Genomic DNA, 57671 nt, shown 5'->3' on the forward strand with positions numbered 1-57671 from the left:
CATGCGCCGGTGGCGCTGGTCTTTGGCCGCGAGCGCGTTGGTCTGACCAACGATGAACTGCAGAAGTGCCACTATCACGTGGCGATCGCCGCCAACCCGGAGTACAGCTCGCTGAACCTGGCGATGGCGGTGCAGGTTATCGCCTATGAAGTGCGGATGGCCTGGCTGGCGGCGCAGGAGCAAGCGCAGCCGGCGGTTGAGCATGAAGAGGCGCCGTACCCGCTGGTGGACGATCTGGAGCGATTCTACGACCATCTTGAGCAGACGCTGCTGGCGACCGGCTTTATCCGCCCGAATCATCCGGGGCAGGTGATGAACAAGCTGCGTCGTCTGTTCACCCGCGCGCGTCCGGAAAGCCAGGAGTTGAACATCCTGCGCGGCATGCTGGCGTCTATTGAGCAGCAGAATAAAGGTAAGTAACCGCGTTAACGCCGGATGGCGCTTCGCTTATCCGGGCTACGAATCGGGCTCGCCTGGCGGGATGAAGGTATCAGGCTATGCGGAAGTAAAACGGCACGGAAAGCCAAATACCTGACTAAAACAGTCAAGTAAATAGTTGACCAAATTACTCGGGAATGTCAGACTTGGCCCTGCTATGCAATACCCATATTAATAAAAAGCCCGGCCAGGGGCGAGTTTGAGGTTAAGTAAGACATGAGACTGACATCTAAAGGGCGTTATGCCGTGACCGCGATGCTTGACGTTGCGCTCAACTCTGAAACGGGCCCGGTGCCGTTGGCAGATATTTCAGAGCGTCAGGGAATTTCGCTTTCCTATCTGGAACAGCTGTTCTCTCGCCTGCGTAAAAATGGCCTGGTTTCCAGCGTTCGTGGCCCAGGTGGTGGTTATCTGTTAGGTAAAGATGCCGGCAGTATCGCCGTCGGCGAAGTCATTAGCGCCGTGGACGAATCCGTTGACGCCACCCGTTGCCAGGGCAAGGGCGGCTGTCAGGGCGGCGATAAATGCCTGACTCACGCGCTGTGGCGCGACCTGAGCGAGCGCCTGACCGGCTTCCTGAACAATATCACCCTCGGGGAACTGGTGAATAACCAGGAGATCCTCGATGTTTCCGGTCGTCAGCATCAGCACGAAACCCAGCGCAATGCGCGCACCCAGGACGCGATTGACGTTAAACTGCGCGCCTGAGTGACCCGTCCCGTTTCGGGCTGCGGCTGACAGGGCAAGGCGGCGCGAAACGGCGGGACAACGATTATAAAGAGCTTTCAGAATCAGGCCGGGATGCTCCGACATTCCGTGTACTCGGTCGTACATCAAGCCGGTTGCCTGATTCCTTGCATTGAGTGATGTACGGAGTTTAAGAGCAATGAAATTACCGATTTACCTCGATTACTCCGCAACCACGCCGGTGGACCCGCGTGTTGCCGAGAAAATGATGCAGTTCCTGACCATGGACGGGACCTTTGGTAACCCGGCCTCCCGTTCCCACCGTTTTGGCTGGCAGGCTGAAGAGGCGGTTGATATCGCCCGCAATCAGATTGCCGAGCTGGTCGGCGCCGACCCGCGCGAAATCGTCTTTACCTCTGGTGCGACTGAATCCGACAACCTGGCGATCAAGGGTGCAGCCAACTTTTATCAGAAAAAAGGCAAGCACATCATCACCAGCAAAACCGAGCATAAAGCGGTTCTGGATACCTGCCGTCAGCTGGAGCGCGAAGGCTTCGAAGTGACCTACCTGGCGCCGCAGAGCAACGGGATTATCGATCTGAAAGAGCTGGAAGCAGCGATGCGTGACGACACCATCCTGGTTTCCATCATGCATGTGAATAACGAAATCGGCGTGGTGCAGGATATCGCTACCATCGGCGAGATGTGTCGCGCCCGCGGTATCATTTACCACGTAGACGCCACCCAGAGCGTGGGCAAGCTGCCTATCGATCTGAGCCAGCTGAAAGTTGACCTGATGTCCTTCTCCGGTCACAAAATCTACGGTCCGAAAGGCATCGGCGCGCTGTACGTACGTCGTAAGCCGCGTATTCGTATCGAAGCGCAAATCCACGGCGGCGGCCACGAGCGCGGTATGCGTTCCGGTACTCTGCCTGTTCACCAGATCGTCGGCATGGGTGAAGCTTACCGTATCGCCAAAGAAGAGATGGAAAGCGAGATGGCGCGTCTGCGCACGCTGCGCAACCGTCTGTGGAACGGCGTGAAGGATATGGAAGAAGTGTACCTCAACGGCGACCTCGAGCAGGGCGCGCCGAACATTCTTAACGTCAGCTTCAACTATGTTGAAGGCGAGTCGCTGATTATGGCGCTGAAAGACCTGGCGGTTTCCTCCGGTTCAGCCTGTACTTCCGCGAGCCTTGAGCCATCCTACGTGCTGCGCGCGTTAGGCATGACTGATGAACTGGCGCACAGTTCTATTCGTTTCTCTTTAGGTCGTTTCACTACCGAAGAAGAGATTGACTATGCCATCGATCTGATTCGCAAATCCATTGGCCGTCTGCGCGAGCTTTCTCCGCTGTGGGAAATGTTCAAACAGGGCGTGGATCTGAACAGCATTGAATGGTCACATCACTAATTCGGCACCAATAAGGAGAATTCATCATGGCTTACAGCGAAAAAGTTATCGATCATTACGAGAATCCGCGCAACGTCGGCTCTTTTGACAACAGCGACGAGAACGTCGGCAGCGGCATGGTCGGCGCGCCGGCCTGCGGCGACGTGATGAAGCTGCAGATTAAAGTCAACAATGAAGGTATCATTGAAGACGCGCGCTTCAAGACCTACGGCTGCGGTTCCGCTATCGCTTCCAGCTCCCTGGTTACCGAGTGGGTGAAGGGCAAATCGCTGGACGAAGCGCAGGCGATCAAGAACACCGATATCGCCGATGAACTGGAACTGCCGCCGGTGAAAATCCACTGCTCGATCCTGGCGGAAGACGCGATTAAAGCCGCGATTGCGGATTACAAAAGCAAACGTGAAGCAAAATAATTAGTTGAGGTTTTGTTATGTCGATTACTCTTAGCGACAGTGCAGCAGCGCGAGTCAATGCCTTCCTGGCGAACCGCGGTAAAGGGTTTGGCCTGCGCCTGGGCGTAAGAACCTCCGGCTGCTCGGGTATGGCCTATGTACTGGAGTTTGTTGACGAGCCGGCGGCTGAAGACACCGTGTTTGAAGACAAAGGCGTGAAGGTCGTGATCGACGGCAAAAGTCTGCAATTCCTCGACGGCACTCAGCTGGACTTCGTCAAAGAAGGCCTCAACGAAGGGTTCAAATTCACTAACCCTAACGTCAAAGATGAGTGCGGCTGCGGCGAAAGCTTTAACGTATAATCGGTACTCCTCAACCCCACCGCGGTCACGCCGCGCGTGGGGTTTTAATTTAGATGCATGACCCTGAGGTTACTATGGACTATTTCACCCTCTTCGGGTTACCAGCCAGCTATACCCTCTCGCTTGAACAACTGGCTGTCCGGTATCAGGATCTGCAGCGCCAGTACCATCCGGATAAATTTGCCAGCGCGCCTGCGGCGGAACAGCTTGCGGCGGTTCAGCATTCCGCCACTATAAACCAGGCCTGGCAGACGCTGCGCCATCCGCTGACTCGCGCAGAATATCTCCTTTCGCTGCATGGCTTCGATCTGGCCAGCGAGCAGCATACCGTTCGCGATACCGCGTTCCTGATGGAACAGCTGGAATTGCGCGAAGAGCTGGATGAGATCGGCCAGGCGAAAGACGACGCGCGGCTGGAAGGTTTTATCAAACGGGTGAAAGCGCTGTTTGATACCCGTCAGCAGCTGATGGTTGACCAATTGCATAATGAGAGCTGGGAGGCGGCGGCGGACACGGTTCGTAAGCTCCGTTTCCTCGATAAACTGCGCAGCAGTGCTGAAGAACTCGAAGAAAAACTGCTCGATTTTTAATTTTCGGAAGCAATTATGGCCTTATTACAAATTAGTGAGCCCGGCCTGAGCGCCGCGCCGCACCAGCGTCGTCTGGCGGCCGGTATCGACCTGGGCACCACCAATTCTCTGGTGGCTACCGTGCGTAGCGGCCAGGCCGAGACTCTGCCCGATCATCAAGGCCGCTATCTGCTGCCGTCGGTGGTGAACTACCACGCTTCGGGGCTGACCGTCGGCTATGACGCCCGGCTTAACGCCGCTCAGGATCCTGCCAATACCATCAGCTCCGTGAAACGGATGATGGGGCGCTCCCTCGCCGATATTCAAAACCGTTACCCGCATCTGCCGTATCAGCTGCAGGCCAGTGAAAACGGCCTGCCGATGATCCAGACCGCCGGCGGCCTGCTGAACCCGATTCGCGTCTCCGCCGATATCCTCAAAGCGCTGGCCGCCCGGGCGACCGAAGCGCTGGCCGGCGAACTCGACGGCGTGGTCATTACCGTTCCCGCTTACTTCGATGACGCTCAGCGCCAGGGAACCAAAGACGCGGCGCGTCTGGCGGGCCTGCACGTGCTGCGCCTGCTCAATGAGCCGACCGCGGCGGCTATTGCCTACGGCCTCGACTCCGGCCAGGAAGGGGTGATTGCGGTCTACGATCTCGGCGGCGGCACCTTTGATATCTCCATTCTGCGTTTAAGCCGCGGGGTGTTTGAAGTGCTGGCCACCGGCGGCGACTCGGCTCTCGGCGGCGATGATTTCGATCACCTGCTGGCTGACTACCTGCGCGAGCAGGCGGGCTTCAGCGACCGCAGCGATAACCGTCTGCAGCGTGAGCTGCTGGATGCCGCCATCGCGGCGAAAATCGCCTTGAGCGATGCCGAGGCAGCGCACGTCGAGGTCGGCGGCTGGCAGGGCGATATCACCCGCAGCCAGTTTAACGATCTGATTGCCCCGCTGGTAAAACGTACCCTGATGGCCTGCCGTCGGGCGCTAAAAGACGCTGGCGTTGAAGCGCAAGAAGTGCTGGAAGTGGTGATGGTCGGCGGTTCGACCCGCGTGCCGCTGGTGCGTGAGCGCGTTGGCGAGTTCTTCGGTCGCACTCCGCTGACCTCCATTGACCCGGACAAAGTTGTCGCCATCGGCGCGGCGATCCAGGCCGATATCCTGGTGGGCAACAAGCCGGACAGCGAACTGCTGCTGCTCGACGTTATCCCGCTGTCGTTAGGCCTGGAAACCATGGGCGGCCTGGTGGAGAAAGTGATCCCGCGTAATACCACCATTCCGGTGGCCCGCGCGCAGGAGTTTACCACCTTCAAAGATGGCCAGACGGCGATGTCCATTCACGTGATGCAGGGCGAGCGTGAGCTGGTCCAGGATTGCCGTTCGCTGGCGCGCTTTGCGCTGCGTGGTATCCCGGCGCTGCCGGCGGGCGGGGCGCATATTCGCGTTACCTTCCAGGTGGATGCCGATGGCCTGCTGAGCGTTACGGCGATGGAAAAATCGACCGGCGTGGAAGCCTCCATCCAGGTGAAACCGTCTTACGGTCTGACCGATGGCGAAATCGCCACCATGATTAAAGATTCGATGAGCTACGCCGAACAGGATATTCAGGCGCGCATGCTGGCTGAACAGAAAGTGGAAGCCGCGCGCGTACTGGAGAGCCTGACAAGCGCGCTGGCCGCCGACGCCGCGCTGTTAAGCGCCGCGGAGCGTCAGGCCATCGATGCCGCTGCGGAGCAGGTACGCGCCGCCGCGGCAGGCGACGACGCTGACGCGATTAAAGAAGCGATTAAAAATATCGACACACAAACCCAGGAATTCGCCGCTCGCCGTATGGATCAGTCGGTCCGTATCGCGCTGAAAGGCCAATCCGTGGACGAGGTTTAAAATGCCAAAAATTGTATTTCTGCCCCACCAGGACCTGTGTCCGGATGGCATCGTTGTGGAAGCTGAGACCGGTGAAACCATTCTCGATGCCGCGCTGCGTAGCGGTATCGAAATTGAACACGCCTGCGAAAAATCCTGTGCCTGCACCACCTGCCACTGCATCGTGCGTGAAGGTTTTGACTCGCTGGCGGAAAGTAGCGAAGATGAAGACGACATGCTGGATAAAGCCTGGGGGCTGGAACCTGACAGCCGTCTGAGCTGCCAGGCGCGCGTCACCGACGAAGATCTGGTCGTTGAGATCCCGCGTTACACCATCAACCACGCACGCGAGCACTAATATGGCACTGAAATGGACCGACAGTCGCGAAATCGGCGAAGCCTTGTATGACGCTTACCCGGATCTCGACCCGAAAACCGTTCGCTTTACCGACATGCATCAGTGGATTTGCGATTTGGAAGAGTTTGATGATGATCCAAACGCATCCAATGAAAAAATTCTCGAGGCGATTCTGCTAGTCTGGCTAGACGAGGCCGAATAATTTCGCGTTAAGCGAAAACATTTTAACGGGCTGCCATAGGGTGGCCCGTTTGCTAAGAAGGATAATGATAATGACCGAAGCTATGAAGATTACGCTTTCTACTCAGCCAGCCGATGGACGCTGGGGAGAAAAAGCGACCTGGAGCATCAATAACGACGGCATCGCTCTACATCTCAACGGTAAAGACGACCTCGGGCTTATCCAGCGCGCGGCGCGCAAAATTGACGGCATGGGCATCAAGCACGTCGCCCTGAGCGGCGAAGGCTGGAACACCGATCGCGCCTGGGCCTTTTGGGCCGGCTATAAAGGGCCGAAAGGTCAGCGTCAGGTCGAATGGCCATCCCTTGACGACGCGCAGCGCAGCGAGCTGGATAACCGCCTGACGATCATCGACTGGGTGCGCGACACCATCAATGCGCCGGCGGAAGAGCTGGGTCCGGAGCAGCTGGCGCAGCGCGCTGTCGACCTGCTATGTGGCGTGGCGGGTGAGAAGATAAGCTATCGCATCACCAAAGGCGAAGATCTGCGCGAGCAGGGCTATCTTGGTCTGCATACCGTGGGCCGCGGCTCCGAGCGTCCGCCGGTCCTGCTGGCGCTGGACTATAACCCGACCGGCGATAAAGAGGCGCCGGTATACGCCTGCCTGGTGGGCAAAGGCATCACCTTTGATTCCGGCGGCTACAGCATTAAACAGAGCGCCTTTATGGATTCAATGAAATCCGATATGGGCGGTGCGGCGACTATCACCGGCGCGCTGGCTTTCGCCATTACCCGCGGTCTGAACAAACGTGTGAAGCTGTTCCTGTGCTGCGCCGACAACCTGATCAGCGGTAACGCCTTCAAACTGGGCGATATTATTCATTATCGCAACGGCAAAACCGTTGAAGTTATGAACACTGACGCGGAAGGCCGCCTGGTGCTGGCGGATGGCCTGATTGACGCCTCGGCGCAGAAGCCAGAGCTGCTCATCGACGCCGCCACCCTGACCGGCGCGGCGAAAACCGCGTTGGGCAATGATTACCACGCGCTGTTCAGCTTTGACGATGCGCTGGCGAATCGCCTGCTGGCGAGCGCTCAGGCGGAAAACGAAGCCTTCTGGCGTCTGCCGCTGGCCGAGTTCCACCGCAACCAGCTGCCGTCCAACTTTGCTGACCTGAACAATACCGGCAGCGCGGCCTATCCGGCCGGCGCCAGCACCGCGGCGGGCTTCCTGTCCCACTTCGTGGAAAACTACCATCAGGGTTGGCTGCATATCGACTGTTCGGCAACCTACCGCAAATCTGCCGTTGAGCAGTGGTCGGCGGGCGCCACCGGGCTTGGCGTGCGTACCATTGCTAACCTGCTGACAGCTGAGTAATGGCCTTGCCGGGTGGCGCCCGCGCTTACCCGGCCAGGAAAACCATATGCCCGCGTGGACGAATGGCCGCCGGGCAATTCATTGTGAAGTAGCCAAACTATGTCAGATACAAAAAATGAATTAGAAACCCTGCTGGAAAAAGCGGCGACTGAGCCCGCCCATCGTCCGGCATTTTTCAGCGCGCTGCTGGAGGCCACCGTCTGGGTGCCGGGCAGGGCAGCCGATGGCGAGCAGATTGTCGAAGATAGCGCGCTGGATCTGCAGCATTGGGAAAAAGACGACGGTACCTCGGTGATCCCATTCTTTACCTCGCTGGAGGCGCTGCAGCAGGCGGTGGCGGATGAACAGGCCTTCGTGATGATGCCGGCCCGCACGCTGATGGCGATGACGCTGGGCGAATCGTTATTCCTCAACCCGAAGCTGCCGAGCGGCAAAGAGTTCACCCCACGGGAAATCAGCCATCTGTTAGGCGAAGAGGGCAGCCCACTGAGCACCCAGACGGTACTGGAAGGCGGCGAAGCGCTGCTGCTGTCTGAAGTCGCCGAACCGCCGGCGCAGATGGTCGATTCGCTGACCACGTTGTTCAAAACGCTCAAGACCGTCAAGCGGGCGTTTCTGTGCTCGATTAAAGAGCGCGCCGACGCGCCGGCCAACTTATTGATCGGGATTGAAGCGGAAGGAGATATTGAAGCCATTATCCAGACCACCGGCAGCGTGGCCACCGATACCTTGCCAGGCGACGAACCGATCGATATTTGCCAGGTGGTGGAAGGCGAGAAGGGCATCAGCCATTTTATGATTGCCCATATCACGCCGTTCTATGAAAAGCGCTGGGGCAGCTTCCTGCGCGATTTTAAGCAGAACCGCATTATCTGACAGCGGGGGCGGCAGCCCCCGCTGTTTCTTTCTGCTTCCAGTCGAGGCACAAAAGCGGGGTGGCAAAAGCTAATGCAGGGCGGCAAAGATTCGCGGATAGGCAGACACCATGTGATAGAGGAGAAATCCCGTCACGCACAGTGTGACAATGCCGTTGAAGAGCGCCATATCCCCGCGCCAGGCCCGGCACCTCTCTTCGCCCAGCAGAGAACGTAGCGCTGCCACCAGCCCGCCGACCAGCATAAACGCCAGTAACACCCCTGCCATTTGCGCGATAACAATGTACCAGCCCAGCGGTGTATTCACGCCCCGGGCGCTCATCAGCGCGATCTGCGCCGGCAAAATCGTCTGGAACCCGAGGGTAAGTATCATGAGAAGACGCAGGTCCGCCAGCTGAGCGTCGAACGTGCGGGCCAGGCGCCGGGCGTCACGCAGGAGCAGCACCCCTGACGCCACCGCCGCGGCAACGCTGATGTGCTGGAGAATAAAAATATATAACGCCAGGGTTCCGGATGGGACCCGGGACAAAAAGAACAGATTGCAAAAGACAATGACCAGCAGGCCAAATTTTGTGACCCAGGCACGGAATACCTCGCCGGGCCAGCGCCGGCTTGACGCTGGGTTATGCATCATCCACGCGGCAAGGGTCGACTTACCGTAACCGGGCGCGAGCAGCACCATCAGAAAACCCAGCAGCGCCTGATGGCAATAGGTGACTAACGGAACGTCTTCGAGAGTGACCCCGAGAAAGCGGGTATACACGGAGACTGGCGCAGGCACCAGGCTTAGCCATGTCCGGTTCCATTGCGGCCAAAAATAAAGGATCGCGCCGCCTGCCAGCAGGCCAGCTATACCTCCCAGCCAGGGAAGGCGCGGTGAATAAGCCGAATGTGGGTTAGAGACTAATGCCATTTTCACTCCTTGTGGTGACATCAGATTGGGATGGACTGGATGCGCTATCAGCCCTGAGGAATTCTGTACCAGTGCTCTGCCTCCCCATCAGGCAAAGCGAACTCGGCAGGAACAAGCCCTGCGGCAGCACAGAGTAACCGGTTTAGCGAGAAGCAGAAGAAAGTGGGAGAGAAAATCAGAAATTATTTAGTGACCGCGGAACGGGAGGCCCGCGGTCACGCCGTGTTTACGGAGCGGCAGGGGCCGGTTCAATCGGCAGATCGCTCCGCGCGCCCCATTCGCTCCAGGAGCCGTCATACAGGCAGACGCCGTTCACGCCAAGCGTGGTGAGCGCCAGCACGACCACCGCCGCCGTCACCCCCGAGCCGCAGCTGGCGATGATCGGCCGTTCAAAATCGACACCCTGACGTAAAAAGATGTCGTTCAGCTCGTCAACGGTTTTCAGTTCGCCGTTAATCACCAGATCCGTCCACGGTACGTTCAGCGCGCCGGGGATATGCCCGCGGCGCAGGCCCGGGCGCGGTTCGTCGGCCTGGCCGTTAAACCGGGCCGCCGGACGGGCATCGACAATCTGCGCCGATCCTTCATGGCTGACCAACAGGACGTCGGTCAGACGCTTAATTTGTTGAGGATCGAACCGCACGTCGAATTCCCCTTCGGCCACCTCCGGCATCCCTTGTTCCAGCGGCAGTTCGTCGCGCCGCCAGCCCTCCAGCCCGCCGGCCAGAATTGACACCTTCTCTACGCCAAAGGTGCGCAGCATCCACCACGCGCGCGGGGCGGAAAACAGATTGCCTTCGTCATAGACCACCAGATGCTTATCGCTGCAGACGCCCAGTTCGCGCATGGCGACGGCAAACGCTTCGGCCCGCGGCATCATATGCGGCAGCGGACTGGTGTGGTCGGATAGCGCCTCGATATCGAAAAACAGCGCGTTCGGCACATGGCCGGCGCGGTATTCCGCGGCCATATCCCGCAGGGCCTCCTGCCCGGCGGGCGCCATGCGGGCGTCGATAATCTGAATTTCCGGGTCATCAATATGTTCTGCCAGCCAGTCGGCAGCGACAAAAAACGAGGTGGACATAGGTGCCTCCGTTTTATTATTCATGACTGAATTGTCGGCGTTTTAGCTGGCGCTGACAAGTTAAGGACGCCAGAGTGGGGACGGCGTCACGGCACTTTTCTGATTAATCGGCAGAAACCCGCTTCGTCACTGTTGAGAAGCGCCGCCATAACGCATAATAAATGTGACAAATTGCATCAGGCTCATCGGCCGAGGGGTTAGAAGGATGAAACCATTTCGTTTAGCGGCGCTATCACTGGCGCTCCTTACCGCATTTTCATTAACCGGGTGTGATGACAGCGGTACACCGCAGGCCTCGGCCCCGGCGCCAGCCGCGGATAGCAACCCAGGCGCGACGGCAAAACCGGGCCGCGCCCAGCTGGCGGCGCTGGCGGAAAAAAGCCAGGGTAAAGCGCTGACGCTCCTCGACGCCTCGGAGGTGCAACTGGATGGCGCCGCGACCCTGGTGCTGACGTTTTCCGTCCCGCTGCAGCCGGACCAGGATTTCTCCCGCAGCGTGCATCTGGTCGACAAGAAAAGCGGTAAGGTGGACGGTGCCTGGGAGCTGGCGCCGAATCTGAAAGAGCTGCGTCTGCGTCACCTTGAGCCAAAGCGCGAGCTGATTGTCTCGGTCGACCCGACGCTGACCGCCCTGAACAAGGCGACGCTCGACAAACCGTTTGAGAAGACCCTGACCACCCGCGATATCGCACCGAGCGTTGGGTTTGCCAGCCGCGGCTCGCTGCTGCCGGGCAACGTGGTCGCCGGGCTGCCGGTGATGGCGCTGAACGTCGATAATGTCGACGTTAATTTCTTCCGCATTAAGCCGGAATCGCTCTCCGCCTTTGTCAGTCAGTGGGAATACCGTAACTCGTTAAGCAACTGGGAATCTGATGAACTGCTGAAGATGGCGGATCTGGTCTACAGCGGCCGCTTCGATCTCAACCCGGCGCGTAATACTCGCGAAAAGCTGCTGCTGCCGCTGAGCGATATCAAGCCGCTCCAGCAGCCTGGCGTCTACGTGGCGGTCATGAACCCGGCGGGCCGTTATAGCTACAGCAACGCGGCGACGCTGTTTACCCTCAGCGATATCGGCGTCTCGGCGCATCGCTACCATAACCGGCTGGACGTTTTTACCCAGAGTCTGGAAAACGGCGCCGCCCAGTCGGGCATTGAGGTGCAGTTGCTCAATGCCAAAGGGCAGATCCTGGTGGAAGCGAAAAGCGACAGCCAGGGCCACGTCACCCTGCAAACCGATAAAGAAGCCGCGCTGCTGCTGGCGCACAAAGAGGGGCAGACCACGCTGCTCGACCTCAAGCTGCCGGCGCTGGATCTGGCGGAATTCTCTATCGCAGGCGCGCCCGGCTTTAGCAAACAGTTCTTTATGTTTGGCCCGCGCGATCTCTATCGTCCCGGCGAAACGGTGATCCTTAATGCGCTGTTGCGCGATAGCGACGGCAAGCCGCTGGCGGAGCAGCCGGTGAAACTGGAGGTGGTTCAGCCAGACGGCCAGGTGATCCGCTCGGTGATGAGCAAACCAGTGAATGGCCTGTACCAGTTTACTTATCCGCTCGACAGCGGCGCGGCTACCGGCATGTGGCACATTCGCGCCAGCGCCGGCGACAATCAGCCGCGCGAATGGGATTTCCACGTTGAAGACTTTATGCCGGAACGCATGGCCCTGAACCTGACGCCGCAGGCCGCGCCAGTCGCGCCGGATGCCGACGTCACCTTTGGCGTTAGCGGCGCTTATCTCTACGGCGCGCCGGCCAGCGGCAACCAGCTGCAGGGCAAGCTGTTCCTGCGCCCGCTGCGCGACGCCGTCGCTGCGCTGCCGGGCTTCCAGTTCGGCGATATTGCGGAAGAAAACCTCTCCCGTAGTCTGGATGAAGTCCAGCTGACGCTGGACGAAAAAGGCCATGGCGAAGTGACTACCTCAAGCCAGTGGCAGGATAGCCATTCGCCGCTGCAGGTGGTGCTGCAGGCCAGCCTGCTGGAATCCGGCGGTCGCCCGGTGACCCGTACGGTTAAGCAGCCGATCTGGCCCGCCGAGGCGCTGCCGGGGATCCGCCCGCAATTTACGCTGAAGGACGTTTACGATTACCGCACCGATACCACCGTGAAACAGCCGGTGGTGGATGAAAACAGTAACGCCGCGTTTGATATCGTCTATGCCGACGTCAAAGGCGAGAAAAAAGCGATCTCCGGTCTCCAGGTGCGGCTGATCCGCGAGCGGCGCGACTACTACTGGAACTGGTCCGACAGCGAAGGCTGGCAGTCGCAGTTCGATCAAAAAGATCTGCAGGAGGGCGAGGAGTCGCTGGACCTGCAGGCCGGCCAGATCGGCAAAGTGAGCTTCCCGGTGGAGTGGGGATCCTATCGCCTGGAGGTGAAAGGACCGGACGACGTGGTCAGCAGCGTGCGCTTCTGGGCGGGCTACAGCTGGCAGGATAACAGCGAAGGCGCCGGCGCGGCGCGTCCTGACCGGGTCACCATGAAGCTGGATAAACCGAGCTATAAACCGGGCGACACCATCAGGCTGCACATCGCCGCCCCGGCGGCGGGTAAAGGCTACGCAATGGTGGAATCCAGCGAAGGGCCGCTGTGGTGGCAGGAAATTGACGTCCCGGCGGAGGGGATGGACCTGTCGATCCCGGTGGATAAAACCTGGAATCGCCACGACCTCTACCTCAGCACGCTGGTGGTTCGTCCCGGCGATAAATCGCGCTCGGCAACGCCGAAACGCGCGGTGGGCCTGCTGCATCTGCCGCTGGGCGATGAAAACCGTCGCCTGACGCTGGCGCTGGAGGCCCCGGACAAAATGCGCCCCAACCAGCCGCTGACGGTGAAAGTGAAAGCCAGCGTCAAAGAGGGCGAGGCGCCGAAACAGGTCAATGTCCTGCTCTCGGCGGTGGATAGCGGGGTACTGAATATCACCGATTACGCTACCCCGGATCCGTGGAACGCCTTCTTTGGCCAGAAGCGTTACGGCGCAGATATCTATGACATCTACGGCCAGGTGATCGAAGGGCAGGGACGTGTGGCCAGCCTGCGCTTCGGCGGCGATGGCGACGAGTTAAAACGCGGCGGCAAACCGCCGGTCAACCACGTGACGATCGTCGCCCAGCAGGCGCAGCCGGTGGTATTGAACGATCAGGGCGAAGGCACGGTGACGTTACCCATTGGCGATTTTAACGGCGAGCTGCGGGTGATGGCCCAGGCGTGGACGGCGGATGACTTCGGCAGCAGCGAAGATAAAGTGGTGGTGGCCGCCCCGGTCATCGCCGAGCTGAACACCCCGCGCTTCCTCGCCAGCGGCGATACTACGCGTCTGGCGCTGGATCTCAGCAATCTGACCGATAAACCGCAAACCCTGCAGGTTCATCTTACCGCCAGCGGGCTGGTGACCTTGACCGATGGCCAACTGCCGCCGGTGCAACTGGCGCCGGGGGCGCGCAGCACGCTGTTTATACCAGTGAGCGCGCTGGCGGGCTTCGGCGATGGTCAGGTTAATGCCACCATCAGCGGCCTGAGCCTGCCGGGCGAAACCTTCGCCCCGCTGCAAAAACAGTGGAAAATCGGCGTGCGTCCGGCGTACCCGGCACAGACCGTCAACAGCGGCGCAGTGCTGCAGCCAGGTGAAAGCTGGCAGCCGCCGGCGGCGCAGAGCCAGGGCTTTGCCCCGCAAACGCTGCAGGGCCAACTGCTGCTCAGCGGTAAACCACCGTTGAATCTCGCCCGCTATATCCGCGAGCTGAAAGCCTATCCTTACGGCTGCCTTGAGCAGACCGCCAGCGGCCTGTTCCCGTCCCTGTATACCAGCGCGGCGCAGCTAAAGGCGCTGGGCATTAGCGGGGACAGCGACGAAAAACGCCGCGCGGCCATCGATGTCGGTATTTCACGCCTGCTGCAGATGCAGCTGGAAAACGGCGGCTTTGCGCTATGGGATAGAGAGGGGCCGGAAGAGTACTGGCTGACCGCCTACGCCATGGACTTCCTCGTGCGCGCCAGCGAGCAGGGCTATAGCGTACCGGTCAACGCCATTAATAAAGGTAACGAGCGCCTGCTGCGCTATCTGCAGGAGCCGGGCCTGATGACCGTGCGCTACAGCGACGACGCCCAGGCTAGCCGCTTTGCCGCTCAGGCCTATGCCGCGCTGGTGCTGGCGCGTCAGCAAAAAGCGCCGCTCGGCGCCTTGCGTGAAATCTGGAGCCGTCACGACCAGGCGCGATCCGGCTTGCCGCTGCTGCAGCTCGGCATTGCGCTGAAAACCATGGGCGATGCGCCGCGCGGCGACGCCGCCCTGAAGCTGGCGGTTGCCACCCCGCGCCAGGATGAGAATCGTTGGCTGGGCGATTACGGTAGCCCGCTGCGCGATAACGCCCTGAAGCTGGCGCTGCTGGAAGAGAATAAGCTGCTGCCGGAGGTGCAAACTCAGCTGTTGAGCACGCTGTCGGAAGAGGCCTATGGCCAGCGCTGGCTGTCGACCCAGGAAACCAACGCCTTGTTCCTTGCCGGACGTACGCTGGCGGACCTGCCGGGCAGCTGGCAGGCGCAAACCTCGCTGCAGGCGGAGCCGCTGGCCGGCGACAAAGCGCAAACCCGCAACCTCGACGGCGATCGGCTGGCGGCGCTGCAGGTGAGTAATACCGGCAGTCAGCCGCTGTGGCTGCGTCTCGACAGCAGCGGCTATCCGCAAAGCGCGCCGCAGCCGGGCGGTAACGTCCTGGGGATTGAACGCACTATTTTCGATACCCAGGGGCAGCAGAAATCGCTGTCTTCACTGCGCAGCGGCGAACTGGTGCTCGTCAAGCTGGAGGTGACCGCCAAACGCAACGTGCCTGACGCGCTGGTGGTTGATCTGTTGCCAGCCGGTCTGGAGCTGGAAAACCAGAATCTGGCCAACAGCAGCGCCAGCCTGCAGGAGAATGGCGACGCGGTGCAAAACCTGTTTAACCAGATGCAGCAGGCGGATATTCAGCATATCGAGTTCCGCGATGACCGTTTCGTCGCCGCCGTCGCTGTCAATGAAGGCCAGCCGGTGACGCTGGTCTATCTGGCGCGGGCGGTGACGCCGGGCACTTATCAGGTCCCGCAGCCGCAGGTGGAATCGATGTATGCGCCGCAGTGGCGGGCGACAGGAGCGGCCAGCGGTCCGCTCACCGTGACGCCGTAAATGCGCGTATTGCCTCGGGTAAAACGCCGCTGGCGCTGGCTGGCGGCGTTTATTTTTCTGCTGTGGCTGGCGGTGCTGGCGGCCGATCGCCTGTGGCCGCTGCCGCTGCATGACGTCACGCCTGCCCGTGTGGTGGTGGCGGAAGACGGGACGCCGTTGTGGCGGTTTGCCGACGCGCAGGGCGTCTGGCGTTATCCGGTCACGCTCGCCGACGTGTCGCCGCGCTATCTGCAGGCGCTCATCCAGTATGAAGACCGCTGGTTCTGGCGCCATCCGGGGGTCAATCCCTTCGCGGTGCTGCGCGCCGCCTGGCAGGATCTTACTTCCGGGCGAGTTATCTCGGGCGGCAGCACGCTTACCATGCAGGTGGCACGCCTGCTTGATCCCCATCCACGCACCTTCGGCGGCAAGCTGCGCCAGCTGTGGCGAGCGCTGCAGCTGGAGTGGCATCTGTCAAAAAGCGACATTCTAACCCTCTATTTGAACCGCGCGCCGTTTGGCGGCACCCTGCAGGGGATCGGCGCGGCCAGCTGGGCCTATCTCGGTAAGTCGCCTGCCCGGCTTAGCTACGGCGAGGCGGCGCTGCTGGCGGTACTTCCCCAGGCGCCCAGTCGTTTACGTCCGGACCGCTGGCCGCAGCGGGCCCAGGCGGCGCGTGATAAAGTGCTTACGCGAATGGTCAGCCAGGGCGTCTGGCCGGAGCAGGCGGTAAAGGAAGCGGTGGAGGAGCCAGTATGGCTGTTTCCGCGCCAGATGCCGCAGCTGGCGCCGCTTTTTTCACGCCGCGCGCTGGCGACCAGTCGTGATGAAAAGGTGGTGACGACTCTGGATGCCGGACTGCAGCGGCAACTGGAAGATCTGGCGCTGAACTGGAAATCACGCCTGCCGCCGCGCAGTTCGCTGGCGATGGTCGTCGTCGACCACACGGATATGAAAGTTCGCGGCTGGGTGGGCTCGGCGGATATCACCGACGACAGCCGCTTCGGCCATATTGATATGGTCTCGGCGGTACGCTCGCCGGGGTCGGTGCTGAAACCCTTTATCTACGCGATGGCGATGGATGAGGGGCTGATTCACCCGGCATCGCTATTACAGGATGTGCCACGGCGTTTTAGCGATTATCGCCCCGGTAATTTCGACAGCGGGTTTCATGGCCCGGTGAGCGCCAGCGAGGCGCTGGTTCGGTCGCTGAATCTGCCGGCGGTGCAGGTGCTCGAAGCCTATGGACCAAAACGCTTTGCGGCTAATTTACGCAACGCCGGGCTGCCCCTGACGCTGCCCGCTGGCGCAGAGCCGAATCTGTCGCTAATCCTCGGCGGCGCCGGGGCGCGGCTGGAAGATATTGTCGCGGCGTACAGCGCCTTCGCCCGCCATGGCAAGGCGGCGCGGCTGCGCCTGAAGCCGAGCGATCCATTGACCGAGCGCGCGCTGATGTCGCCCGGGGCGGCATGGATCGTCCGGCGTATTTTGGCCGGCGAAGCGCAACCGGTTCCCGATGCCTCGCTGCCGCAGGCGGTGCCGCTGGCGTGGAAAACCGGCACCAGCTACGGCTATCGCGACGCGTGGGCGGTCGGCCTCAATGCGCGATATCTGATAGGCATCTGGACCGGGCGCCCGGACGGTACGCCGGTGGTGGGCCAGTTTGGCTTCGCCAGCGCCGTGCCGCTGCTCAACCAGGTCAATAATCTGCTGCTGGCCCGCCCGGCGATGAGCCGCGGCGGGCTGCCGAGCGATCCGCGCCCGGCAACGGTCAGCCAGGGGACAATCTGCTGGCCTGGCGGGCAGGATCTGCCGGCGGGCGACAGCAACTGTCGTCGTCGCCTGGCCAGCTGGCTTTTGGATGCCAGCCAGCCGCCGACTCTGCTGCTGCCGGGGCAGGAGAGCGTACGCGGGATCCGCTTCCCGGTGTGGCGCAATGAACACGGCGAACGGGTGGCGGCGGATTGTCCCGGCGCTCGGGAAAGCCAGGTCGAAGTCTGGCCGCTGCCGCTGGATCCCTGGCTGCCGGCCAGCGAAAGGCGGCGCGCGCGCCTGGGACCGGCATCGGAGTCATGCCCGCCGTTACAGACTCAGGATACCGCGCCGCTGGTGCTGTCCGGCATCCGTGATGGGGCGGTGATAAAACGTCTCCCGGGTGAGGCGCGGGTGATGTTGCCGCTACAAACCAGCGGTGGGGAGGGGCGGCGCTGGTGGTTTATTAATGGCGAACCGTTAGAGGCCGCCGGCGCAAGAACCACGCTAATGCTGGATAAACCCGGCGAGTGGCAGTTGGTGGTGATGGATGAAGCGGGTCAGACGGCGGCCGCCAGCTTCACCCTGCAATAACCAGGGTGAATTTGTTGTTGGCGGTTTGTGTTTTCAATACTCATCTTATTTTAACAAAATGTTACCTTCATCCGTAGGCAGGGGCGGGGATGCTCATTATAATGCGCGCCAGGCCATACAATCGTATGTGCAACAACAGAACATTTAATTAGAGGTAATCATGGCTATTGAACGTACTTTTTCCATCATCAAACCAAACGCGGTGGCAAAAAACGTTATTGGCAGCATCTTTTCCCGCTTTGAAGCTGCAGGGTTCAAAATCGTCGGCACCAAAATGCTGCACCTGACCGTTGAACAGGCTCGTGGTTTCTATGCTGAGCACGAAGGTCGCCCGTTCTTCGACGGTCTGGTTGAGTTCATGACCTCCGGCCCGATCGTGGTTTCCGTTCTGGAAGGCGAAAATGCGGTACAGCGTCACCGTGACCTGCTGGGCGCCACCAATCCGGCAAACGCCCTGGCGGGTACCCTGCGCGCTGACTACGCTGACAGCTTCACCGAGAACGGCACCCACGGTTCCGACTCTGTAGAATCCGCTGCCCGCGAAATCGCGTTCTTCTTTGCTGAAGGCGAGGTTTGCCCGCGCACTCGCTAATCTCCTGCGTCTTTCACGCCACAGCATTGTTGGCTTCCTTCGCGCACCCCGGTCACATAGTTATCTATGCTCCCGGGGATTTGCGAACTCGCCGTCTCGCTGTGACCTGAAATACTTTGGAGATACAAACCTCGTCTTTTCGACCGTCGCGGCGTTGGCTGCGCGCGTTCACCCCGGTCACATAGTTATCTATGCTCCCGGGGATTAATGAGAGGCTCCTGCCTCTCACCGGAGGCCAGCCTACGGCTGGTCAAATTCGTTCCCGACGAATTTGTCACTTGCTTGCCGCCTTGCGACAATCGAAAAGCCTTAGAGGATTGAGCAGTCAGTTACAGATTTTTTTTCATTGCTTTGTGCAAACGTGGCAATGATGCGCCAGAATTTGTAGAATATAGCGCCCCTGGACGAGCAGTCGCTCTCCGGGGCGTTTCTTTTTCAACCCACCTGGGGCCATAACGTGTAATAACGAGGCCGGAAAATATTATGTCTGAACAAATTGTCACGCCTGATACCGCCGCTCTGACGGTGCCGAACAAAGATGCCAAAATCAACCTGCTGGATTTAAACCGTCAGCAGATGCGCGAGTTTTTCAAAAACATGGGCGAGAAGCCTTTCCGCGCCGATCAGGTGATGAAATGGATGTATCACTACTGCTGCGACGACTTTGATGAGATGACCGACATCAACAAAGTCCTGCGCAGTAAACTGAAAGAAGTGGCGGAGATCCGCGCCCCGGAAGTGGTTGAAGAGCAACGCTCAACCGACGGGACCATTAAATGGGCGATTGCCGTTGGCGATCAGCGCGTCGAGACCGTCTATATCCCGGAAGAAGACCGCGCCACCCTGTGCGTCTCCTCCCAGGTAGGCTGCGCGCTGGAGTGCAAATTCTGCTCCACCGCCCAGCAGGGCTTTAACCGCAACCTGCGGGTATCCGAAATTATCGGCCAGGTCTGGCGCGCGGCGAAGATCGTCGGCGCGGTGAAGACCACCGGCGTGCGTCCCATTACCAACGTAGTAATGATGGGCATGGGCGAGCCGCTGCTGAACCTCAACAACGTCGTTCCGGCGATGGAAATCATGCTCGACGATTTCGGCTTTGGCCTTTCCAAGCGTCGTGTGACCTTGTCTACCTCCGGCGTGGTGCCGGCGCTGGATAAACTCGGCGATATGATCGACGTTGCGCTGGCGATCTCCTTGCACGCGCCGAACGACACCATTCGCGACGAAATCGTCCCGATCAACAAAAAGTACAACATCGAGACGTTCCTCAACTCGGTGCGCGGCTATATTTCGAAGTCCAACGCCAACCAGGGCCGGGTGACCATCGAGTACGTGATGCTGGATCACGTCAACGACGGCACCGAGCACGCCCATGAGCTGGCGGCGCTGCTGAAAGATACGCCGTGCAAGATCAACCTGATCCCATGGAACCCGTTCCCGGGCGCGCCGTATGGCCGCAGCTCCAACAGCCGCATCGACCGTTTCTCCAAAGTCCTGATGGAGTACGGCTTTACCACCATCGTGCGTAAAACGCGCGGCGACGATATCGATGCCGCCTGCGGCCAGCTGGCGGGCGACGTCATTGACCGTACCAAGCGTACGCTGCGTAAGCGGATGCAGGGCGAAGCGATTGACGTAAAAGCGGTCTGACAAATGATGACCCGTGCAGCGCAGGCGGCACGGGTCATATTTATGGCCGATAGCCAGGCGAAATACGCTGATTCGGTTAATAATTACGGTGCGTTTTTGTCGACTTTGAGGCAGTATGTAGCGGCACAACAACCGCTTAGCATTCAATTTTGATTCGTCTCTGTGATCGCGCGGCTGACAGTCCTATACTGTGAGGCTGACGTAGCACAGATGTCTCGCGGCGCCGGCTTTTTCCCGCGCTGAACTTTAAATTTCACGTACCAGTAGTTGTAGCGAATGAATACTGAAGCCACTCAAGATCATCAAGAAGCAAACACCACGGGCGCGCGTCTGCGTCACGCCCGCGAACAACTCGGACTTAGCCAGCAAGCGGTGGCCGAACGCTTATGCCTGAAGGTGTCCACGGTTCGTGATATTGAAGACGATAAGGCCCCCGCCGACCTCGCCTCCACCTTCCTGCGCGGGTACATCCGCTCCTACGCTCGCCTCGTACATATTCCAGAAGACGAGCTGCTGCCGATGATGGCCAAGCAGGCGCCCATCCGCGCGGCGAAAGTCGCGCCAATGCAGAGTTTCTCTTTAGGCAAGCGCCGCAAAAAGCGCGACGGCTGGCTGATGAGCTTCACCTGGCTGGTGCTGTTTGTGGTTATCGGTCTGAGCGGCGCCTGGTGGTGGCAAGACCATAAGGCGCAGCAGGAAGAGATTTCGACCATGGCCGATCAGTCTTCCGCTGAGCTGAACGGCGGCGACGCCAACAGCCAGAACGTGCCGCTGGATACCAGCGCCCCTGCAGCCCCGACCGCCGATAGCGCCGCGAACAGCGCGCCAACCGATACCACCAGCGCACCGACCACCAGCGCGCCGGCCCAGACGCCAGCGGATAATAACGCTGTCGTGGCGCCTTCCCAGGCCAATGTCGATACCGCGGGGACGACGCCGGCAGCTCCGGCTACCACCCCAGCCTCGCCGTTGCCGACCGATCAGGCGAACGTCACGACTCCGGCGGCGTCGGCGCAGGATCTGGTGATGAACTTTTCCGCCGACTGCTGGCTGGAAGTGAGCGATGCCACCGGTAAAAAACTGTTCAGCGGCCTGCAGCGTAAAGGCGGTAACCTGAACCTGAGCGGTCAGGCGCCGTATAAGCTGAAAATTGGCGCCCCGGCCGCGGTACAGATCCAGTATCTGGGCAAGCCTGTCGATTTAAGTCGTTTTATCAGAACTAACCAGGTTGCGCGTCTGACCCTCAATGCCGAATCATCACCGGCGCAGTAACAGACGGGTAACGCGGGAGATTTTTCATGCATAACCAGGCTCCGATTCAACGTAGAAAATCTAAACGTATTTACGTTGGTAATGTGCCAATTGGCGATGGGGCTCCCATCGCCGTTCAGTCAATGACCAATACGCGCACCACCGATGTGGCGGCGACCGTAAATCAAATCAAAGCGTTAGAGCGCGTAGGCGCGGACATTGTCCGTGTCTCTGTTCCGACGATGGACGCTGCTGAGGCGTTCAAACTTATCAAACAGCAGGTTAACGTCCCGCTGGTCGCCGATATCCACTTTGACTACCGTATTGCGCTGAAAGTGGCGGAATATGGCGTCGACTGCCTGCGTATCAACCCGGGCAACATCGGCAACGAAGAGCGCATCCGCATGGTTGTAGATTGCGCTCGCGATAAAAACATCCCGATCCGCATCGGCGTCAACGCCGGCTCGCTGGAAAAAGATCTGCAGGAAAAATATGGCGAGCCGACGCCGCAGGCGCTGCTCGAATCCGCCATGCGTCATGTCGATCATCTCGATCGTCTGAACTTCGATCAGTTTAAAGTCAGCGTTAAAGCCTCCGATGTCTTCCTGGCGGTGGAATCCTATCGTCTGCTGGCGAAACAGATCGATCAGCCGCTGCATCTTGGGATCACCGAAGCGGGCGGCGCGCGCAGCGGCGCGGTAAAATCGGCGATCGGTCTGGGACTACTGCTGTCCGAGGGGATCGGCGATACGCTGCGCGTCTCGCTGGCGGCGGATCCGGTGGAAGAGATCAAGGTCGGCTTCGATATCCTCAAATCTCTGCGTATTCGTTCCCGCGGCATTAACTTTATCGCCTGCCCGACCTGTTCACGCCAGGAGTTTGACGTTATCGGTACGGTGAATGCTCTGGAGCAGCGTCTGGAAGATATCATCACCCCGATGGATGTTTCGATCATCGGTTGCGTGGTGAACGGCCCGGGCGAAGCGCTGGTCTCCACCCTTGGCGTCACAGGCGGCAACAAGAAAAGCGGCCTGTATGAAGACGGCGTGCGTAAAGATCGCCTGGATAACAACGACATGATCGACCAGCTGGAAGCGCGGATCCGCGCCAAAGCCTCGATGCTCGATGAAGCCCGTCGGATTGACGTTCAACAGGTTGAAGCAAAATAACGTGTTGGGAAGCGATACGCTTCCCGTGTATGATTGAACCTGCGGGCGCGAGGCGCCGGGGTTCATTTTTGTATATATAAAGAGAATAAACGTGGCAAAGAACATTCAAGCCATCCGTGGCATGAACGATTATCTGCCGGGCGAAACCGCTCTCTGGCAGCGCATTGAAGGCTCACTGAAGCAGGTGCTCGGTAGCTACGGTTACAGCGAAATCCGTTTGCCGATTGTAGAGCAGACCCCGTTATTCAAACGCGCGATCGGCGAAGTGACCGACGTGGTTGAAAAAGAGATGTATACCTTCGAAGACCGCAATGGCGACAGCCTGACGCTGCGTCCGGAAGGGACGGCGGGCTGCGTACGTGCCGGCATCGAACATGGTCTGCTGTACAATCAAGAACAGCGTCTGTGGTACGTCGGGCCAATGTTCCGTCACGAGCGCCCGCAGAAAGGTCGCTACCGCCAGTTCCATCAGATCGGCGCCGAAGTGTTTGGCCTGCAGGGCCCGGACATCGACGCGGAGTTGATTATGCTGACCGCGCGCTGGTGGCGTGAGCTGGGCATCTCCGAACACGTCAGCCTGGAGCTGAACTCCATCGGTTCGCTGGAAGCGCGCGCCAACTACCGCGACGCGCTGGTGGCATACCTGGAGCAGTTTACCGATAAACTGGATGAAGACAGTAAACGCCGGATGTATACCAACCCGCTGCGGGTGCTGGACTCCAAAAACCCGGACGTTCAGGCGCTGCTCAACGACGCGCCGGCGCTCGGCGATTATCTTGACGAAGAGTCGAAAGCCCACTTTGCCGGCCTGTGCGCGCTGCTTGACGATGCCGGTATCCGCTACACCGTCAACCAGCGCCTGGTGCGCGGCCTTGATTACTATAACCGCACCGTGTTCGAGTGGGTGACCACCAGCCTTGGTTCCCAGGGCACCGTCTGCGCCGGCGGTCGTTACGACGGCCTGGTTGAGCAGCTGGGCGGTCGCGCTACCCCGGGCGTGGGTTTTGCCATGGGGCTGGAACGTCTTGTTTTACTGGTCCAGGCAGTGAATCCGGAATTTAAAGCCGATCCTGTTGTCGATATATACCTGGTAGCCTCCGGGACCGATACTCAGTCTGCTGCAATGCGTCTGGCTGAGCAGGTTCGCGATGCGCTGCCCGGCGTGAAGCTGATGACCAACCACGGCGGCGGCAACTTTAAGAAGCAGTTCGCCCGCGCTGACAAGTGGGGGGCGCGCGTCGCGCTGGTGGTCGGTGAATCAGAGATCGCTGACGGAAACGTGGTAGTGAAGGATTTACGCTCAGGTGAGCAAACTACCGTAACGCAGGAGAGCGTTGCCGCGCATTTGCGCACACTTCTGGGTTAATCTCCCGGGAATTATTAGTCAGGAGAAGGACTGCGTGGAAACTTTTAACAACGAGAACGATCAGGTCGATGCGCTGAAGCGTTTCTTTGCCGAAAACGGCAAAGCGCTGGCGGTCGGGGTGATTTTAGGGATTGGCGCACTGGTTGGCTGGCGCTACTGGACCTCCCATCAGCAGGATACCGCCAGAGACGCGTCGCTGGCTTACGAGAAGGCGACTTCCGCGCTGAAATCGAATACGCCAGAAGTGCTGTCAGGGGCAGAGAAATTCGCGGCTGACAATAAAAATACCTACGGCGCCTTCGCCTCTCTCGAGCTGGCACAGCATTTTGTTGAACAGAACGATCTGCCGAACGCTGAAAAGCAGCTGCAGCAGGGGCTGGCGGCCGCATCTGATGATAATCTGAAATCGGTTATCAGTATGCGTCTGGCCCGCGTTCAGCTGCAAATGAAACAGGCTGATGCGGCGCTGAAAACCCTCGACAGCATCAAAGGTGAGGGCTGGACCGCCATTGTGGCCGATTTGCGCGGCGAAATTCTGTTGAGCAAAGGCGATAAGCAAGGGGCCCGTGCGGCGTGGGAAGCTGGCGTGAAAAGCGATGCTTCTCCTGCGCTCAGCGAAATGATGCGTATGAAAATGAATAATTTGTCCATCTGAGAGGGACTCGATGCAATTGCGTAAATTACTGTTGCCAGGGCTGCTTTCCGTTACCTTGCTGAGCGGGTGTTCGCTGTTTAATAGCGAAGAAGATGTGGTGAAAATGTCACCGCTGCCGACGGTAGAAAACCAGTTTACGCCGTCCACGTCCTGGAGCACCTCGGTTGGCGATGGTATCGGCGAATTTTACTCTAACCTTCATCCGGCCTTTGCCGACGGCGTAGTGTATGCTGCTGACCGTAAAGGCACCGTCAAAGCGCTGAACGCCGACGATGGAAAAGAGGTATGGTCGGTGAATCTGGCGGAGAAAGATGGCTGGTTCTCGCGCACGCCAGCGCTGCTTTCCGGCGGGGTGACCGTCTCTGGCGGCCATGTTTATATCGGCAGCGAGAAAGCGCAGCTTTATGCGCTGAATACCAGCGATGGTACCGTGGCCTGGCAAACCCGTGTCGCCGGCGAGGCGCTGTCGCGTCCGGTGGTGAGCGATGGCATGGTGCTGGTGCATACCAGTAACGGCCAGCTGCAGGCGCTAAACGAGACCGATGGGGCCGTGAAGTGGACCGTTAACCTCGATATGCCGGCGCTCTCCCTGCGCGGCGAGTCTGCGCCTGCGACCGCCTACGGCGCGGCGATCGTCGGCGGCGACAACGGCCGCGTCAGTGCAGTATTGATGCAGCAGGGGCAGATGATTTGGCAGCAGCGTATTTCTACGGCCACTGGCCCGACGGAAATTGACCGCCTGAACGACGTCGACACGACGCCGATCATCGTTAACGGTGTGGTTTATGCGCTGGCTTATAACGGTAACCTGACCGCGCTGGACCTGCGTAGCGGCCAGATTATGTGGAAACGCGAGCTGGGTTCGGTGAATGATTTCATCGTCGATGGTAACCGTATCTACCTGGTTGACCAGAACGATCGCCTGCTGGCACTGACCACCGACGGCGGTGTAACCCTGTGGACGCAAAGCGATCTGCTGCACCGTTTGCTGACCGCGCCGGTGTTGTATAATGGCAATCTGGTCGTCGGCGATAGCGAAGGCTACATGCACTGGATTAATCCGGAAGATGGCCATTTTGTGGCGCAGCAGAAAGTCGATAGTTCCGGCTTCCTGACCGACCCGGTGGTTGCCGATGGTCGACTGCTGATCCAGGCGAAAGACGGTACGCTGTACGCGATTACGCGTTAATTACCGCTGTCGTGAGTGATTAAGAAACGGCCCCTGGCAGACAGGGGCCGTTTTGACTTTTTTAAAAACGTCGTTAAGACGATGTTGCTTAGTGATTGTATGAGGCATTTAACATGATACCTGTGGTCGCGCTTGTCGGGCGCCCTAACGTTGGAAAATCCACGCTCTTTAACCGCCTGACGCGCACTCGTGATGCGCTGGTTGCGGATTTCCCGGGGCTGACTCGTGACCGTAAGTACGGTCGGGCCGAAGTCGAAGGCCGCGAATTCATCTGTATCGATACCGGTGGTATTGATGGTACGGAAGAGGGCGTGGAAACCCGGATGGCGGAGCAGTCGCTGCTGGCAATCGAAGAGGCCGATGTGGTGCTGTTTATGGTCGATGCGCGCGCGGGCCTGATGCCGGCGGACATCGCGATCGCTAAACACCTGCGCTCTCGTGAAAAGCCCACCTTCCTGGTGGCTAACAAAACCGACGGCATCGACGTCGACCAGGCAATGGCGGACTTCTGGTCGCTCGGTCTGGGCGATATCTATCCGATTGCCGCTTCGCACGGCCGCGGAGTGACCAGCCTGCTGGAGCAGGCCCTGCTGCCATGGGTCGATGAGGTTAATCCGCAGGAAGAAGTGGATGAAGACGCCGAATACTGGGCGAAATTCGAAGCCGAGCAGAATGGCGAAGCGGAAGAAGAGCCGGAAGACGACTTCAATCCGCAGGATCTGCCGATCAAGCTGGCGATTGTCGGGCGTCCTAATGTCGGTAAATCAACCCTCACCAATCGCATCCTCGGTGAAGATCGCGTGGTGGTCTACGATATGCCGGGAACCACCCGTGACAGCATTTATATCCCGATGCAGCGTGACGAGCGCGAATACGTGCTCATCGATACCGCCGGGGTGCGCAAGCGCGGGAAAATCACCGACGTAGTGGAAAAGTTCTCGGTGATCAAAACGCTGCAGGCGATTGAAGACGCCAACGTCGTGCTGCTGGTGATCGATGCTCGCGAAGGGATCTCCGACCAGGACCTCTCGCTGCTGGGCTTTATTCTTAACAGCGGCCGTTCGCTGGTGATCGTCGTTAACAAGTGGGATGGCCTCAGTCAGGAAGTGAAGGAGCAGGTGAAGGAGACCCTCGACTATCGTCTGGGCTTTATCGACTTTGCCCGGGTGCACTTCATCTCCGCCCTGCACGGCAGCGGCGTCGGCAACCTGTTTGAATCGGTACGCGAAGCCTACGACAGCGCTACGCGCCGCGTAAGCACCGCGATGCTGACCCGGATCATGAACATGGCGGCGGAAGATCATCAGCCACCGCTGGTGCGTGGCCGTCGCGTGAAGCTGAAATACGCCCACGCCGGGGGCTACAACCCGCCTATCGTGGTGATCCACGGTAACCAGGTCAAGGATCTGCCGGATTCCTACAAGCGCTATCTGATGAACTACTTCCGTAAATCCCTGGACGTGATGGGCACGCCGATCCGTATCCAGTTCAAGGAAGGGGAAAACCCGTTCGCTAACAAGCGTAACACCCTGACGCCGAACCAGATGCGTAAACGTAAGCGCTTGATCAAGCACATCAAGAAAAGCAAATAATCATTAAACCCGCTTCGGCGGGTTTTTTGTGGCCGCCATGCCGGTAAATGTCAAAACCTTCCGCCATAATCCCGCGATACTTCGCCGGGAACAGAGCGGCTCAAAGGTGGACTTACTATGCAGATTGGTTTTATCGGCCTCGGCGCGGTGGTGGAAACCGCCTATTTACCGGCGCTGCGTCGCCTGGGGGACGTCATCGACCGCTGCCAGGGCTATGACCTGGACTGCAGCAGAGCGCTGCCGGGGATCCAGCGCTGTAGTTCGCTGTCGGCGCTGCTGGCCGAACCCCTGGATACGCTCTTCATTACCACCTCATCACTTCAGCATCTGCCCGTACTGGAGAGGGCGTTAGCCAGCGGCATTTCCCGCATCGTGGTGGAAAAGCCGATCGTGGCCAACCTTGAGCAGGCCGCCCGGCTGCGGGCGCTGCTGGCGCCGCCTGAGCAGGCCGCGCGGGTGCTGGCTCTTGACCACTGGATGGCGCGAGGCGTTGCGCTGAACGCTCCTGGCCCGCAGTGGCGGGCGGAAGGGGAGGCCAGCCGCCTGCCGCCGCCGCACCTGTCAGCGCAGGATATCGTCTGGCTCGAAGGTTATTTGCAGGAGCCAAGCGGCTTTAACAGCGCTGGTGAGCCGGTCGCACTCAATTTTGCCACCGGGGAGCTGGATACCCGGCAGCTGCGTCACCCTGATGGGGTGATCCTCGATATCGGCACCCATGTCCTGGCGATGCTCCGCGAAACCCTGCACGCCAGCGGAGGCGATACGGCGCTGAGCCTTTCCCTTCGGGTGGCGAAAGACCGCCTCGGCCATGACATTGCTCCTGGGGATACGAGCACTGCCGAGGGGGAGGCGCATCTGCAGGGAACCCTGGGCACTATCCCGCTCAATATCTGGCTCAACAAATACGCGGGTCCCGCGGGCGGGCAAAAGGGAATGCGGATAGGACTGCGGGACGGGCGAATAATTACCTTCGATCGCGCCCCTGAGGGCGAAGTGGTGACGCTACAGGACGGCGAGCGGGTGCAGCGCTGGACCCGGCCCGGGACGATCTATACGCACTGTCTTGATGAGCAGATCCTCGGCGCTGATAATCTGTTTATCCGGGCGCCGGACAGCGTGGCCGGGCTAACGCAGCGTAGGCTTGAGGAAGTGGAATGGCTGCTCAGGTTGCAGCAGCAATTACGCGGCCCGCATTAAACCCGGAACATGATAAAATAGGTGCAGATAAACGTTGAAAGGAATGGTTATGGAACTTGATTGCCCTCTGTGCCACGCGCCGTTAGATGTCAAAGGCAGTAGCGCGCATTGCGCCCAGTGCGAAAGGGTATTTACCCTTGAGGCCCGCTGCCCGGAATGCCACCAGCCGCTGGAGGTGCTGAAGGCGTGCGGCGCGGTGGATTACTTTTGCCAGCATGGGCATGGCCTTATCTCGAAAAAACGGGTGGAATTTATTCCGCTGGTTTAGTGGGCGAAGGCTTTCTGGCCCGCGTTTTTTTCACCGTCGCGATCTGCTTCACTTCGCTTTCGACCCAGCCGTCTTTCAGGCGGGTGGTGAGCAGATCGCCGGTTTTGACCTGTTTTGTCTGCTTCAGCACCGTACCGTCGCTCACCGAGGTGACGCTGTAGCCCCGCGCCAGGGTGGCTAAGGGGCTCACCGCCTCCAGATGGGTCACCGCGTTGCCAAACCGTTCACGCCGCTCGCTGAGGCGGCCACGCATAATTTCCGCCAGCCGGTATTCCAGCTGCTGGATCCGCGACTGCGCGCGGTGGATCCGCGGCTGCGGGTTGTAGTGATTCAGACGCTGAACGGTGCGCTTTTGCCGCTGTTCTGCGCGCTTAAGCTGTGACTCCACGGCGATACGCATCCGCTGGCGCAGGCGTTCCAGGGCGGTCTGCTGGCGGGCCAAGCGCAGCTGTGGATGCTGTTGCTGCAGGCGATGGAACAGCTGGGTAAAACGGCGCTGGCGACTGGCGAGGAAATAGTCCATCGCCATTTCCAGCCGCTGCTGTCCGGACTGCAGCTGGCGCAGCAGCTCCTGCTGGTTGCGGCTGACGATTTCCGCGGCGGCTGAGGGAGTCGGTGCCCGCAGGTCGGCAACAAAATCAGCGATCGTGACGTCGGTTTCATGGCCGACGGCGCTGACGATAGGGATCTGGCTGGCGAAAATAGCCCGCGCCACCCGCTCATCGTTAAAACTCCACAGATCCTCCAGCGAACCGCCGCCGCGTCCGACAATCAGTACGTCACACTCCTGGCGCGCGTTGGCCAGCGCGATGGCGCGCACAATCTGCCCGGGGGCGTCGTCACCCTGGACCGCGGTTGGGTAGATGATCACCGGCAGCCCGGGATCGCGGCGCCTGAGGACATGGAGAATATCGTGCAGCGCGGCACCGGTTTTCGAGGTGATGACGCCGACGCAGTGGGCGGGAGAGGGGAGCGCCTGCTTATGTTTTTGCTCGAACAGTCCTTCCGCCGTTAACTGCGCTTTCAGCTGCTCATACTTCTGCTGCAGCAACCCTTCGCCGGCGGGCTGCATGCTTTCGACGATAATCTGGTAGTCGCCGCGCGGCTCATACAGCGTGATGTTGGCGCGAACCAGCACCTGCTGCCCGTGCTGCGGGCGGAACGTGACCCGGCGGTTGCTGTTGCGGAACATCGCGCAGCGCACCTGGGCGTTATCGTCTTTTAAGGTGAAGTACCAGTGGCCGGAGGAGGGCTGGCTGAAGTTAGAGATCTCGCCGCTGATCCAAACCTGGCCCATTTCGCGCTCAAGCAGCAGACGCACCGTCTGATTGAGGCGGCTTACGGTAAAAATTGCGGGGGATTGAGAGGGTAACATGTGAGCAAGATCAAACTTTAAATCAGCAGGTTATTCAGTCGATAGTAACGCGCTCAGAGGGGATGGCAAGTATTATTTGCAAAAAAGGGTAGATGCAATCGGTTACGCTCTGTATAATGCCACGGCAATATTTATCCACCCTGGTCGAGATATTGCCCATGCTACGTATCGCTAAAGAAGCCCTGACGTTTGACGACGTCCTCCTCGTTCCCGCTCATTCTACCGTTCTGCCGAATACTGCCGATCTCAGCACTCAGCTGACGAAAACCATTCGTCTGAATATTCCTATGCTCTCCGCAGCCATGGATACCGTAACGGAAGCGCGTCTGGCTATTGCCCTGGCACAGGAAGGCGGCATCGGCTTTATTCACAAAAACATGTCCATCGAGCGCCAGGCGGAAGAAGTTCGTCGCGTGAAGAAACATGAGTCCGGCGTGGTCACCGACCCGCAGACTGTTCTGCCGACGACCACTCTGCGTGAAGTGAAAGAGCTGACCGAGCGCAACGGTTTCGCCGGCTACCCGGTGGTTACCGAAGAAAACGAGCTGGTTGGCATCATCACCGGCCGCGACGTGCGTTTCGTCACCGATCTGAACCAGCCGGTCAGCGTCTACATGACGCCGAAAGAGCGTCTGGTCACCGTTCGTGAAGGCGAAAGCCGTGAAGTGGTCTTCGCTAAGATGCACGAAAAACGCGTTGAGAAAGCGCTGGTCGTGGATGAGAGCTTCCACCTGCGCGGCATGATCACCGTCAAAGACTTCCAGAAAGCAGAACGTAAACCGAACGCCTGTAAAGATGAGCAGGGCCGTCTGCGCGTAGGCGCGGCGGTCGGCGCCGGGGCCGGCAACGAAGAGCGCGTAGACGCGTTGGTAGCGGCAGGCGTTGACGTTCTGCTGATTGACTCCTCGCACGGTCACTCAGAAGGCGTTCTGCAGCGTATCCGTGAAACGCGCGCGAAATATCCTGACCTGCAGATCATCGGCGGCAACGTCGCCACTGGCGCAGGCGCGCGCGCGCTGGCGGAAGCCGGCTGCAGCGCGGTGAAAGTGGGCATCGGCCCGGGCTCCATCTGTACTACCCGTATCGTCACCGGCGTGGGTGTGCCGCAGATCACCGCTGTTTCCGACGCGGTGGAAGCGCTGGAAGGGACCGGTATTCCGGTTATCGCTGACGGCGGTATCCGTTTCTCCGGCGATATCGCCAAAGCGATCGCCGCCGGTGCGGCGGCGGTGATGGTTGGCTCCATGCTGGCGGGTACCGAAGAGTCCCCGGGTGAAATCGAACTCTATCAGGGTCGCTCTTACAAATCCTACCGCGGGATGGGCTCCCTTGGCGCGATGTCCAAAGGCTCCTCTGATCGCTATTTCCAGAGCGATAACGCCGCTGACAAACTGGTGCCGGAAGGTATCGAAGGCCGCGTGGCCTATAAAGGCCGCCTGAAAGAGATCATTCACCAGCAGATGGGCGGTCTGCGTTCCTGTATGGGTCTGACCGGCTGTGGTACCATTGACCTGCTGCGTACCAAAGCTGAATTCGTACGCATCAGCGGTGCGGGCATTCAGGAAAGCCACGTTCACGACGTGACCATTACCAAAGAGTCCCCGAACTACCGTCTGGGCTCCTGATTTCTTCGCCCGACCTTGCGTCGGGCGATTTATTTACTCTGTTTCACTTGCCTCGGAATTAGCGTCAATGACGGAAAACATTCATAAACATCGCATCCTCATCCTCGACTTCGGGTCTCAGTATACTCAGCTGGTGGCGCGTCGCGTGCGTGAGCTGGGCGTCTACTGTGAGCTGTGGGCATGGGATGTCACGGAAGCACAGATCCGCGAATTTAATCCAAGCGGCATCATTCTTTCCGGCGGCCCGGAAAGCACCACCGAAGAGAACAGCCCGCGCGCGCCGCAGTATGTGTTCGAAGCCGGCGTGCCGGTATTTGGCGTCTGCTACGGCATGCAGACCATGGCGATGCAGCTGGGCGGCCATGTAGAAGGTTCTAACGAGCGTGAGTTTGGTTACGCACAGGTTGAAGTGGTTAACGACAGCGCGCTGGTGCGCGGTATCGAAGATTCCCTGACCGCAGACGGCAAACCGCTGCTAGACGTGTGGATGAGCCACGGCGACAAAGTGACCGCCATCCCAGCGGACTTCGTAACCGTCGCCAGCACCGACAACTGCCCGTTCGCCATTATGGCCAACGAAGAAAAACGCTTCTACGGCGTGCAGTTCCATCCGGAAGTGACCCACACCCGTCAGGGAATGCGTATGCTGGAGCGCTTCGTGCGCGACATCTGCCAGTGCGAAGCGCTGTGGACCCCGGCGAAAATCATTGACGACGCCGTTGAGCGTATCCGTCAGCAGGTTGGCGACGACAAAGTGATCCTCGGCCTCTCCGGCGGTGTGGACTCTTCGGTGACTGCGATGCTGCTGCACCGCGCTATCGGCAAAAACCTGACCTGCGTATTCGTGGACAACGGTCTGCTGCGCCTGAACGAAGCGCAGCAGGTGATGGAGATGTTCGGCGACCACTTTGGCCTGAACATTGTTCACGTTGAAGGCGAGCAGCGTTTCCTCGACGCGCTGGCGGGTGAAAGCGATCCGGAAGCGAAGCGTAAAATTATCGGTCGCGTTTTCGTGGAAGTGTTCGACGAAGAAGCGCTGAAGCTGGACGACGTCAAATGGCTGGCGCAGGGTACCATCTACCCTGACGTTATCGAATCTGCCGCTTCCGCCACCGGTAAAGCGCACGTCATCAAATCTCACCACAACGTGGGCGGCCTGCCGAAAGAGATGAAGATGGGCCTGGTTGAGCCGCTGCGTGAGCTGTTCAAAGACGAAGTGCGTAAGATCGGCCTGGAACTGGGCCTGCCGTACGACATGCTCTACCGTCACCCGTTCCCGGGCCCCGGCCTTGGCGTGCGCGTGCTAGGCGAAGTGAAGAAAGAGTACTGCGACCTGCTGCGTCGTGCGGACGCTATCTTCATCGAAGAGCTGCACAAAGCTGACCTGTATAACAAAGTCAGCCAGGCGTTCACTGTGTTCCTGCCGGTTCGTTCCGTCGGCGTGATGGGCGATGGCCGTAAATACGACTGGGTGGTTTCCCTGCGTGCGGTGGAAACCATCGACTTTATGACCGCGCACTGGGCGCACCTGCCGTATGATTTTCTCGGCCGCGTCTCCAACCGTATCATCAATGAAGTGAACGGTATCTCCCGCGTGGTGTATGACATCAGCGGCAAGCCGCCAGCAACGATTGAGTGGGAGTGATCCCACGTCCGGCATAGACTGGCACCAAAGAGCATTAAAACACCCATAAGCCCGCATAATTGCGGGCTTTTTTCGTTCTTGGCGTAGCAATGTCTGGCAAATTTTCGCATCGCCAAGCACCCCGTTTCTATGGCATGGTAGATGGTACAATTTGAACCTGATGCCATGTTCGGCACTCGATACCATGCCGCCCCTGATGGGGTGTTCATGGTACTGAATTTAGGTAACACATTGTTCTTAAAGATGTTTTTTGAGAATTTGTGGGGCTTTTTGAGCATGGTATTTTTGAGAGGAAACCTAACCCGACCATGCTGACCGATACCAAGCTGCGCAACCTCAAGCCAAAGGACAAGCTCTACAAAGTGAATGACCGTGACGGCCTCTACGTGGCCATCACGCCAGCGGGTTCGATTTCATTCCGCTACAACTACTCGATCCACGGTAGGCAGGAGACCATCACCTTCGGCCGCTACGGTGTCGGAGGGATCACGCTAGCGGAAGCTCGCGAACGGCTGGGCGAAGCCAAGAAGATGATCGCCGCAGGGAAATCTCCAGCCAAAGAGAAGGCGCGGGACAAAGCCCGCGTTAAGGACGCTGAAAACTTTGGTGCTTGGGGCGAAAAATGGCTACGCGGCTATCAAATGGCGGACGTTACCCGCGATATGCGTCGAGCTACCTTCGAGCGCGAGCTTAAGCCGAAGTTCGGTAACCAGAAGCTGACAGAAATCACCCATGAGGATTTACGGGCGCTGACTGATGCGATTGTGGAGCGCGGGGCACCGGCAACGGCCGTGCTTTGCCGCGAAATTGTGATGCAGGTCTTCCGTTGGGCTATAGAACGTGGCCAGAAGGTTGAGAACCCGGCCGATCTGGTGCGCCCGTCGACTATTGCAAAGTTTGAGCCGCGAGATCGAGCACTTACGCCCGATGAAATCGGCTTGATGTACCAGTACATGGAGCGCATTGGCACCACACCTTCGATCCGCGCGGCCGCCAAGTTGCTGTTGCTGACGATGGTACGCAAAAGCGAACTGACCAACGCAACGTGGAGCGAAATCAATTTCACCGAAGCGCTCTGGACAATCCCCAAGGAGCGGATGAAGCGCCGCAATCCCCATCTGGTGTTCCTGTCGAGGCAGGCGCTCGACATTTTCATAGCTCTGAAAACCTTCGCGGGCGGCTCGGAGTACGTGCTGCCATCGCGCTATGACTCGGACTTGCCGATGAGCAGCGCCACGCTCAATCAGGTGCTCACGCTGACCTATCGTCTGGCCCAGAAGGAAGGGCAGTCGCTTGGCAAGTTCGGACCGCACGACTTGCGGCGTACAGCCAGCACGCTGCTGCATGAGGCAGGCTATAACACTGACTGGATCGAGAAGTGCCTTGCGCACGAACAGAAGGGCGTTCGAGCCATCTACAACAAGGCCGAGTACCGCGATCAGCGGCGGGCAATGCTACAGGATTGGGCGGACATGATTGACGAGTGGACAATCAGGAAGCCCCGCCTCAAGGACTGATTCGGAGTCTTGAGACCTGCATTTTGTAGCGAAATGCCCACTTCGGTGGGCTTTTTTTTGTCCGTAAAACGTATTCCATATGGACAGGCAATTTTCGCTATCTGCGTCAAATAAAGTGCCAAGAAAACAAAGAATTGCGAAGGTTTTTGTTTTGAAAGGTGGACAATTTACGGACGCTAAGACATTGATTTTATTGAGAAAAAGTTCTCTATACTGCTGGAAATCACCGGCATTGTGGGGCAATAATTAAACCTCGGGCGATGACAAAACGAGGTATTCGGTGTGGAAAGAGAATTAAGGAGAGTGAGTAAAGTTCTCATTAGCAAAAAGCAGCTGCTGGAGATGATTCCACTGTGCGAGCGCACGATCTACAACTTTGAAAAGCAGGGAAAATTCCCTAAGCGCATCGCACTTAGTAGTCGCAAGGTCGTGTGGGATTTAGCCGAGGTCGAGGCATGGATTGATGCGTGCAAACATTCCGGCTCGGCCCCTCGTCCCGGAATGGGGGCCTGAATTGTGGCGGCCAACTTGCAGGCAACATTTACGAGTAGACCGCTTGTACTGGGCTTAATACAGCTCCGGTTGGGCCGTGCATGAGTAGCCGAAACAGCGGTCTTAAGCCCATAGGCGCGGTAATAGGCGACTCTGGCGGGCTACTGGAACGCCTTGAAAATATCAGGAAGCGGAACAGTGACCGAACTCCGGCTGCTGAACGCGGTAGACCGTCTAACGTCTCGACCGTGCATGAACAGATGGAAAGGGCAAAAGAGCGGGACAAAGCGTTGTCACTTGTCCGCAAGCCTCCACAAGGCGACGCTCAGCCAGATTTTTTTGCGCCCAGCCTTTATGACGTGGGCGGCCGCGACAATCGCAGCGTCATGGATGTGGCCGTGTTCCGTTTATCCAAGAAGGACAAGCGAGCCGGAGAACTGATCCGCTACGACCTGCCGGATGGATACGTGGAAGTGTCCGCAGGAGCGCACGGAATGGCCTCCGTTTGGGACTACGACATTGTGCTGATGATGGTGTCTCACTTGACCGAAGCTATGAACCGCTATCGAGAAGGAAAGGGTGGCAAGCCGGGGAGAGTGTTTCGGCTGCATGTTAGCGACATCCTCAGATTTGCCCGACGTGGTAACGGTAGTAGTCAGGTTAAGGGAGTGGAAGCCGCGCTAGATCGGTTGCGGGGTACTACCATCAAGACAGTGCGCGAAAGCGGCAAGTTCCGGACAACCGAAGCCGAGGGGCTGATCGCGCGCTATCGTGTTCTGTCACGCACGGACACCAAGAAGATAAGTTCTGTCGAGATTGAAGCCCCGGAGTGGATTTATCGAGAAGTCACCGAGGGCAAGCGGCCGGAGGTACTTACAGTACACCGGGACTACTTTCTGATCGAGCCGGGCATAGGACGCTTTATCTACCGACTGGCTCGCCGTGCCGCAGGCAGGGATAGCGCTAAATGGGCTTTCAAGACCCTTTACGAACGCAGTGGAAGCGGTGGCTCGTTCAAAAAATTCTGTTTCTTCCTTCGCGGGATCATCAAAGCCGATGACCTGCCTGAATATGCCTTGTGCGAAGAAGCGGGGAAGGATGGCCCTCTACTGGTCATGAGGCACCGCAATTCCTCGTCGGAACCGCTGGGCGGTTCCTAATAGACGGTGAGTGAGATCGCAAAAGAGCCCCGTTGCGGGCTTTTTTCATTTTGATTGACGGACAGTTTACGGACAAAGTGGGAACAACCCGCCACGCTGTGGATAGAGTGTCTATTAGGAACCTGAAACCGTCTATTAGGAACCGTTTCGCCGTCTATTAGGAACCGGTATCCGTCTATTAGGAACCGGTATTGCGCGTAATTCATTGAATTAAAAGAGTAAATTTCCTTCTTTTTACGCTAAATCTTTTAAAACTATATATAAAACTGTTTAAAACCCTTTTGCCTGTGCATAAGTCGATGGCCCCCATCCGTTAGTTCGGAACTCCTATTGGTGCGAAATCGCGCCACGATCCAAAAGCGTGGCCCCTGCGGGGTTCCCACCGCTTCGCGGCAGCTCCCCTCCCTCATGAAAGGCGTTCGCTCCGCCCCAACGCGCTGGCCGAGCTTGCTGCCGTGGGTTGGAGGCTGGACGAGTACGCTAAGGGCAAATGGGAAACGGGCGACCCAAGGCATCCGACCGTAACGCTGCTCCCCCTGTTTAATGGCACCTCACCCTCTGTTTAACAGTACCCAACCCCCTGCTTAACGGCACCCGGCCAGTTTCTGAAAACCCAGCAACGGCGGGCCTTTGCGGGCCGTTCGCAAATTCCATCCAAGATTCTCTAAGAATCTCCAGCATGCGCGCTAAGCGCCGCGCCTTGATGGCGCAGCTCATCGCTTGCTGCTCTTGGTCGGCCTACGGCCGTTGGGCACCAAAAAAAGGTAGGGCGGGCCTGCCGTCGTCGACGCGGTTAGTTCCGTGGATTACCCACCGGTCGCAGCACCTGGTCGAGCCGTTGAAACCGGCAAAAAGACATCAGGCACCAAAAAGGGAAGGGCAGGGCCAAAACCCACATAAGGCCTCTAACGGCCTGCGAAAGCGTTCCAGAATCCCTCCCGTATGGGTCGTGGCGGCGTTTTTTCAGTGTCGGAATGGGGTTATGGCTATCATGTGTGAAAACTTCTCACAGCGCGATACACGCCGTTTTTGCGGTGTGTAATAGACGGCTGCCCGCACTGACCCTGTGCCCCGTGTATCGGGGTTATCTTCACAGGGGCGGCTGCCCCTACTTTGAAACGAGTGTCAGGCTTCGCAGGCGGCCCGGAGAGCCGTTTTCAGAGGGGGCTAGAGTTGTGTGGCGGGGAGGACCATAAAAGCGCTTACGCTGTCATTACAGCCGATTTGCGAGACGTAGGGCCGGATCGGCCGGAGCCTTTCTTTTGGTGCCCATAAAAAAGCCCTGCACTTGGCAGGGCGGGCGAGATCATTTGCGGCGCTGCTGGCGCTCCCTTAGTGCTTGTTCGGACATGATGGCCATGCGCAGTTGCTCTATCATTACCACCTGATGTTTGCTTCCGAACAGGGGCAGGCGGTTGATGGACTGCGCCGCCCCAAACAGGCCATTAGCAGCCTTAAAGCGATAACGGTTCATGCGTTGCTCTCGTGGTTCCAGCCACCGCGCAAACGCATCGAGTTGCGGCCCATAGCCCCGCGAGCGCAGGTATTCGCGCAGCAAGTACATGCCGAAGGCGGCAGCGAAGGCCACCACGCAAAAAATCAGATATTCAATCATTGGTCAGTCTCCGGTGCATTGGCCGCCTTGGCAGCAGTTGATTGGGTTTCATCGCTCTGGCGGTTCCCAACCGCTATTGGCGCGTCAGCCTTAGCCACCGCTTCCGCTGACATGCCGGGCACCTTCATGCGAGCAAGGGTGCCGGGGATTGGTTTGCTATACGGGTTCATGCCTCACTTTCCTGTTTCGGGTTGTTGGATTTCTCCACGCCGTTCGGTTGAGCCGGGGCGGCGGACGGTTCTTGTGCGGGACGAATAACGTTTGTTTCTTCGGCAACATCCGCGGATACACCGCTGTTAGCTGGACGTTTTTCGTCACCCTCATCGCTGTCAGGCATTTGCGGTGGGGGGCCGCCGCCCATGCTCGCCGCGCCTTCCATACCCGGCACAGAGATAGCGGCGAGCGTCCCGAGGCCGCGGGCGGCCACACTAGCCAAGTTGTTCGCGCCGGAGGCCGCTTTTTTCAGTGTTTGCGCCGCCTGCTGCGGCCCACTCAGACCACTGCTGCGCGGAGTGTCGCTCTGGCTGTTGATGCCGCTACCTGACGGCGATTTGCCCGCCTGCGAGCCACCGACGCGAGAACCGGCTGACTGAGCTGCTGCGCTACCGCCCGTTGTCGTTCTTGTGGTCGCCGCACTGTTCATGGACGGCATGGCGGACGCTGCGGGGTTCTGCTGGCCACCGGCCATGCTGGCATTGATGCTGTCGGCCAGTCCACTGCCAGCGCCACCACCAGAACCGCCGCCCAAAGCACCCGCAGCACCACCGGCCGCGTTTGCGCCGCCCGCCATCATGGTGCCTGCCGCCAAGCCAGTAGCCGCCGCAGCGGCCGCCATTGCCATGCCGCCGATCGCACTGCCTCCCCCAAATGATGAGCCGGTGATCATGCCCGCAATCAGCTCCGGGATAGACCGAGACAGATAGGCGCACACCAAGGACAGGCCCAATAGTGTCAATGTTGGCCCAATAGTGCCGTCGTAGTTGGCGAACCACCTGTCCGATACGGACATAATCAGGCCGACAATCAAGGTCAGGACGAACAGCTTAGCGCCTACCGCAACGGCATAGCGAAGCGGGGCTATTGCAAATTCCCGTGTCCATTGTGAGCCGCCGAAACCGATGAACAGCACGGCCGCATTGATAATCACATACGACTCGACAAGCGTAACGAACATAAACGCGGCGATGAACGCGAAGCACAGCAAAATGATGACGCCGGATAGCGCAATCACAACCGCAGTTTCGAGGTCAAACAACGAAATGTTCGACAGGACTTTTTGTGCCAATTTGATAGCTAAGGTGAACACGTCACCGGGCATCAACTCCTGCGCAAACCCGGAGGCTTGCGATCCCGCTTCGCGGAAGCTGTTCACGATAGCCGTGCTCCACTCTGTGGAGTACGTCAGCAAGGCAAGGAAAAAGCCTATCGTCATGACGAACTTGATCAGCTCGCGGAACATTTCGCCAACATCGGCGCTTTGCCAAATCAGGTTGCCGAACGTCCAAACAAACTGAATCCCAGCGAGCAGGAACAGCAAGTTTCTGGCATAGCCCTGCAACTTTGGCCCCCACTGAGCAGACGCATTATGAATGTCTGTTAGCAGCCCGTTCATCTCCACATTACTTTGTAAACCGGCGGCCATTGCACTCCCGGTCATCAACAGCATGGCTATCCCGACGCAACTTAGAAAGAGTGGTCTACTCATAATCAAAACCCCTTCGACGGGCCGGGTTCGTCTTTCCCTTCCCAGAACTTTTTGGTAGCCGCCGCTTTTTGCTTCTGTGAAGCCGAACATTCTTCGCCCGAAGAAATGACGACGCTAGTCATTACGGCCCCACCCACAGCAGAACCGAGACACAACACCAAAAGAAGAATCTTAGAAATCGTCATAATCAAAACCCCTTGGATGGGCCGGGAGTGTCTGTACCTCCCCAGAACCTTTCACTGGCCGCGTCCTTCACGGCTTCCTGTTCGGTTTGTTTGGCCATGTAGTTGCCTTGCAGGGTGATTTGCGTGGCCACCAGATCGCGCAGTTTCTGGAGCTGCTGCACGTTCTGCGCCGCAATCTCGTTCCCGGCTTGAATGGCCTGCTGACGGCCAACGGCCGACTGCGAACGGCTCACCAACTGATCCAGCATCGCGTTCTCATCCTCGAATGTGCTCGTATTTACGCCAGCGGCCTGCATGGCCGTGCGGGCGTTATCGAAGCCGGATTGTGCCCAGTCCCGATAGCGCTGCGGCATGTTGTTTTGCCCTTGGCCAATCGAGTTCAGATAGCTGTCATAGCCTTTGAACTGCTGGCGAAACTGTTCGTCCAGATTGCTGATGTTGCGGCCGAGCGACTGCGCCGAGTTGTAGATGCTGGCCACGCGCTGAAGGTCGCCAGTGATGGTGTTGAACATGCGGCTGGGCAGTGACATGCCCTGCTTAATCATGTTGTCGTACTGCTGGATCTGCGTCTGCAACTGCTGGGCCGTGTTCAGTTGCGTGTTGACCGCTTCGGCGTACTCGTACATCTGCTGATAGAACGTCGAGCAGTTCGAGCAGTAGATGGCATAGGCCGGAGCCGGTGCCATGTAGAGACTTACACCAAGGCCTGCGCTTGCCATTGCAAGAGCGAGCGCCGCGCCTCGACCGAATTTTCGGGCGGCATAAGCCGACATTTTTTGCGATTCTAGTTCCATACCGAATACCTCGTTTTGTCATCGTCCGAGGTTTAATTATTGCCCCACAATGCCGGTGATTTCCAGCAGTATAGAGAACTTTTTCTCAATAAAATCAATGTCTTATTGTCCGTAAATTGTCCGCCTTTCAAAACAAAAACCTTCGCAATTCTTTGTTTTTCTTGGCACTTTATTTGACGCAGATAGCGAAAATTGCCTATCCACATGGAATACGTTTTGCGGACAAAAAAAGCCCACCGAAGTGAGCTTTTGATAGGGCAGTGCGCGGTGTCAGTGGGCAGCGTAATAGGGATTCTGTGCGCGATAGAGGTCACGCTCCGGTTCAGGAATGTGTAGCGTTTCAAGGTGCCAATCTTCGAGTGAAGAAGCCAGCTCGGCCGCTATGCGCTGGGCTTCCATAACGCTGTTGCTAGGCCGCCCACTGGCTCGACCGAGGCAGGCTTGCAGTTCGTTGAGTTGATTGGCCAATGCGCTGATGCGGTGAGCTGTCTTCATGATCAATTCCCCTTGCTGATCCTTTCCACGATTCTGTCGAATTCTTCCCGGACCTGATCGTCCGTAAGCTCAAGATTAACCAATCCTGACTTTATTGCAATTCTTCCTATTCTTTCTGCTGCCTCATTGTCGAGTTTTGCCAATCTGGCTTTCGCCATTTCAAGCTCTGAAAGGGCATCAGAACGGCGCTCTGCGAGGGTTTTTCGTGCCATGATTACTCCGTTGTTTCTTGATGATCGAGTTTCGAAAAAAAGCGCGTAAACGGAGGCTATGTTCTCACCCGAGTCGAGCAATTTACAAGACTTAGATTTGGCTGGCCTAGCTGATGGCCTCTCAAAGCCCCCTCCTTTTGGTGTCAGTCCGTCCCTGATGCTCATGAACTCAGTCGGAAACGCGTTTTTATGCGAATGTATGCGATTCTATGCGATTAGAAGAATTGATTAATGCGATGCTATGCGAATGTATGCGAATTAACGCGAATGTACGCGATTACGCCATATTTTACTGGCCATTCTGCTCCAGTCGCATAGAATCGCATGAAGCAGTACGGCAGGATGTGTGTTGTACCGGTACGGGCAAGCCCGCACCAGTCCAACACCGCCCCTTACTCACCTACGGTTCGACGGCATCCTGCTCTGCGAGGCTAACGGTCGCTGCCGCGACAAAGGAGCCACGGGCACCGAATGGAGTCATTTCTCACAGTTGTTGGTATGGCCCATTTTCAATTTACCTATGTGCAATAAGCTGTCTTTTTTTATTAGTTGCTGCGTGTATGATGAATATGCAGTAATGACAATTTGTTGGGGGGGATTCTGTCCGTTCAGATTCTTGCTGTTGCAGATGCACGACGCTTATAGCTTCGTGATGATTGCGGATAAGGATTTTCTGTAATTAACCTTCGCTGCTCGAAGTGCCTCCGCACTTCGAGGGCTGTTGAAGTAGGTGGGTATGACGGCAGTCGAGCTACCAGAGGATTTTTTTGCAAATATACAAGGGGTTTTCCGCAAAACACCTGTTTTACTTATTGGGTCGGGATTCTCATGTGGTTATGGCCTGCCAGGGATGGGGGCGTTGGCTGAGCATCTGGCTAATAACGTTTATGACGCACTCTCGACGGATTCGGCACGGAATGCTTGGACCCAATCAATTAATGCGATAAAGGAGAATTTGGAGACAGGCTTAAATAATATTCCACTTGGAATGGCGGGGTGGGATGAGATTTTGTCGGCAATCCGTGGGGAAACAGCGAAGCTAATTCTTGATAAAACAATAGCGGCAGAGGCGCAAATTCTTGTCGAAAAAATAGCGGACCACCATGCCCCCTCACGCCTTCTGAAGCGTCTATTTTTAGGATCTCCTCAGAATGCGGAAAGCATTCATGTCATCACGACAAATTACGATACCCTGCTAGAGCTCTTTTGCGATCTGGCAGAGTTGCCGTTAGACACTGGATTTATGGGGTTTCGACGGCGTAGGCCGCGACCTCATCCGCTTTTTCAAACTCAATACAGCCGAGTGTTAGTAGCCGAAAAGCGCCAACAGCAGGTCGATCACCGTCTATGTAAAACGGTGCGATTATACAAACCGCACGGTTCTATCAGTTGGTTGACAACAAAAGATGGACCAATTGAAGTACTAAATGACGTATCTGTTGCTGAGCGAGCTATTGTTGTGCCGGGCCCTTCGAAGTACCAAGACGCATTAGTCAACACCCTATTTGACGCAATGCGTACTGAGATGAATCAGGTACTTGCGGAGGCTCAAGCTCTCCTGTGTATAGGTTTCGGGTTCAACGATGATCATTTACAAGGCGTTATCAAACACCGTTTGGCGGCTGGAATGCCTGCAATCATAGTCACTCGTGATTCAACCTCCAGCATTGATCGGTTGCTCGGTGAACATCCTCACGTGATCGCTTTGTTTAAGGATGGTGATGGAGCTATTTGTCATTGGAATGGTGAGCAGTTCAGAGTGTCCGAGCCTCTTTGGCAACTTGACGATTTCCTCAAAAAATTTCTGGAGTGAGAGCGCGATGAGTATTTTTAATTTTTCAGAAGAGCAATCCTTGGGAGAAGTTCGCAGTGTTGAAACCTCAAGAATAACTGTGCGAGTGACTGACGGCCAGCGTTTACAGAAAGCACGAGTTGGAAGATTAGTAGCTATTCAATCTGTAGGAGATGAATGGTTAATTGGAATTATCGAAAGAGTTTGGCGACATCCAGTAGAGTTGCCTTCGTTTCCAGAAGTAGATGAAACAATTGATTTGTCAGCAGTGCCGCAAGAAGAAAATGGAATTTCTATAAGTTTGGTAGGAACTTATCGTTCTCGTGATGGCCTGCGAAAGGATGTATTTACGCGTGCAGTATTTATATTGCCAGAGATTAATAGGTCAGTGTTCCCTATTGAGGAAAAGTCACTCGAAGATTTTATGGGCATATTAAGCGCGTCATCTAAAGCTGATGCAGTCGCGCCGCTCAAAGTGGGTACTTATACTTTAGATGGCAAAGCTAGTGCTTATATTGACGGTGATAAACTTTTTCAACGTCATGCGGCGTTATTGGGGAGCACCGGTTCAGGGAAATCTTTCACTGTTGCTTCCATACTTGAACAGTCTGCGCAGCTAGCTCACGCCAATATTGTTGTTCTTGACTTACATGGCGAATATTCCAGTATGAAGTTCGCTTCCCATTATCGTATCGCGGGCATTAGCGATATTAAGTCGAAGGGGGATGGTGCAATTTTTCTGCCGTTCTGGTTGCTGACCTATGATGAGATGCAATCGGTATTTGTTGATCGTTCGGGAGATAATGCACCTAATCAGGCTCTGGCCCTTATGGATTCCGTGGTAGAGATGAAGCGTGCTGCCATAGCGGCGCTTGGCAAACATGAATTACTTGAAGGTTTTACGGTCGATACGCCAGTACCTTACAATTTAGATGACTTGGTTAAATCCCTTGATAAGAAAAATGAAGAAGTTATTCCAACTGGGGAAGAATACGTCACTGGGGCGAAGAAGGGGCAGCCTAAGACTGAAAAAGGTCCATTGAACGGCAAACTCTCTCGATTCCTCATTCGGTTGAAGACAAAAATGAATGATCGACGTTATGCCTTCATGTATCAATCTCCCAAGGAATACGAAACTTATGAAGCATTGCACGAACTAGCGAGTAAGTTGCTCGGTACGGGAAATGTTGCAGATGGTGTAAATCCAGGTATCAAAATTATCGACTTTTCAGAAGTTCCCTCAGATATTTTGCCTGTTGTAGTAGGTTTGGTTGGGAGGTTGATCTATCAAATTCAGTTCTGGAGCGATCCGGGTAAAGATGGTGATGGACGTCATCCAGTAGTGATCGTTTGTGATGAGGCACACTTGTACCTTCCCAGCAGTGCAGCCTCTACTGGACCATTAGAAAAGCGGGCTTTGGAGAACTACGAGCGCATCGCGAAGGAGGGACGTAAATACGGTGTTGGTTTAATGGTGGTTAGCCAGAGGCCTTCTGATGTGAGTACAACCATTTTGAGTCAATGTAGCAACATTATAAGTTTGCGTCTCGCTAATAAGACAGACCAATCTGTAGTTAAGCAACTTTTGCCCGAGAGCTTGGAGGGGTTGATGGAGGTGCTGCCGACGCTGGACGTAGGTGAAGCTGTCGTTGTGGGAGATGCAACATTGCTACCCACACGGATTAAAATGTCTAAGCCCAAGCATGAGCCTCGTAGCGCAACTATTCCGTTCTGGACGCGCTGGGATAAGCCAAAGGCCGACGTTGATTTGATTGCTGCCGTAGAGAACATGCGTCGACAGTCGCGGACCAACGATTGAGTTACGATTTAGTCTGAGCTGATATGGGCTATTTGCTAACTTATCGAAAAGGATACACGAAATGAAAGATAGACCGCATAACGTGGCGATGGCCGAGCACTTCCGCGCCCATCCGACGTATGCAGCGGAGCTGCTTGCTGAAGTCTGCCGCGAAGGCAACCCTGCTGAGCTAGCCATTCTGTTGCGGCAGATGGTCACGGCCTCGGCAGGTGATGAGAGGTCGGATGACACCGATACAGAGCGCGCTCTACCTCTCTGATTTGAGCATGGTATTTTTCATGGTTCAACAAATAGGCATGGTTTCAAGGTGTTGATTTGTACGGGTGTTTTTAGTTAATTTACAATTGAGTGGGAGTAATCCCCGGCGTTAGCTGAATGAAACGAAACCCTCTGTGTTTACAGAGGGTTTTTTTATAGCTGCTACATTAAGGTCTCCCACCTGACGGCAAGCGCTAATCGCGCATATATTGATGCATCTGGGCCGCCGTCAGATCCCACTGGCTTCCTTCAAACGGGGGCATATAGCTGCCATCATCTTCGCCAATCTCAGCGGCAGTGAGCTGATTGAGTTTATCGTTCATAGTCATTAACAGATCCCGGTATTTCTCTGGCTCCCGGGCGAGGTTATGATTTTCTTCGGGGTCGTTAACCAGATCGAAAAGTTCAACATCATTATTCTCCAGCAGTTCGGCCAGGGTAGCAGGAATATGATGCTGCTTGAGCGAAAAGTAGCGGGCAAATTTATAGTGTCCATCGTTGATCATACGGATCCCTGAGCGATGGGAAAAATCAGGATGGAGTGACGCGATCGCTTTTTTAAATTGATCGTGCGGGAGTTTTTCTCCAGCCAGCTTTCTGAATTTTGCCGTGTATTGTGCATCCATATACAGGATCATGCCGTAACAATAAAGCGAACCCGGACGCAGCGCATTTAAGCCCGCTTGCTCAGGATGCGCCAGTAATGGGCTCATATCCCGGCCTTTTCTGCCCTCCAGGACTTTCTCTCGCAGCGAGCGATCGCGTCCAGTCAGACCAATCAGGGTCGGTACTAAATCCAGATGATTGGTCAAACTGTTGCAGCGGATATTTCCCGGATACGCCGGATGGCGAATGATCATCGGCACATGGATCTGCTCTTTGTACACCGAGGAACCTTTACCATGCATCTGGTGGGAGCCACCGAGTTCCCCATGGTCGGCGGTAAAGACGATAATCGTATTTTGCGTCAGCTGCAGGTTATCCAGCTCATTGAGAATCGCCTCAAGATGCTGGTCATTATCGCGAATACAGTTGAAATAATAATCCAGTAATTTGCGCCAGCGCCGGTCTTCATCGGGGAACTGTCCCTCCATCACCGCCCTGGCATTCTGGTACTCTTTATGGGCGGCAGGTCTGCCAGGCTCATCGAGCGACTGATGGCGGTTTGCAGGCAGCGGATAGTCTGGCCAGCTTTGCTGATAGATTTGGTTGTGCGGGGGTTGGGTTGGCAGCAGGGTGTGGTTTTCTTTATCCATTGGCCCTTTCCACTGCACCTGCTCACCATGCTCATCGGTGTCGATAAACATGACATCGTGGGGGTTAACCAGGTTTACTGCCGCGAACCAGGGCTTATTTTCATCATTCAGCGGGCGGCCGGTGTTACGTAGCCAACTAATGGTCTGCCCCGTGGTGACTGAATCAAAGAAATAGCCGCCCTTACTTTTCCCGATGACATCGCCAATGCCGTGATAATCAGAGAAACCATACTTTTCCATAATTTCATGCAGTCGCGGCGTCGGGATCTCGCCCAGGTCCATTTCTTCTACCGATTTACCAGCGACCGGCTGATCGATCTCCCGGGTAAGATGCCATTTACCTTTATACGCCGTGTAATAACCCAGTTCACGCATCATATGGCCCACGGTACGTAATTCCGGGTCCAGATCGTAATTCATCCAGGGGAAGCCAAGATTATCAAACATCCGGGTGTGCGGCATATGGAGCCCGGTGTACATGACAGAGCGCGATGGCGTACAAACGTTGGCCGTGTTCTGATGATTGGTAAAAGTGATACCCGTTTTCATCAGGCGTTCCCGGCCCGGCACCGGAAAGGGATACCGCTCGAAATAACGTTCCTGATCGCATGTTATTAGTAAAATATTGTAGCCTTCGGGCAGTGTGTCAGGGATTTCGCCGGTGAAAGGAATATCCCATGCCGCTTTCGCGGCGGCATTATTTTGCGCGGCGTTTCCCGTCTCTGGTAACAGGCTCACGACAGCGGCAATCCCCAGACCTTTGAGGAGATCGCGGCGATTTCCATCTATTTTATTTGGTTCTTTCATCTTCAGACTCCGTTAATTGTAATATATTTTGCCGAATCTCCGGGATAAGACTCATAATGAGCGCGGGCGGTTGGCAATTTAATAAAAGCCTTCGCATGACGTTCATATAGGGCGTGATATGGCCGAAAAAGGCTAAATAGCCGCTGCACAGGTAATTCTGTGCTTCGTCGTCATGGATGGTAAAACGGTGTTTAGGGCATCCCCCATGGCAGGCAAAGCGCCAGTGGCAGCTCTGACAGCGGGCAGAGAGTTGGCCCTTTTGCTTCCCGAACTGTTGCTGAAATGGCGAGCTCGCCATCGCTGCCATAGCATCTTGCTTCAGATTACCCAGTTTATATTCCGCTGAGACAAAGTGATCGCAGCTGTAGACATCGCCGTTTTGCTCCACCAGTAAACTCTGCCCACAGACAGGCTGCATGGTGCAGAGCGTGGCGGGCTGGCCGGCCCATACGCCGAGCAGATTATCAAAGTACTGGATAAACACCCTGCCAACATCGTTTTCCAGCCAGTCGTCGAAAACACTGCACAAAAATTTGCCCCAGCCCTCAGGGGTAACTGACCAGGGAGCAGGGGAGTCAACGAGAGGAATAAACTGGAGATGGTGAAGGTTTAGCTCGCGGCTCAGGCAGCGATAGAGACTTTTCCCCTGGCTTTCAGACTGGCGGCTGACCACCACCATGGCATTTACCGGAACGTCATGCTGCTGCAGGCAGCGTATGGCCTGCACAACTTTTTCCCAGGTGGGTTTTCCGCAGCCCGTCGTACGCCAGGTGTCGTGGAGTGACGCAGGGCCATCAATGGATAATCCGACCAGAAATCCATGACGACGCAAAAAACGAGCCCATTTATCGTTCAGCAAGATGCCGTTGGTTTGCAGGCTGTTGGCGATGATTTTGTTACCACGGTAACGCTGCTGGAGCTCGACCACCTTTGCAAAAAAATCCAGCCCGCATAAGGTAGGCTCACCGCCCTGCCAGCAAAACTCGACGTTTTGCGAGGGGGTCGATGAAATGGTGTTGTGAATGTACGCTTCCAGCGTGAGGTCGTCCATGGTGGCATACCCTGGACGCGGAACCTCGTTTTCCAGATAAAAACAATACCGACAGGCCAGATTGCATCGATTGCCGCCGGGTTTTGCTACGGTATTAAAATTAGCGCTCATTCTTTGCTATGCTCGAACGTTTTCGATGAGGAAGAGAGTAAAGCTAATTGTGTTACCGGAGGTGTGGCTAATGTTACCGATGGCGACTGGCTTTATTTTTTGGATCATTATGCAAGCGAAAAATACAGGCGGTATCGTTATTTTTCGCAGGTGACAGCATGCCCTGCTATTCTCTTAAAAATTTCATCATTGATTTGGTGAATGTATTTTCATTAAAAATTTATAATATGAATAATGCCTGCCATATGGCTATAAGGGCAGGCGTAAATTATCAAGGGCGTAGTGATCCACGTTTACTCTTCAGCAAGGTTGTTTTTGGCTATCGGTTGGTCAACGGCCGCTGCCGGATATTCTACATTACGTTCATCCTGCGCCTTACCCGCCTCGCGCACAATCGCCAGCGCCAGTCCGGCAACGATCAACGTTAACCCGGTGGACACCCACATTCCGCCGATAATGCCCAGCCGGTGGTTCAGCCATGCGTAGGCAAAGGGTGAAACAGCTGCCATCAGTTGCCCGGGGATCAGCAGGAGACCCGTGCGGCTGGCGTAGCTTTCTGCGCTAAACAGCGCCAGCGGCAGCGTCGCTTTGACAATCGTCACCAGCCCGTTAATCGCGCCATAGCCCAGCACAAATCCGGCTGCGCATCCGGCAAAGGTCGTGCTGCTCAATCCAAGGAGAAAACAGAGCGGCATGGCGAGCGCAGTAAAACGCGTTAGCGTGAGTGAGGTGACCCGGGGACCGGCCAGCACTTCCCCCAGCCGGGCGCCGGTCTGGCCGAATCCCCACAGCATACCGACGGCAACCGGCAGACCAAAGTGGCTGATAAACTCCGGCAGATGGGTAGAGGTACCGTTAGAGATGAAGGTGATCAGCGCAATAAAGATCGCGTAACGCGCCCCGTTACGCCGGTCGCCCTCTGCTGTCGCTGGCGAGGCTGGTGATTTCGCCGCTGAATTGAGCCGCTGGCGAGGCAGTTGATAACTCAGCCATGCGCTCAGCAGGCCAAACAGCGCATAGATCCGCAGGGCATTCTGCCAGGGCATGATGGTTAATAACGCCTCGCCCAGCGGCCAGAAGAGGGCAGAGGCCAGACCGCCAGCGAGAGTGATATGAGAGATAGTTTTCCGCGCCTGCTGACCGTACAGATTCACCACTGCGGCGAACAGCGCATCATACAGTGAAAGCCGCATGCCGATGCCGGTCAGCAGCCAGGCGCCGTACCAGCCGGCCAGCGAAGGGCGCCAGGCCATCATGGCGCAGCTGGCGGCTATCAGTAAGGTACCGCTGGTGACCACCAGTCTTCCGCCAAAGCGAGCCAGCAGCCTGGCAACGAACGGGGAGACAGCGGCCATCATCAGCATCGCAAGCGTCAGGCCGAGATAGATCTGCGGCAAGGACCATCCTTTGTCGGCGGCGATAGCCCCGGCAAAGGTGCCGGGCATATAAAAAGAGATCCCCCAGTTGATGAGTTGCTGACCGCCCGCGGTGAAGGCAAGGCGTCGGGGAATAGCGTTTATTTCCATGGTTTTTCATTCCGTTAAGACAGTTGTCCTGAGCATACCCGGCAGGCTATTGTTCTGGCAGAGCGGCCACCTTATGCGCGGTATAAGAGAAACTTTTATGACAACACTGAACCTGGGAAATCTGGCGACCTTCCGGCTGGTCGTACAGCGCGGCAGCTTTTCTGCCGCCGCCGACGCGCTGGGGATCTCCCAACCTGCCGTCAGCCTGCAGGTTCGTCAGCTGGAGCAGTTTTTACAGACCAGGCTGCTGGAGCGAACCGGACGTGGGATCAAGGCGACGGCGGCAGGAATGGCATTGCTGGCCCACAGCGAGCAGATCGATCGGGCGGTGAATAGCGCGGTGCAGTCGGTCAGCGCATTCAGTCAGGAGGTTAATGGATCGTTGACGCTGGGGACAGGCGCGACGGCCTGCATTCATCTTCTTCCACCGCTGCTGCAGCATCTTCGTCAGCAGCACCCGCTGCTGACGGTGGGGGTGACCACCGGCAACACGCTGGATATCGTCCGCGCGGTGGAAGAAAACCGGCTCGATCTCGGGCTGGTCACGCTGCCCGTGCAGGGGCGCAGTCTGGCGGTGACTGCGATGTTAGATGAGGAGTTCGTGACCATCTATGCCAGCCGCGAGACGGAGATGCCGGCGGTTTATACTCCCGCCGAGCTGCAGGCGCAGCCGCTCATTGCCTTCGAGGCGGGTAGCGGCACGCGGGATCTGATTGACCGCTGGTTCCGCTCGGCGGGACTGGCGGTGACGCCGGTAATGCAGTTGGGGAGCATCGAGGCGATTAAGCGCATGGTGCGGGCAGGGCTGGGCTACAGCATCGTGCCCCGCATGGCGGTGGAGCGGGTGGAGGATCGCGACGGATTACGCGTACACTCGCTGGCGCCGCGGCTATACCGACAGCTGGCGGTAGTCATGCGTCAGGACAAAATTGTGACAAAAGGTATCGCTGAAATGCTGCGCCTGCTGCATACCGTGCGCTTATAAATCGCCGACGGCAAAATTACCGCATCAAAGACAGTACTTCAGCAGCGAGCGGCTCTGCCTGCGGAGTGTGGCGCTTGCAGTATTAGAATCAAAGGATTACTCGCGGGGGGAGGGCTCGACGGTGAGCGATGACTCCTGCGACGCTTTTTTATCCTGATGATGGTACCAGGCGCCGATGGAGGAGTAGACAAAGCGTCCAAAGAAGAAGAGAAAGCTGATAAGCAGTACGATACGGGTCATGCGACGGTTAAATCGATGTCGTTTACGCATACTGGGTGCCTGACTCACAAAAGGATCCTTGAAGTATACCCGAAGATGGGCGATGGGGGTATTAAGGCACAGGAACGAGATGGGGTCAATTGATGCAGATGTAAAAGTGCGGCAGTGAAAACATTAATTAATGTTATATAAGATAATCGTCGTATTTACATGCTCACTTTATTAGCCGTGAAATGTCGGGAAAAATAAGATTTATTAATGTTGGCGTCAGCATTTGTTGATTTATATCAATAGTCTCCTTCTCTTGGCCACTAAAATCAGCGGACGTTACCGTATCGTTATTATTTACGCGGTCAGCATGGGTGGTTGGATGCCTGCCTGAATATGCCTCGCGGGAGCAGAGGCACTCTGTAGAGCACCTATGAATTTATTAAAATACTATCAACAATATCGCGACAAGTGGTGGGCTTTACCGCTCGTTCTGCCTGCGCTGTTATTACCGGTCGCCAGATGGGCGAATACCTACACCATGCTCAATGGTCATATGGTATTTTTGTATTATCTTCCCCTGGCGCTGGTGCTCAGCCTGATGATGTTTTTTGGTTGGGCGGCGATCCCTGGCATTATTATTGGCCTGCTGTTAACTCTGGCCCACGGCATGATGCTTGAGCAGTCCATCGGTGTACTGTTCCATTTCCTTATCCCCTGCGTGCTCTGCTGGGGCGGCTACCGCATTTTTGTCCCCCAGCGTCAGCAGGTCTCACACGGCAACGTCCGACTGATGCCGCATCGTCTGTTCTGGCAAATGCTGCTCCCCTCGGTCATTTTTCTGATTTTGTCACAGATTGCCGAATATCTTGGACTCCATCCGCGCACAACGGAAATGACCGGCGTTACGCCATTTAGTTTACGTTCATTAATCACCTTTCAGGCGCTAATGGTAGGGTGCCTGACCGGCATGCCGCTGTGTTATTTTGTGTTACGGGTCATTCGTAATCCTTTTCATTTACGCGGCTTTATTTCTCAGGTTCGCTTACAAATTGATCCAAAAATAAAAAAAATTGAAATCATTTGCTGGGCGACGGTATTAATTCTGCTACTGTGGCTATTATTGATGCCGCTTAATGATAGCAGCACCATATTTAGTACGAATTATACGTTGTCATTGCTGATGCCGGTGATGCTCTGGGGTGCCATGCGTTTTGGCTATCGCTTTATCTCACTGATCTGGACGCCGGTGCTGATTGCCGTGATCCATTTTCATTACCGTTACTTACCAATTTACCCAAGCTATAACACCCAGTTGGCGATCACCTCATCAAGCTATCTGGTATTCTCGTTTATTGTCGCCTATACGGCGATGCTGGCGACACAGCAGCGGCTGATATACGCTCGCGTCCGGCAGATGGCCTTCCTCGACCCGGTGGTTCATATGCCGAACTTGCGGGCGCTGAGCCGGGCGCTCAACGGCACGAGCTGGTCGACGCTCTGTTTTCTGCGCATTCCTGAGCTTGAACTGCTGGGGCGCCACTATGGGGTACTTTTGCGAATCCAGTATAAGCAAATGCTGGCGAACCACCTGAGAACGCTGCTGCAGCCCAACGAAGCGGTATATCATCTTGCCGGTCACGATTTAGTGTTCCGTCTCAATAGCGAAGGGCACCAGGCGCGCATTCACTTAATTGACCGCTCCCTGCGACAGTTCCGTTTCCACTGGGACGGGGTCCCCCTGCAGCCGCGGATCGGCATGAGCTATTGCAACGTTCGCTCGCCGGTCAAGCATCTGTATTTACTGCTTGGCGAGTTGAACACCATTGCCGACATGTCGTTAGCCAGCGGCCATCCGGAAAATTTACAGCGCCGCGGCGCGGGCCATGTTCAGCAGGATCTGAAAGATAAAGTCGTGATGATGAACCGCATTCTCAAAGCGCTGGAACATGACCATTTTGTCCTGATGGCGCAGCCTATCCAGGGCATTCGCGGCGATCGCTATCATGAAGTGCTGGTGAGGATGGAAGGGGAGTCGGGTGAGCTAACGGGGCCAAACGAGTTCTTGCCGGTGGCGCACGAGTTTGGGCTGTCCACGCGGGTGGACCAGTGGGTTATTGAGCATACGCTGGCCTTTATGGACGACAACCGGCGGGCGCTGCCCGGTCTGCGGCTGGCGATCAATCTTTCTCCGGTGTCGCTGAGCCGCAGCCAGTTTCCTCAGGAGGTCGAAGCGCTGCTGCAGGCCTACAACATTGAGCCATGGCAGATTATTTTCGAGCTGACCGAGAACTACGCGCTCAGCAATCCCGAGCTGGTCTGCCAGACTTTAGAGCATCTGCGGGCGCTGGGCTGCCGGGTGGCGATCGATGATTTTGGTACCGGCTACGCCAGCTACGCCCGGTTAAAAACAATGAACGTCGACATTCTTAAAATCGACGGCAGTTTTATTCGCAATCTGCTTGCCAGCAGTCTTGATTACCAGGTCGTGGACTCTATTTGTCGTCTGGCGCGTATGAAGAACATGCAGGTGGTGGCCGAATATGTGGAGTCGCCGGAAATACGTCAGGCGGTCATCACGCTGGGGATCGATTATATGCAGGGCTATGATATCGGGGTACCGGTACCTCTGACGCAGTTGGCGGAGGAGATGACCGGCGGAACAGCAAAAAGCCGGGCGTAAGCGCCCGGCTCGGTTGATAGCCAGAGATACGATCAGGCGTCTGGCTCTTCTTCAGCAATCTTCAGCATCCATTCCGGCACGCCTTCCCAGTACTGTTGCTCTTTTTCCAGATCCAGCAGCACCAGCGCATTCTGGCTAAACCAGTTGTGCGGAAACGTCAGCGTCCAGTGGTGAGCTTCCGTCTGCAGGCGCAGCGTCGGCGGCGTAGTGGTAGCCTGACGCTGGTTATTCAGCAGTACGCCCAGGCGCAGTAGCTGAATTAGCGGCAGAAACTGCTTTTTCCTGAATAGCGTAAAGCGCGGCAGATCGTCGAGCTTGATCGCTTTGCGATGATAGCGTACGAGGGTGGCCATCAGCATCTGCTGCTCCTGATTGAAGCCCGGCAGGTCGCTATTTTGGAGAATGTAGGCCGAGTGACGATGCATGCCGCTGTGGTTGATATTCAGCCCTACCTCATGGAGCATCACCGCCCATTTCAACAGCGCCGCGAGGTGCGGATTGGCCAGCTTGGGATTCTGCTCCTGCCACTGCTCCAGCATCTGGGTGGTAGTTTCCAGTACCCGGCGCGCCTGTTCGCGATCGATGTTGTACTGATTTGCCAGACTCTGTGCCGTGCGGCTACGAATATCCTGGTGGCGGAAGCGGCCTTCCATCTCGTACAGGACACCTTCGCGCAGCGCGCCATCGGACAGACGAAGTTCTTTGATGGCCAGCGCGTCAAACACACCGCAGAGGATCGCCAGCCCAGGCGCAAAGACCGCTTTACGGTCTTCTGAGAGACCGGGCAGACTGAGCGCGTCGAAGTTTTTATGCTTCAACAGCTCATTTACCAGCATCTCGAGGCGCTCCGGCGTAATAAATCCGTCCTTCTCGCCCATGGCCACCAGCACTTCCTGGGCGGCTTTAATGGTGCCGGAGGCGCCCAGCGCTACGGTCCATCCCTGAATACGGAACTGCCAGGCCAGCGTCTCCAGTTTCTGCACCGCCGCCAGGCGCGCGCGCTGGAAGTTCTCTTTATTGATAACGCCGCCAGGGAAATAGGCCTGCGAGAAGCTCACGCAGCCCATGCGGCGGCTTTCCACCAGGCGGGGCTCAAAATCTTCGCCAATGACCAGCTCGGTTGAACCACCGCCGATATCAATCACCAGCTTGCGGCCGCGCTCCGGCTGCGTGTGCTCAACGCCCATAAAAATCAGGCGCGCTTCTTCATTACCGGAGATGATCTCGATCGGGTAGGGGATCACTTTTTCCGCGCGTTTAAGAAACTCCGCCGCGTTGGTCGCCTGACGCAGCGTATGCGTCCCGACGATACAGACGCTGGAGGGGGAGAACCCCTGCAGGCGTTCGGCAAACAGCGACAGGCAGTTCAGCCCACGGGTCATGGCTTCTTCGCTCAACACCGAGTTTTCATCAAGGCCATCGGCCAGATGTACGCGCTGTTTCAGGCGTCCGATGATCTGCATGGCGCCGTCGACGACACGGGCGATGACCATATGAAAACTGTTCGAACCAAGGTCAACCGCAGCGAACTCCTGCGGCCGAGGGGTGTTATCGTTTATTGGCATAGGTTAGTCGGGTTGTTCGAGTGATTTGAGATAATCGTAAATCGCCATTTGCGCGCGCACTTTACGGCGATTGCCGCGCGGCACATAGCGGTTACTCAGTTCTTTATCAAGATAGCGCGCTTTTACCGTATCGTTGAACAGGATATCAAAAATATCCAGCACCCGCTGCTTCAGACGCGGATCGAGCAGCGGAGCGGCAACTTCGATGCGATAATCGATGTTACGCGTCATCCAGTCGGCAGAGGAGAGCCAGACCTGTTTATCGCCACCGTTTTCAAAACAGTAGACCCGGTCGTGCTCGAGGAAACGGTCCACAATACTGATGACGCGGATATTTTCGCTGATACCTTCCAGACCCGGGATCAGCGAGCACATGCCGCGGATCAGCAGATTAACCGGCACGCCGGAGCTGGAGGCGGCATACAGTCGGTCCACCAGACCTTTATCCACCAGATTGTTCAGCTTCAGCGTAATCCCGGACGGTTGCCCGTTTTGCGCATTGGCGATCTCGCGATCGATCATCTCATACAGCAGACGACGCGAGTTCTGCGGCGACACCAACAGGTAGTCGAAGCTAACCGGACGATACGGGTTCTCGATAAAGTTAAACACCCGGCGGACTTCATTGGTAATGCGCGCATCGGCGGTTAACAGCGAATAGTCGGTGTAGATCCGCGCCGTCTTCTCGTTAAAGTTACCGGTGCCGATGTGGGCGTAGCGCACCACCTCATCGCCTTCTTTACGCGAGATAAGGAACAGCTTGGCGTGGATCTTCAGACCTGGCGCAGAGAAGATAACGTGGACTCCCGCTTCCGTCAGGCGTTTCGCCCAGTGAATGTTAGCCTCTTCATCGAAGCGCGCCTGCAGCTCCACCACTACGGTGACTTTCTTACCGTTGTGGGCGGCGTGGATCATCGCGTCAATAATGCGCGAATCCTTGGCCACGCGGTAAATGTTGATTTTGATCGCCAATACGCTGGGGTCGAAGGAGGCCTGACGCAGCAGCTCCAGCACGTGCTCAAAGGTGTGATAGGGATAGTAGAGCAGCACGTCGCGTTCGCGAATGGCGTCGAAGCCGTTGCGGAATTTATCAAACCACAGATGACGCAGGCGCGGCATGGGCTTATTGACCAGATTGGCCTTACCGACGTTCGGGAAGCCGATAAAGTCTTTAAAGTTGTGATAGCGGCCGCCCGGCAGCATTGAGTCATAGTTGGAAATGGAGAGCTTATCGCGCAGCATTTCGACCATCGCATCCGGCATATCGCGCTGGTAGACGAAGCGAACCGGCTCGGCGGTCAGGCGCTGCTTGAGGCTGGAGGACATCAGCTCCATCAGGCTCGACTCCATCTCATGCACCAGATCGTACTCGGCGTCACGGGTCATCTTCATCGAGTAGGCGTTCAGCGCATCGTAATCAAAGAAGCCTTTAAAAATATCGTCCAGGCAATAGCGCAGGATGTTATCCAGGAGGATCATTGGCTTGCGGCGACGCGGCGCTTCCGGCGGCAGGTTCACGAAGCGCGGCACTTTATCCGACGGTATTTCCAGCAGAGCATAGTTGATGTTTTCCCCGCGGATAATCTCCACCGCCAGATAGGTGTAATCATCTTTCAGGAACTGCACGAGGTCCGTTTCGCGGTTGATCAGGATCGGCGAGATATGCTGGCGTAAATACTGCTTGAAGTAGTTGCGCAGCCAGGCCTGCTGATTGACGGACAGCTGGCGCTCGTTGATCAGGAAGATCTGGTTACGCGCCATCTCCAGCAACAGTTCATTATACAGACTATCGAATTCCTGATCGGCCTTCAGAACGCGGGCCTGAATTTTGCCTAACAGGTGGCGAGAATGGGCGGTACTGCCTT

General features: G+C 56.9%; 50 protein-coding genes (2 of these 50 cut by a window edge). 34 read left to right on the forward strand and 16 right to left on the reverse strand.

All coding sequences use genetic code 11. From position 1 onward, the window contains the following. The 11 genes from trmJ to sseB all read left to right on the forward strand — a co-directional run. Positions 1-420: the 3' portion of a tRNA (cytosine(32)/uridine(32)-2'-O)-methyltransferase TrmJ gene (trmJ, locus tag KB890_RS20975; RefSeq protein ID WP_002913994.1), read on the forward strand. The gene continues 315 nt to the left of window position 1, outside the view; the window shows 420 of its 735 coding nt (coding positions 316-735); its start codon lies beyond the left edge, outside the window; it ends in the stop codon at positions 418-420. A 234-nt stretch (positions 421-654) separates the two neighbouring features. Then, complete coding sequence (gene iscR / locus KB890_RS20980; protein WP_002913993.1) at positions 655-1146, forward strand: Fe-S cluster assembly transcriptional regulator IscR; 492 nt, start codon at positions 655-657, stop codon at positions 1144-1146. 178 nt (positions 1147-1324) lie between these two features. Continuing rightward, positions 1325-2539, forward strand: coding sequence for a cysteine desulfurase (gene iscS, locus KB890_RS20985; RefSeq protein ID WP_002913992.1), 1215 nt, complete (start codon positions 1325-1327; stop codon positions 2537-2539). A 26-nt stretch (positions 2540-2565) separates the two neighbouring features. Beyond that, the gene (gene iscU / locus KB890_RS20990; protein WP_002913991.1) at positions 2566-2952 is read left to right on the forward strand and encodes a Fe-S cluster assembly scaffold IscU; all 387 of its coding nucleotides are present in this window, start codon (positions 2566-2568) and stop codon (positions 2950-2952) included. A 17-nt stretch (positions 2953-2969) separates the two neighbouring features. Continuing rightward, positions 2970-3293, forward strand: a complete 324-nt coding sequence (gene iscA / locus KB890_RS20995; RefSeq protein WP_002913979.1) for an iron-sulfur cluster assembly protein IscA — start codon at positions 2970-2972, stop codon at positions 3291-3293. Between the two features lie 74 nt (positions 3294-3367). After that, positions 3368-3883, forward strand: coding sequence for a co-chaperone HscB (gene hscB / locus KB890_RS21000; RefSeq protein ID WP_004174835.1), 516 nt, complete (start codon positions 3368-3370; stop codon positions 3881-3883). 15 nt (positions 3884-3898) lie between these two features. Further along, entirely contained in the window at positions 3899-5749 is a 1851-nt protein-coding gene (hscA, locus tag KB890_RS21005; RefSeq protein WP_004149343.1) for a Fe-S protein assembly chaperone HscA, read from the forward strand. A 1-nt stretch (position 5750) separates the two neighbouring features. Then, entirely contained in the window at positions 5751-6086 is a 336-nt protein-coding gene (gene fdx, locus KB890_RS21010; RefSeq protein ID WP_002913956.1) for an ISC system 2Fe-2S type ferredoxin, read from the forward strand. A 1-nt stretch (position 6087) separates the two neighbouring features. Further along, positions 6088-6288 carry a Fe-S cluster assembly protein IscX gene (iscX, locus tag KB890_RS21015; RefSeq protein WP_002913954.1) on the forward strand — a complete coding sequence of 67 codons (201 nt, stop codon included), beginning with the start codon at positions 6088-6090 and terminating at the stop codon, positions 6286-6288. Positions 6289-6358: 70 nt separating this feature from the next. Then, entirely contained in the window at positions 6359-7645 is a 1287-nt protein-coding gene (gene pepB, locus KB890_RS21020) for an aminopeptidase PepB (RefSeq protein ID WP_004180902.1), read from the forward strand. A 99-nt stretch (positions 7646-7744) separates the two neighbouring features. Further along, positions 7745-8521 carry an enhanced serine sensitivity protein SseB gene (gene sseB, locus KB890_RS21025; protein ID WP_002913952.1) on the forward strand — a complete coding sequence of 259 codons (777 nt, stop codon included), beginning with the start codon at positions 7745-7747 and terminating at the stop codon, positions 8519-8521. 69 nt (positions 8522-8590) lie between these two features. On the opposite strand, the gene KB890_RS21030 is transcribed toward sseB, so the two are convergent. After that, positions 8591-9433 (reverse strand): hypothetical protein, encoded by an 843-nt coding sequence (locus tag KB890_RS21030; protein WP_004180898.1) that lies wholly within the window; start codon positions 9431-9433, stop codon positions 8591-8593. Positions 9434-9659: 226 nt separating this feature from the next. Then, positions 9660-10517, reverse strand: a complete 858-nt coding sequence (sseA, locus tag KB890_RS21035; protein ID WP_002913950.1) for a 3-mercaptopyruvate sulfurtransferase — start codon at positions 10515-10517, stop codon at positions 9660-9662. A gap of 205 nt (positions 10518-10722) precedes the next feature. Here sseA and KB890_RS21040 point away from each other — a divergent pair, with 205 nt between their 5' ends. The 12 genes from KB890_RS21040 (at position 10723) to KB890_RS21095 (ending at position 28926) form a co-directional block, all read left to right on the forward strand. After that, a complete protein-coding gene (locus KB890_RS21040; protein WP_020324856.1) occupies positions 10723-15672 on the forward strand; it encodes an alpha-2-macroglobulin family protein in 4950 nt (1649 codons plus the stop codon). Continuing rightward, entirely contained in the window at positions 15673-17997 is a 2325-nt protein-coding gene (gene pbpC / locus KB890_RS21045; protein ID WP_004180894.1) for a peptidoglycan glycosyltransferase PbpC, read from the forward strand. It begins immediately after the preceding gene. 160 nt (positions 17998-18157) lie between these two features. Beyond that, complete coding sequence (gene ndk / locus KB890_RS21050) at positions 18158-18589, forward strand: nucleoside-diphosphate kinase (RefSeq protein WP_004144312.1); 432 nt, start codon at positions 18158-18160, stop codon at positions 18587-18589. Positions 18590-19072: 483 nt separating this feature from the next. After that, a complete protein-coding gene (locus KB890_RS21055; RefSeq protein ID WP_002913894.1) occupies positions 19073-20239 on the forward strand; it encodes a dual-specificity RNA methyltransferase RlmN in 1167 nt (388 codons plus the stop codon). Positions 20240-20515: 276 nt separating this feature from the next. After that, positions 20516-21511 carry a cytoskeleton protein RodZ gene (gene rodZ, locus KB890_RS21060; RefSeq protein ID WP_004180892.1) on the forward strand — a complete coding sequence of 332 codons (996 nt, stop codon included), beginning with the start codon at positions 20516-20518 and terminating at the stop codon, positions 21509-21511. Positions 21512-21537: 26 nt separating this feature from the next. After that, positions 21538-22659 carry a flavodoxin-dependent (E)-4-hydroxy-3-methylbut-2-enyl-diphosphate synthase gene (ispG, locus tag KB890_RS21065; RefSeq protein WP_002913892.1) on the forward strand — a complete coding sequence of 374 codons (1122 nt, stop codon included), beginning with the start codon at positions 21538-21540 and terminating at the stop codon, positions 22657-22659. Between the two features lie 91 nt (positions 22660-22750). Next, on the forward strand, positions 22751-24025 hold the full coding sequence (gene hisS / locus KB890_RS21070; protein WP_004149335.1) for a histidine--tRNA ligase: 1275 nt from the start codon (positions 22751-22753) through the stop codon (positions 24023-24025). 34 nt (positions 24026-24059) lie between these two features. Continuing rightward, positions 24060-24680, forward strand: coding sequence for a YfgM family protein (locus KB890_RS21075; RefSeq protein WP_002913890.1), 621 nt, complete (start codon positions 24060-24062; stop codon positions 24678-24680). A gap of 10 nt (positions 24681-24690) precedes the next feature. After that, a complete protein-coding gene (gene bamB / locus KB890_RS21080; protein ID WP_004180889.1) occupies positions 24691-25869 on the forward strand; it encodes an outer membrane protein assembly factor BamB in 1179 nt (392 codons plus the stop codon). A gap of 113 nt (positions 25870-25982) precedes the next feature. Beyond that, on the forward strand, positions 25983-27461 hold the full coding sequence (gene der, locus KB890_RS21085) for a ribosome biogenesis GTPase Der (RefSeq protein WP_004144309.1): 1479 nt from the start codon (positions 25983-25985) through the stop codon (positions 27459-27461). 117 nt (positions 27462-27578) lie between these two features. After that, complete coding sequence (locus KB890_RS21090) at positions 27579-28658, forward strand: Gfo/Idh/MocA family oxidoreductase (RefSeq protein WP_004180886.1); 1080 nt, start codon at positions 27579-27581, stop codon at positions 28656-28658. A gap of 49 nt (positions 28659-28707) precedes the next feature. Then, positions 28708-28926 (forward strand): zinc ribbon domain-containing protein, encoded by a 219-nt coding sequence (locus tag KB890_RS21095; protein WP_004144303.1) that lies wholly within the window; start codon positions 28708-28710, stop codon positions 28924-28926. On the opposite strand, the gene xseA is transcribed toward KB890_RS21095, so the two are convergent. Then, positions 28910-30301: an exodeoxyribonuclease VII large subunit gene (xseA, locus tag KB890_RS21100; RefSeq protein ID WP_004174856.1), complete on the reverse strand. Its 1392-nt coding sequence runs from the start codon at positions 30299-30301 to the stop codon at positions 28910-28912. The two genes, KB890_RS21095 and xseA, sit on opposite strands and share 17 nt — an antisense overlap. Positions 30302-30459: 158 nt before the next feature. Between xseA and guaB the strand changes: the two genes are divergently transcribed. The 6 genes from guaB to KB890_RS27705 all read left to right on the forward strand — a co-directional run bounded on the left by guaB (position 30460) and on the right by KB890_RS27705 (position 37306). Continuing rightward, positions 30460-31926, forward strand: a complete 1467-nt coding sequence (guaB, locus tag KB890_RS21105) for an IMP dehydrogenase (protein WP_004151980.1) — start codon at positions 30460-30462, stop codon at positions 31924-31926. Positions 31927-31993: 67 nt separating this feature from the next. Then, positions 31994-33571, forward strand: a complete 1578-nt coding sequence (gene guaA / locus KB890_RS21110; RefSeq protein WP_004151979.1) for a glutamine-hydrolyzing GMP synthase — start codon at positions 31994-31996, stop codon at positions 33569-33571. A 308-nt stretch (positions 33572-33879) separates the two neighbouring features. Further along, a complete protein-coding gene (locus KB890_RS21115) occupies positions 33880-35088 on the forward strand; it encodes a tyrosine-type recombinase/integrase (RefSeq protein ID WP_001297323.1) in 1209 nt (402 codons plus the stop codon). 282 nt (positions 35089-35370) lie between these two features. Then, positions 35371-35601 carry a helix-turn-helix transcriptional regulator gene (locus tag KB890_RS21120; RefSeq protein ID WP_021542196.1) on the forward strand — a complete coding sequence of 77 codons (231 nt, stop codon included), beginning with the start codon at positions 35371-35373 and terminating at the stop codon, positions 35599-35601. 80 nt (positions 35602-35681) lie between these two features. Further along, a complete protein-coding gene (locus tag KB890_RS21125; RefSeq protein ID WP_001297333.1) occupies positions 35682-36740 on the forward strand; it encodes a replication initiator protein A in 1059 nt (352 codons plus the stop codon). A gap of 455 nt (positions 36741-37195) precedes the next feature. Continuing rightward, the gene (locus tag KB890_RS27705; RefSeq protein ID WP_232192652.1) at positions 37196-37306 is read left to right on the forward strand and encodes a hypothetical protein; all 111 of its coding nucleotides are present in this window, start codon (positions 37196-37198) and stop codon (positions 37304-37306) included. A gap of 740 nt (positions 37307-38046) precedes the next feature. Here the strand turns inward: KB890_RS27705 and KB890_RS21135 are convergent. The 7 genes from KB890_RS21135 to KB890_RS21165 all read right to left on the reverse strand — a co-directional run bounded on the left by KB890_RS21135 (position 38047) and on the right by KB890_RS21165 (position 41746). Beyond that, the gene (locus KB890_RS21135) at positions 38047-38355 is read right to left on the reverse strand and encodes a hypothetical protein (RefSeq protein ID WP_001297325.1); all 309 of its coding nucleotides are present in this window, start codon (positions 38353-38355) and stop codon (positions 38047-38049) included. Beyond that, positions 38352-38525: a hypothetical protein gene (locus tag KB890_RS21140; RefSeq protein WP_001565726.1), complete on the reverse strand. Its 174-nt coding sequence runs from the start codon at positions 38523-38525 to the stop codon at positions 38352-38354. The genes KB890_RS21135 and KB890_RS21140 overlap by 4 nt, the downstream gene beginning before the upstream one ends. After that, positions 38522-40021: a P-type conjugative transfer protein TrbL gene (gene trbL / locus KB890_RS21145; RefSeq protein WP_211778004.1), complete on the reverse strand. Its 1500-nt coding sequence runs from the start codon at positions 40019-40021 to the stop codon at positions 38522-38524. Before trbL ends, KB890_RS21140 begins: the two co-directional genes overlap by 4 nt. Before the next feature lie 41 nt (positions 40022-40062). Beyond that, positions 40063-40245, reverse strand: coding sequence for a hypothetical protein (locus KB890_RS21150; protein WP_001565722.1), 183 nt, complete (start codon positions 40243-40245; stop codon positions 40063-40065). Between the two features lie 2 nt (positions 40246-40247). Next, positions 40248-41039 carry a P-type conjugative transfer protein TrbJ gene (trbJ, locus tag KB890_RS21155; protein ID WP_001297334.1) on the reverse strand — a complete coding sequence of 264 codons (792 nt, stop codon included), beginning with the start codon at positions 41037-41039 and terminating at the stop codon, positions 40248-40250. Positions 41040-41309: 270 nt separating this feature from the next. Further along, on the reverse strand, positions 41310-41534 hold the full coding sequence (locus tag KB890_RS21160; protein WP_001565720.1) for a hypothetical protein: 225 nt from the start codon (positions 41532-41534) through the stop codon (positions 41310-41312). A 2-nt stretch (positions 41535-41536) separates the two neighbouring features. Beyond that, positions 41537-41746, reverse strand: coding sequence for a TraC family protein (locus KB890_RS21165; protein WP_000101768.1), 210 nt, complete (start codon positions 41744-41746; stop codon positions 41537-41539). A gap of 736 nt (positions 41747-42482) precedes the next feature. Between KB890_RS21165 and KB890_RS21170 the strand changes: the two genes are divergently transcribed. The 3 genes from KB890_RS21170 (at position 42483) to KB890_RS21180 (ending at position 45616) form a co-directional block, all read left to right on the forward strand. Next, positions 42483-43559: an SIR2 family protein gene (locus KB890_RS21170; RefSeq protein WP_001297336.1), complete on the forward strand. Its 1077-nt coding sequence runs from the start codon at positions 42483-42485 to the stop codon at positions 43557-43559. 7 nt (positions 43560-43566) lie between these two features. Beyond that, entirely contained in the window at positions 43567-45357 is a 1791-nt protein-coding gene (locus KB890_RS21175) for an ATP-binding protein (RefSeq protein WP_001297331.1), read from the forward strand. A gap of 61 nt (positions 45358-45418) precedes the next feature. Further along, positions 45419-45616 (forward strand): hypothetical protein, encoded by a 198-nt coding sequence (locus tag KB890_RS21180; RefSeq protein ID WP_001297329.1) that lies wholly within the window; start codon positions 45419-45421, stop codon positions 45614-45616. 193 nt (positions 45617-45809) lie between these two features. Here KB890_RS21180 and KB890_RS21185 read toward each other — a convergent pair whose 3' ends face one another. The 3 genes from KB890_RS21185 to KB890_RS21195 all read right to left on the reverse strand — a co-directional run bounded on the left by KB890_RS21185 (position 45810) and on the right by KB890_RS21195 (position 50366). Continuing rightward, positions 45810-47678: a sulfatase-like hydrolase/transferase gene (locus KB890_RS21185; RefSeq protein WP_004180884.1), complete on the reverse strand. Its 1869-nt coding sequence runs from the start codon at positions 47676-47678 to the stop codon at positions 45810-45812. Next, positions 47662-48840: an anaerobic sulfatase maturase gene (locus tag KB890_RS21190; protein ID WP_020325283.1), complete on the reverse strand. Its 1179-nt coding sequence runs from the start codon at positions 48838-48840 to the stop codon at positions 47662-47664. The genes KB890_RS21185 and KB890_RS21190 overlap by 17 nt, the downstream gene beginning before the upstream one ends. 293 nt (positions 48841-49133) lie before the next feature. Next, positions 49134-50366: an MFS transporter gene (locus tag KB890_RS21195; RefSeq protein WP_004149291.1), complete on the reverse strand. Its 1233-nt coding sequence runs from the start codon at positions 50364-50366 to the stop codon at positions 49134-49136. A gap of 73 nt (positions 50367-50439) precedes the next feature. Between KB890_RS21195 and KB890_RS21200 the strand changes: the two genes are divergently transcribed. Then, on the forward strand, positions 50440-51351 hold the full coding sequence (locus KB890_RS21200; RefSeq protein WP_004221278.1) for a LysR family transcriptional regulator: 912 nt from the start codon (positions 50440-50442) through the stop codon (positions 51349-51351). 96 nt (positions 51352-51447) lie between these two features. On the opposite strand, the gene KB890_RS21205 is transcribed toward KB890_RS21200, so the two are convergent. Next, positions 51448-51621 (reverse strand): YfgG family protein, encoded by a 174-nt coding sequence (locus tag KB890_RS21205; RefSeq protein WP_004174861.1) that lies wholly within the window; start codon positions 51619-51621, stop codon positions 51448-51450. A gap of 370 nt (positions 51622-51991) precedes the next feature. On the opposite strand from KB890_RS21205, the gene KB890_RS21210 reads away from it, so the two are divergent. Beyond that, positions 51992-54241, forward strand: coding sequence for a sensor domain-containing phosphodiesterase (locus KB890_RS21210; protein WP_004180875.1), 2250 nt, complete (start codon positions 51992-51994; stop codon positions 54239-54241). 32 nt (positions 54242-54273) lie between these two features. Here KB890_RS21210 and ppx read toward each other — a convergent pair whose 3' ends face one another. Both ppx and ppk1 read right to left on the reverse strand, forming a co-directional pair. After that, positions 54274-55806: an exopolyphosphatase gene (gene ppx / locus KB890_RS21215; protein WP_002913839.1), complete on the reverse strand. Its 1533-nt coding sequence runs from the start codon at positions 55804-55806 to the stop codon at positions 54274-54276. Positions 55807-55809: 3 nt separating this feature from the next. Then, positions 55810-57671: the 3' portion of a polyphosphate kinase 1 gene (gene ppk1 / locus KB890_RS21220; protein ID WP_002913838.1), read on the reverse strand. It continues 199 nt past the right edge of the window; only the last 1862 of its 2061 coding nucleotides appear in the window; the start codon falls outside the window, past its right edge — the gene reads right to left on this strand; it ends in the stop codon at positions 55810-55812.

This window comes from Klebsiella sp. P1954 (assembly GCF_018199955.1).
Classification (GTDB): domain Bacteria; phylum Pseudomonadota; class Gammaproteobacteria; order Enterobacterales; family Enterobacteriaceae; genus Klebsiella; species Klebsiella pneumoniae.

Excerpts from the sequence above, each read along its gene's own strand:
- iscR (WP_002913993.1), top strand. The coding sequence starts at position 655 with ATGAGACTGACATCTAAAGGGCGTTATGCCGTGACCGCGATGCTTGAC.
- iscS (WP_002913992.1), top strand. The coding sequence starts at position 1,325 with ATGAAATTACCGATTTACCTCGATTACTCCGCAACCACGCCGGTGGAC.
- iscU (WP_002913991.1), top strand. The coding sequence starts at position 2,566 with ATGGCTTACAGCGAAAAAGTTATCGATCATTACGAGAATCCGCGCAAC.
- iscA (WP_002913979.1), top strand. The coding sequence starts at position 2,970 with ATGTCGATTACTCTTAGCGACAGTGCAGCAGCGCGAGTCAATGCCTTC.
- hscB (WP_004174835.1), top strand. The coding sequence starts at position 3,368 with ATGGACTATTTCACCCTCTTCGGGTTACCAGCCAGCTATACCCTCTCG.
- hscA (WP_004149343.1), top strand. The coding sequence starts at position 3,899 with ATGGCCTTATTACAAATTAGTGAGCCCGGCCTGAGCGCCGCGCCGCAC.
- fdx (WP_002913956.1), top strand. The coding sequence starts at position 5,751 with ATGCCAAAAATTGTATTTCTGCCCCACCAGGACCTGTGTCCGGATGGC.
- iscX (WP_002913954.1), top strand. The coding sequence starts at position 6,088 with ATGGCACTGAAATGGACCGACAGTCGCGAAATCGGCGAAGCCTTGTAT.
- pepB (WP_004180902.1), top strand. The coding sequence starts at position 6,359 with ATGACCGAAGCTATGAAGATTACGCTTTCTACTCAGCCAGCCGATGGA.
- sseB (WP_002913952.1), top strand. The coding sequence starts at position 7,745 with ATGTCAGATACAAAAAATGAATTAGAAACCCTGCTGGAAAAAGCGGCG.
- KB890_RS21030 (WP_004180898.1), bottom strand. The coding sequence starts at position 9,433 with ATGGCATTAGTCTCTAACCCACATTCGGCTTATTCACCGCGCCTTCCC.
- sseA (WP_002913950.1), bottom strand. The coding sequence starts at position 10,517 with ATGTCCACCTCGTTTTTTGTCGCTGCCGACTGGCTGGCAGAACATATT.
- KB890_RS21040 (WP_020324856.1), top strand. The coding sequence starts at position 10,723 with ATGAAACCATTTCGTTTAGCGGCGCTATCACTGGCGCTCCTTACCGCA.
- pbpC (WP_004180894.1), top strand. The coding sequence starts at position 15,673 with ATGCGCGTATTGCCTCGGGTAAAACGCCGCTGGCGCTGGCTGGCGGCG.
- ndk (WP_004144312.1), top strand. The coding sequence starts at position 18,158 with ATGGCTATTGAACGTACTTTTTCCATCATCAAACCAAACGCGGTGGCA.
- KB890_RS21055 (WP_002913894.1), top strand. The coding sequence starts at position 19,073 with ATGTCTGAACAAATTGTCACGCCTGATACCGCCGCTCTGACGGTGCCG.
- rodZ (WP_004180892.1), top strand. The coding sequence starts at position 20,516 with ATGAATACTGAAGCCACTCAAGATCATCAAGAAGCAAACACCACGGGC.
- ispG (WP_002913892.1), top strand. The coding sequence starts at position 21,538 with ATGCATAACCAGGCTCCGATTCAACGTAGAAAATCTAAACGTATTTAC.
- bamB (WP_004180889.1), top strand. The coding sequence starts at position 24,691 with ATGCAATTGCGTAAATTACTGTTGCCAGGGCTGCTTTCCGTTACCTTG.
- der (WP_004144309.1), top strand. The coding sequence starts at position 25,983 with ATGATACCTGTGGTCGCGCTTGTCGGGCGCCCTAACGTTGGAAAATCC.
- KB890_RS21090 (WP_004180886.1), top strand. The coding sequence starts at position 27,579 with ATGCAGATTGGTTTTATCGGCCTCGGCGCGGTGGTGGAAACCGCCTAT.
- KB890_RS21095 (WP_004144303.1), top strand. The coding sequence starts at position 28,708 with ATGGAACTTGATTGCCCTCTGTGCCACGCGCCGTTAGATGTCAAAGGC.
- xseA (WP_004174856.1), bottom strand. The coding sequence starts at position 30,301 with ATGTTACCCTCTCAATCCCCCGCAATTTTTACCGTAAGCCGCCTCAAT.
- guaB (WP_004151980.1), top strand. The coding sequence starts at position 30,460 with ATGCTACGTATCGCTAAAGAAGCCCTGACGTTTGACGACGTCCTCCTC.
- guaA (WP_004151979.1), top strand. The coding sequence starts at position 31,994 with ATGACGGAAAACATTCATAAACATCGCATCCTCATCCTCGACTTCGGG.
- KB890_RS21115 (WP_001297323.1), top strand. The coding sequence starts at position 33,880 with ATGCTGACCGATACCAAGCTGCGCAACCTCAAGCCAAAGGACAAGCTC.
- KB890_RS21125 (WP_001297333.1), top strand. The coding sequence starts at position 35,682 with ATGAGTAGCCGAAACAGCGGTCTTAAGCCCATAGGCGCGGTAATAGGC.
- KB890_RS21135 (WP_001297325.1), bottom strand. The coding sequence starts at position 38,355 with ATGATTGAATATCTGATTTTTTGCGTGGTGGCCTTCGCTGCCGCCTTC.
- KB890_RS21140 (WP_001565726.1), bottom strand. The coding sequence starts at position 38,525 with ATGAACCCGTATAGCAAACCAATCCCCGGCACCCTTGCTCGCATGAAG.
- trbL (WP_211778004.1), bottom strand. The coding sequence starts at position 40,021 with ATGCTGTTGATGACCGGGAGTGCAATGGCCGCCGGTTTACAAAGTAAT.
- KB890_RS21150 (WP_001565722.1), bottom strand. The coding sequence starts at position 40,245 with ATGACGATTTCTAAGATTCTTCTTTTGGTGTTGTGTCTCGGTTCTGCT.
- trbJ (WP_001297334.1), bottom strand. The coding sequence starts at position 41,039 with ATGGAACTAGAATCGCAAAAAATGTCGGCTTATGCCGCCCGAAAATTC.
- KB890_RS21160 (WP_001565720.1), bottom strand. The coding sequence starts at position 41,534 with ATGAAGACAGCTCACCGCATCAGCGCATTGGCCAATCAACTCAACGAA.
- KB890_RS21165 (WP_000101768.1), bottom strand. The coding sequence starts at position 41,746 with ATGGCACGAAAAACCCTCGCAGAGCGCCGTTCTGATGCCCTTTCAGAG.
- KB890_RS21170 (WP_001297336.1), top strand. The coding sequence starts at position 42,483 with ATGACGGCAGTCGAGCTACCAGAGGATTTTTTTGCAAATATACAAGGG.
- KB890_RS21175 (WP_001297331.1), top strand. The coding sequence starts at position 43,567 with ATGAGTATTTTTAATTTTTCAGAAGAGCAATCCTTGGGAGAAGTTCGC.
- KB890_RS21180 (WP_001297329.1), top strand. The coding sequence starts at position 45,419 with ATGAAAGATAGACCGCATAACGTGGCGATGGCCGAGCACTTCCGCGCC.
- KB890_RS21185 (WP_004180884.1), bottom strand. The coding sequence starts at position 47,678 with ATGAAAGAACCAAATAAAATAGATGGAAATCGCCGCGATCTCCTCAAA.
- KB890_RS21190 (WP_020325283.1), bottom strand. The coding sequence starts at position 48,840 with ATGAGCGCTAATTTTAATACCGTAGCAAAACCCGGCGGCAATCGATGC.
- KB890_RS21195 (WP_004149291.1), bottom strand. The coding sequence starts at position 50,366 with ATGGAAATAAACGCTATTCCCCGACGCCTTGCCTTCACCGCGGGCGGT.
- KB890_RS21200 (WP_004221278.1), top strand. The coding sequence starts at position 50,440 with ATGCGCGGTATAAGAGAAACTTTTATGACAACACTGAACCTGGGAAAT.
- KB890_RS21205 (WP_004174861.1), bottom strand. The coding sequence starts at position 51,621 with ATGCGTAAACGACATCGATTTAACCGTCGCATGACCCGTATCGTACTG.
- KB890_RS21210 (WP_004180875.1), top strand. The coding sequence starts at position 51,992 with ATGAATTTATTAAAATACTATCAACAATATCGCGACAAGTGGTGGGCT.
- ppx (WP_002913839.1), bottom strand. The coding sequence starts at position 55,806 with ATGCCAATAAACGATAACACCCCTCGGCCGCAGGAGTTCGCTGCGGTT.